This window comes from Lichenicola cladoniae, assembly GCF_013201075.1.
Taxonomy (GTDB): Bacteria; Pseudomonadota; Alphaproteobacteria; order Acetobacterales; family Acetobacteraceae; genus Lichenicola; species Lichenicola cladoniae.
Genome location: NZ_CP053711.1, coordinates 114706 through 169849 on the forward strand (window position 1 = coordinate 114706; position 55144 = coordinate 169849).

Genomic DNA, 55144 nt, shown 5'->3' on the forward strand with positions numbered 1-55144 from the left:
GATCAATCGCACCTACGCCGAGATGGCGGCGCATTATCGCAGTGCGGTCATTCCGGCCCGGCCCTACAAGCCGCGCGACAAGGCCAAGGTCGAAGTCGGCGTGCAGGTGGTCCAGCGCTGGGTTCTGGCCCAGCTCCGTAACCGGCAGTTCTTCTCGCTGGCCGATCTCAACTTGGCGATCCGTGAGCTGGTCGAGCAGATCAACGACCGGCCGATGCGCGGCTGGGGCACGACGCGCCGTGCCCTGTATGAACAGCTCGATCGTCCGGCCCTGCTGGCGTTGCCAGAAGTGCCTTACGAGTATGCGGACTGGCGGTACTGCCGGGTTAATCTCGATTATCACATCGAGATCGCCCGGCATTTCTATTCGGTGCCGTTCCGGCTGGTCCGTCAGCCTGTGGAGGCACGCATCACAACCAGGACGGTGGAGATTTTCCACCGCGGCAGCCTCGTGGCCACGCATCTTCGCAGCGTGCGCCAGCATCAGCCAAGCACGGTGAGCGACCACATGCCGAGCACGCACCGGCGCTACCGCGACTGGACCCATGAGCGGATCACACGCGAGGCGATGGCAACCGGCGACGATACCGCGGCTCTGATCGAGATCGTGCTGCGCTCGCGGCCACATCCCGAACAGGGTTTGCGCTCCTGCATCGGTATCCTCGGCCTGCGTGGCCGTTACGGCCCGGAACGGGTGGACGCTGCCTGTGCCAAGGCCCTGGCACTCGGCACCCGCTCCTACGGCTCTGTCGCCGCGATCCTGAAGAATGCCCAGGAGAAAAAGTCCGCCATCACTGACCAGCCCAGCCTGATGCACGAGAACATTCGCGGTCCTGGCTACTATCATTGAAAGGAAAGACAATGCTGATCCATCCCATGGTGGACCGTCTGCGCGATCTTGGCCTGGCCGCGATGGCCGACGCATTCATCGAAATGAGCCGCCAAAGTGCGGCCGATGATCTGTCGCGCGAAGACTGGCTCGGCCTGCTGGTCGATCGCGAGGTGACCGCGCGAGACAACAAGCGGCTCGGCCGGCGGCTCAGCCATGCCCGGTTGCGCCAGAATGCGGTGGTCGAGGACACTGATCTGCGCACGCCCCGCGGGCTCGATCGTGGCCTGTTCCAGAGCCTGGCGGCCTGCGGTTGGATCCGCGACAGCCAGCATCTGCTGATCGTCGGCCCGACCGGCGTGGGTAAATCCTGGCTGGCCTGTGCGCTGGGACACAAAGCCTGCCGGGAAGGTTACGCTGTGCTCTACCGCCGTGCGCCGCGGCTGTTTGCCGACATCGCCACGGCGCGTGGCGAAGGGCGCCTGCCGCGCCTGATGCGGACAATCGAGCGCACACGCCTGCTCATCATCGACGATTGGGGCCCGGAGCCGCTGTCGGCTGAACAGCGTCGCGACCTGATGGAGATCGTCGATGACCGCGATGGGAAAGGCTCGTTGCTGATCACCAGCCAGGTCCCAACGAGCCGCTGGCACGAGATCATTGGCGATCCCACTCTGGGCGATGCAATTCTCGACCGCATCATTCACCGGTCCCATCGCATCGAGCTGAAAGGCGAAAGTCTGCGCAAGCGCCAGGTCCTGAACACGGCAGAAGGCTTGACGAGCGCCAAGGAGAAGTGAGACCTGTTCAACCGTCAGTGGTAGCTCACCGGCACCACGTCATGCTGTCCGCCATGCCCTCCCCAGGCAGGGTGAACACCGTGATCCGGATCACCATGAACGGTGATCACGATCAGCTGGAATGGCTGATCAGCATCAACGGAATACGCATGGATCCACCGGCCGCCATCGGCTCACGCCATTGCCGACGAGGCGTTGCTGAAACGGGTTCGGACCGCGCACGTGACGTCGCGTCAGACGTATGGAGCGCCTCGCGTCCATGCCGACCTGCAGGCCGGAGGCGAGCGACATGGCCGCAAGCGGATTGCGCGGCTGATGCGTCTCGCCGGGCTGGTGGGTGCCAGCCATCGGCATGGTGGCCCAACGACGACGCGGCGTGACAAGGACGCCCGGCCAGCACCGGACCTGGTCGACCGCAACTTCACCGCGTCTGGGCCGAACCGGCTCTGGGTCGCCGACATCACCTATGTGCCGACCGCGGCCGGGTTCCTGTATTTGGCCGTGGTGCTGGACGCGTGGAGCCGCAAGATTTTCGGCTGGTCGATGGCCAACCATCTGCGGGCCGAGTTGGTGCTCGATGCGATGGAGGCTGCAGTGGGCCAGCGTCAGCCGAAGGACGTCATTCACTACAGCGACCAGGGCAGCCAATATACGTCCCTGGCGTTCGGCAAGCGCTGCGGCGAGGCGGGCATACGTCCATCGATGAGATCAGTGGGTGACGCCTACGATAACGCCATGGCCGGGAGCTTCTTCTCGACGCTAGAGGCCGAGCTGCTGAGTCGTAGGCGCTTCGTATCCCAGGCCGAGGCCCGTATGGCCTGCTTCAGCTACATTGAAGGCTGGTACAACCCTGCCAGGCTGCACTCGGCCCTGGGATACCGCTCGCCCATGGCATACTAAGCCAGCATGCAAACGGCAGAAGCCGACACGTAGCTCCCCAGTCCACAAACCGTCCACAAAATCGGGGCAACCTCAATGTGCGGCGCGAGAACTCGTGCTAGTGGTTGGTGCACCACATGAGAGGGCCCCCGATGGTGTCGCTGAACGGATCAAGCGCGCTCATATGGGATGCCGAACGCCTGCGCATCGCGAACGATGCGGCCGGGATCGCGCTATGGTCCTGGAATGTGGATACCGACGAGATCGCCCTCGACGAACGCGCGCATGGCCTATGGGCGGTGCCGAAAGTCGAGCGGGCTGTGACCTTCGAGGCTCTGTCCGCGAAGATCCATCCAGAGGATCTCGGCCGGGTCAGGGAGGCATTTACCAAAACCCGGGCGATGGTTGGGCCATACGAGATCGACTTCCGCATCCTCCACGATGAGGATGTGGTGCGATGGATCTCGGCGCGCGGCGAAAGCGGGGATACCGGCATGGTCGACCGGGTCATGTTCGGCATCTTCATGGACGTCACAGACCGCAAGCAGGTCGAGGAGTCCCGGGAGATCTTGGCGGGCGAGATGAGCCATCGGGTCAAGAACCTGTTCGCCTTGGCATCCGCTGTCACCGGGATGGCCGCACGCTCGGCGGCAACGACCACGGAGATGGCCGAGGATCTGACGCTTCGGCTGACCGCCCTGGGACGTGCGCATGACCTCGTCCGTCCCGTTCCCGGGGAGGAAAGGAAGGCGCTCCTGGGCGATCTACTGTATGTCCTTCTGGCGTCCTACAACCATCGAGGCGGCGTCGGCGAGCGGATCACCGTCACGGTGCCCGAAGTCCGCGTCGGCGAGACCACGGCCACGACGTTGGCCCTGGTGGTGCACGAACTGGCCACCAACTCGGTCAAATACGGCGTGCTGTCAGAAGCCCACGGGACATTGGACGTGTCCTGTACCGCCCACGATGACGATGTGATCATGCTCTGGACGGAACGAGGCGGGCCGCCTGTCAGCGTCCCTCATGGACCCGAAGGATTCGGATCGAGACTGATCAGCCGGAGCGTCTGCGGTCAGCTTGGCGGCTCTATCGGCTTCGACTGGCCCGTCGAGGGGGTGGTCGTGACGCTGCGCATGAGCAAAGCCCGGTTGGCGAGATGAACCCGGCTCAAGGCAATGTGGTCAGGCGCCTGACAGCGTCCATGAGATCGACCAGACTATAGGGCTTGCCGATGTAAATCGCGGCTGGGTCGAGTATCGCCAGACGCGGCATATGGTTTGGTTCGTAGGCAGACGCGACAATCACGGGGATCCTGGGGTGAAGTCGTCGGGCATGAACGGCGACGTCGATGCCGTCCCGTGACCCGGGCATATGAACGTCGGTCACGACGATATCGAAGGTCTCGCCGGCCTCGAGCAACCTGACGGGTTCGTCGCCGTCCCAAGCATCCACGACGTCAAATCCCTCATCCCGCAGGCTCTCGGCCGTCATCATCCGAATGAGGCCCTCGTCTTCGGCAAACAGGATCCTGATTGCCATCACGCGGTCTCACAACACATTGAAAAGCCGTAATACCAAGGCTCTGATACCGTGACTCCTGGGGGATTCCCGAGGTGGGCATAATCTGATTCGCTCTGGCGAACCTGGAGGTTTGCCATGCCAATCCCGCTCCGGAGCGACTTCACTGCAGCGCACGTGCGGGCCGCTGCCAGAAAGACGAAAGATGGCCCGCAGGCACGGCGTCTGCTGGCGGTGGCCACGATCTATGACGGCGGCACCCGAGGCGAGGCAGCCAAGGTCGGGGGGGTGACCCTACAGATCGTGCGGGAGTGGGTGCTGAAGTTCAACGCCGACGGACCGACAGGCTTGATCGACCGCAAGGCACCCGGCCAGCCGTCCAGGCTCGATGCTGAGCATCGGGCGGCCCTTGTTGGCCAGATCGAGAGTGGTCCCATTCCCGCCATCCACGGCGTGGTGCGATGGCGTGTCATCGACCTCTGCCAGTGGTTGTTCGAGGAATACCGCGTGCCTATCGCCAAGCAGACGCTTAGCCGGGAGTTGCGGAAGATGGGCTATCGCAAGCTGTCGGCGCGCCCGCGTCATCACGCTCAGGCGGAGGGTGCGATCGAGGCTTTTAAAAAAGTCTCCGCGCCCGTCTGGACCAAGTCGCGCACGAAAAGGGTGTCGCGCGCTCCGACATAGAACTCTGGTTCGCGGATGGTCGAGCGCAGGTGACGCTCGACCGGATCGGCCAGAAAAACAAGATCACCCGGCGATGGGCCCGGCGCGGCACACGACCCGTCGCTCCACAGGATCAGCGCACCGCCTCAACCTACATCTTCGGCGCAATCTGCCCACAGGAAGGTAAAGCGGCCGGACTGATCCTGCCCTGGTGCAATACCGATGCAATGACCCTGCATCTGGCTGAGATCGCCATCGCCGTGGCGCCCGGGGCTCATGCAGTCCTGCTGGTTGACCAGGCCGGATGGCACTTGTCGCCCAAGCTCATCATCCCGCCCAACATCACCCTCGTGCCGCTACCGCCCAAGTGCCCGGAGCTGAACCCGACAGAAAACATCTGGCAGTTCACGCGCGACAACTGGCTCTCGAACCGGATCTTCCGCTCCGGGGAAGACGTCGTCGCGCACTGTGTCGATGCCTGGAACAAGCTCGTCGATCAACCGTGGCGCATCATGTCCATCGGCTTGCGAGACTGGGCGAAGGGGCTCTGATCAGGGAGACTTGGTATAAGACCTAGTTCAAGGCTTTTGTTGCATTCGAGGTCGGTCACGATGGCGCGTCGCGCATCTTTCGTGCGGATCAGGCGTCCAACTGCTTGGCAACGCGGAGTACGACATCGCTCTCGGCCGCCTTGATCTGAATTACGCGATTCACGATCACGCTGCTGTGGAACCTGCTAAGGCTAGATGATCGTTGCCTCGTGCCTCTCCGGGTTCAAGGCGGTAGCGACTGAGGAGCAAGACGCTCTCCGCCTTGCCCACAGGGGTAGCGCGATGATTGACGATCTGGATTTCATCGAAGCGATCGTTTGCCGGTCCGGCCAGAGCATCACGCAATCTCAACATCGGCTCGAGGCTCGGTCGGTCACGAGGTCCGAGACGATCGAAGTGATGGCCGCGGCGAGACATCGGATCAAGCTTTTCAAACTGGTGCTCATCCCGGGACGCGAGATCTATCGAGCCTAACCCTTGCCGCGTCGGAACGCCGACTAGCCGTTGCTGCCTTAGCGGGCTCGCTAGCCCCCGGCAGGTCAGGTCAGGAGCTCCTTGCGAAAGGAGAGGTCGATCTTTTGGTATGTTGTAGCGCATGCAGTGGCCATTGGCTTGTCCCGGAGGCGCAGTGCGTCCGGGTGGTGATCGTTTTACCTTCAGACCTGGGCACTGTCCTTCGCATCGTAACCTGCGCGCGCACGACGGATTTCGGCATGATGACCGTTTGCGCATATCAGCACGCCATGCAGAGGGTCGAGGAAGGAATGGCCCAGGTCGGTGATACGATATTCGACGCTCGGGAGCTTCGTAGCAAAGACATGCCGCGAGACGAAACCGTCCCGCTCCAGATCCCGTAACGTCTCTGTCAGCATCCGTTTGGAAATATGCGGAATAGCACGGCGCAACGCGCCGAAGCGGTGGGCGGCGGATCCGAGGCAGAGCAGGATCAGCGTGCTCCACTTGCCCCCGAGATGCACCAGAACGTCTCGAATCGGGCATTCCGCCGGGTCCCTAGTGGCGATCAATGCAATATCGAACGGCCCATCCGCTGTGGTCGGTCGCAACGTCATGACGGGGAACCTCCAAGTAACCGGGCAGGAAAACCTGCCTCCTTGCGCATCAGGTCAGCGGTCTCAAAATGGCACCAGTCTTAAATTGGCGCCAAAGGATCCCTGATGACAAACGCTTCGGCTCCCTCCCTGCTTGTCACCGGTGCGGCGGGTCAGCTTGGCCAACTCACCGTCGAGAAGCTCTTAGCTTCCGGCACCGTAAACGTCGTCGCCGGAACGCGCGACCCGTCGAAGCTTCAGGCCCTCGTCGCGAGAGGGGTGGAGGTCCGCAAGGTCGATTTCGATGAGCCCGCCTCACTCGGAGCGGCGTTCGCCGGTATACATCGCGCCTTGATCGTCTCGACAGACACGATCATGGAGCCAGGCCTCAGGCTGCGGCAGCACCTAGCCGCCGTGAACGCGGCCGTACGGGCCGGAGTGCAGCATATCGTATACACGTCGCTTCCGAACGCCGGGCCGGAATCTCCTGTCCCATTCGCGGCGGACCATCGCGAAACGGAGCGGGCAATCGCCGAGAGTGGCGTCGCGTTCACGTTTTTGCGCAACAATTTCTACATGGAGAACACGTTCTTCATGGCCCGAGCTCTGGCGTCCGGACGGGTCTTCTCGTCGGCTGGTTCGGGACGATCGTCACATGTCTCGCGCGCGGACGTCGCCAGCACAGCCGCGGCCGTTCTGGCCTCCGGTATCCCGGGTGCCTTCGACGTTACCGGCCCGTCTTCCCATACGATCGATGAGCTGGTCGCTGCTCTCGCGCAGACCATCGGTCACCCCGTGGAGGTCATTCACGTCTCGGATGATGAGTTGGGGCAGGGTATGATCAAGGCCGGCCTTTCGTCCGCCATGGCCGCAGCCCTGGTGTCTATGGACGTCGCTACGCGCCGAGGGCTGCAGGGCACCGTCACCGACGCCGTTCCGGCCTTGACCGGCCAGGCGGCCATGTCGCTCATACAATTCCTCGCCATCGATGCGCATCGTGCCGCCCTTACGGGCCCATCGCAGCACTAGCGACTTCACCGGCTGGCAGCTGATCGTGCGATGCGATGCCTGCCAGCGCACGGTCGAGATGGCGATCGCCGCGCTGCTCGTGCGGCGGCTCCGATGCCTGGGACGCGGAGCCGTGCCGACCATGGTGCGGGTTGAGCGAGGTAGTCCGCGCGCGGTGCTGATCGAGCCCGGTTCCTCCTGACAGTGAACCTAACGTCGCTGTCATCTCGTCCACAAAATCGGTGGATAAATCGGTGGGCAATCGGTGGATTGTCTACCGATCGACAGGCTCCCGAGCGTGAGTCCTCATACTGAGATAAATAGGCTGTCCAGGTTGAACGATAGACACGGTTGCCACTCGCAGTTGTGCACTGCAGGGCGCCAGTTAATTTCCCTCAGAACCCGTTTGGAAAATCATGGGTGAGCATTTCTGCGCAGTAGATTGCCGCTCATTCCGACGAAGATCATGGCCTTTGATACGTCGATCCGGCGTTCGTAATCGCGCACGAGGCGACGCCAGCGGGTCATCCAGCCGAAGGTCCGCTCCACAACCCAACGACGCGGCTGCACCTCGAACTCCTTGGCGCCATCGCGACGACGGATGATTTCGAGGACGAACTTAAGAAAGGCGGCCTTGTCCATCAACACGAGCCGGTCATAGGCCCCGTCGGCGAACAGGTGCTTGATCCACGGCCAGCGCTTGCGGATCGCATCCAGGATCATCTGTGCGCCGGCGCTGTTCGAAATGTCTGCCGTGGTCAGGTTTACCATCAGCAGGCGCCCGTCGGTATCGACGGCAATATGCCGCTTGCGGCCGACGATCCGCTTGCCAGCATCGTAACCTCTTGCCCTAGCGCCCGGCGCCTTGACCGACTGGCTGTCTATCACCGCCGCCGAGGGGCTGGCGTCACGTCCGGCCCGCTCGCGACCCAGCATCAGGTCGACATCATGAATAGTCTGGAACAGGAAACGTCGTGCCAACTCCCGGAACCAGCCATAGACCGTGCGCCAGTGCCCGAAATGAACCGGCAGCATGCGCCAACCACAGCCCGACCGGCCCAGATACCGCACGGCATTGACGACTTCGCGGAACTCGATCTCCCGCGGCCGCCCCTGCTGGCCGGGGACCGGCATCAACGGTGCGATCCGCTCCCATTCCTCATCCGTCAGGTCAGACGGTTAGCGCTTCGTGTGTCGGGCGATCCTGGCCATCCGGCCTCGTTGCTCTGCTGTCCACATCCAGAGCTTGAATCACACCAGAACCAATTATCAAACAGGCTCTTATATTAGACCACATGTTCGCCTGAGACAGGGCGACCCGTCTCACAATATGCAGGTTGTCGAGGGTTGTGCTGGATCGTCCAGCGCAGAGCCTCATGCATAGGGAGACGGGTCTTGGAAAGCTTATCACCTACGTCGGGCTTGATGTTCACAAAGAGACAATCGCGGTGGCGCTTGCCGACGAGGGCAAGCGGGGAGACGTGCGTGAGCATGGCACGATTTCCAATACCACTACCGCCTTTACAAAACTGGCGAACAGGCTTGCAAAGAATGGTCGTGAGCTGAAGTTCTATTATGAGGCCTGACCATGCGGTTACGGTATCCAGCGCCAGCTGAGTGTTGCCGGGCACGAGTGCGTTGTCGTGGCACCCTCGCTGATCCCGATCAAGGCGGGCGACCGGATCAAGACGGACCGGCGGGACGCGATCAATCTTGCCAAGCTGCATCGGGCCGGCGAGCTGACGCCGGTCTGGATCCCCGATCAGGCGCATGAAGCTGTCCGCGATCTCGTGCGTGCCCGTCTGGCAGCTGTGCGCAGCTTACGTCAGGCTCGCCAGCAGTTGTCCGGGTTTCTTCTGCGCCACGGCCTGCATTATAGCCGCCCGACCTGGACGCTGATGCACAGACGCTGGCTGGCGGAGCTGCGTTTCGAACAACCCGTGCGTTATCTGGTCCTGGAAGATTGTCTTGTCGTCATCGAAGCAGCGACGGCGCGGCGAGATCGTCTCGAGGCTCACATTCGGGCGGCATTGGCGGACTGGTCGCTCGGCCCGGTCGTGCGCGCCTTGCAGGCTCTGCGTGGCGTCGCCCTGGTGGCAGCGGCAACCTTGGTGGCCGAGCTTGGCGACATGACGCGCTTTACCAACCCGCGCCAGCTCATGGCCTACCTGGGTCTGGTGCCATCGGAACATTCGAGCGGCGGCAAACGGCGCCAGGGAGGGATAACCAAAGCGGGCAACGGTGCAGCACGACGGATGCTGATCGAGGCTGCATGGACCTACCGGTTCCCGGCCCGGATCAGCCGGGATCTGCTGTTGCGGCAGGAAGGCGTGTCCGGGCCCATCCGCGAAACGGCGTGGAAGGCCCAGACCCGACTATGCGGGCGCTATCGCAAACTCTCTCATACCGGCAAGTCGGCAAAGATCGTGACCACGGCAATCGCACGTGAATTGAGTGGTTTTGTTTGGGCGATTGCCAAGCATGTCGAGGCTGCCGCCGCCTGATCTGTTTTATCTGATTGAACACGACGGTAAGGAGAACAGCAGCACCTCGATGCATCCAAAGCTGGGCAGGGCTGGAGGCACGGTCACGGCCAGGAGAACCCTCGGAAACATCTACAGCCGGATTTTTGTCCGACGCTGGTTTTCTAGACAGAGGACGCTCCGCGACGTATCCCCGGTCCGGCGGTAACCAACCCGCGTATCAGAGCATGATCAACCGTCGTTTCATGATCGTGCCTCCTGCCTTACCCAGCTGCGGCTACGCTGAACAGCCTGTCATACGGGCGCAGATTTACCGTGCCTGCAGCTTGAAGTGGCGAACATGAGAGATGTTTAGTCCAAGTCTTGAAAGGCATACCTTTGGGCTATCTATTGCAGAGCGAATTAGCGGAGACGGCGGGGCAAATGCCTTCCCATCCATCTGGTTCTTACTAAAGTCAAAATCTGGATCTATCTCTCCCCCTCAGAGACTTATTCTAAAATCGGGACGAGTGGGATTAGGTGCTGATATAAAGGCGTGGTAGGCACGGACTTGCGAAACGAAACGCTTCCGCCTGTTTGTGTCAGGAGGCCTGGATAATGATGCGCCGCGCGACGGCGCGGAGGCAAAAGGTCCCGATGGCAAGCGGACGGCCAATTCTACTCGTGGATAATGACCAGATATTTCGAGAAGCGCTGGTTGAGCAGCTTCAATCTGAGGGTCAGTTTTTGGTTGAGCAGGCTAGTTCAATCTCGCAAGCGCGCGGTTTTCTCAACGAGTCGCCCCGGTACGACGCTCTAATTCTGGAGGTGGTACTGCCCGATGGAGACGGGTGCGACTTTTGTGCCAGTCAAAGGGATTCGGGGCGGCGCACGCCGGTCATCATATTGAGCGAATTGCGCGAGGAAGCCGATGTCGTTCGGGGTCTGAATGCCGGTGCCAATGACTACGTTACAAAGCCCTTGAGGATCGCAGAGCTACTTGCTCGTCTCCGAGCGCAAATCCGCATCTTTGAGAGCAATGAAAACGCGACCTTTAAAATTGGTCCGTATACATTCTGTCCAGCTGCAAAGCTGTTGCAGGAAACGAACGGTAATAGAAGTATTCGATTGACCGCGAAAGAAGCCAAAATGCTTAAGTTTCTGTATCGCCTCGGTGACAAGTTGGCCTCGCGGCAAGTTCTGCTGGCTGAGGTCTGGGGCTACAACGCTTCTATCCAAACAAATACGCTCGAGACGCATATCTACCGGCTGCGCAGAAAAATCGGTTCACACCCTGGAGGCGCTAACCTCCTCATTAGTGAAAGGGGCGGCTACCGTCTACATCGCGGGGACCTTGCAGAGACTTGGCGAGATAGCCCCCCGATAGGCCCCTACAATCCGTAAGCGCGCTGTGAGCGGAAGATCCAGCGGCATGGGTGGCACCGGTGCGATGAGGGCCATGCCCACAATCTCGCGGTTGCCGGCCTTCACGCCCCTCCGGTAGGGCAGCCACAGGATCGCCTTGCCGTCTGGGGCAACGCCACCGTGCGGACGCTGCGGAAGATCCAGGACGCCATTGAGGGCGAGGGGCTGGAGATCATTGTAGATGGCGGGCTAAGTGCTGGATCCGGGCCCGGTCTTCGGGTGAGGCATAGCGGGACATGAGCGCCACTCACGCGGACGCCGACGCAATGGCAGTCTTGATCCACCCAGACGATGCCGATCGCGCCTTTGTCGCCGGCGTCCAGTTCGCCCGGGCGCTCGCTGGCGCCGAGAGCGTAGCCTTCGTCATTGCGCTGGATGAGCAGGTGGCCCTCATCCGGGCTGCGATCCTCGATGTCGGCTATGCCAAGGCTAAGGCGCGGACAACTGGTGAGCTGTTCGAAGCCGGCGCTCGACATGAGTGGTGCCGGATCGCAGCCCGGAGCGGCCGGCGGTATGGGGGACGGCATGAAACGACGCCGGCACTTGCATCTGATGCGCCACGTCCTGCCCCGCGGCACGCTGACCCTGCCTGCCGCGCGGGCTCTGTCAGCCCGGCCAGGAAGCCGGCGCTGTGAACGGCTGATGGCGACGTGGCTTCTCAGGCCGCGTAGCTCGTGAGCGAGACCGATCCAGTCCAACCGGCAACCGTGGTCAATTCGCCCATGGTCCGCAACGAGCGCACCAAGCTGCTCGCCGGCGCGCTGAACACCCTGGCGACGACGACGATCGCCTCAGCGCTCATCCTACCGGGGATTGCCGAGGCCTATCACCTGACCCACCCCCTCGGCAGCTGATGGCCTGTGATCGGGATCGTTTGGCTGCTGGCCGGCGTTGGCCTACATATGTTTGCGCAGATCGTGCTTGGAAGGCTGATCCCATGACCGGCTTGGATCTCTACCTGCTTCTGGCTCCGCTGGTGCTGCTGGCCCTCGGCGGCGGCGCAACCTACTGGTGGACCCACACCGGGCGCTGAGGCTGACCTCAAACGCCCCACAAGACCTCCAGCTCCTCTCCGAGGTGCTGGAATGCCTGCGTGGCAAGGTCGGTCGGACCAAGCTGCTTGCCCACATCGTCGAGCACCCGCGCCATAATGGGGGTCCGACCTCTCGCCAGAATGGCCGGAAGCTCCTGTTCACCGAGGCGGATTACATCCGGTTGCTCGATATCTTCGTGCCGGTGCCACCAGAGAGCCGGCTGGAGATCGCCGCCCCTCCATCAAACGCAGGTGCCTCTCGCCGACTGGAGGCACTGTTTGCAAAGCAGCAGAAGCGCCATCGAGACGCACGAAAGTAACCGGTGGACAAGCTCGGTTTCTATAGCGCTAATAACGGCCGGATGTTTTAACCGTGGTAGTTGCCCAGTGTGCAGCAAAACCTTGCTGAGCGATGTCAGCCAAGATTTCAGTTGTGTTCATTCCGGCTCGAGGTTCGCCCTGGTTGATGTCGTTGCCGCTCGAGAACTGCTCTCGGTCGGTAAATAGATCGGCTAGTTGCGCAGGCAAAGACAAGGTTGATATATCCGTGCCTGCTGGGACCGTTAAGTACTGATCGCGTGCTCGCTTGCTGCGGTACGTATCAATCTTCATAGGCGCTTTCTCCTTTATGATTTACGCTTCGATGCGGAAGGCAGGCTCATGAATACAAAAGAAGAATGTGAACGACGTATTTGCGTCGCCACCTTGTTGACAGAGGGCCAGCCTTACAGGGAGCGATCGGCCAACATAATTAAGGGCCTAGAAACGGCCGGTTTCAAGGCTGTGTTCGTTGGATCGGGTGAGAGTCTTCAAAATCCAGCGGGTTCAGTTACAGATGGGGGAGGGTTGGCTACTCTGCTGGAGAGCGCTGAGGTCTCGTTCCGGTTCGAAATAGTAGCTGGCAAAACCGTTGTTCATTGGCTTTGATCAAGAAGTATTAATCTGCGCATAGCCCGCGCTCAAGCGACTGATCTTTAATGACCGCCTGACGATGCTCCCGCCTATAGTGGCAGTCCACCACCGTAAATCGCTATCGCTTCTGCATCTTCGCAAGCTGGGGGGCGCCCCCACGTCGAGCCTCAAGCCTCGCCGTGTATCGGCCCCACCATTTCTGGAGACTTCCATCCGCCCGACTGTATGGACGGCGGGTAGTGCCGGGCCGGCTAGGCTGTCTCGAAGACGGACAAGCGCGACGATGCGAGGGGTCTGTCGAATTGTTTTCACGGCAGCACGTCATCAGAGCCGATGTCCAGCTTGTCGATTGCCGCTTCGAGCTCGTGGAACGCCGCCTCACCGATACGGCCTTTCTTGCGCAGCTGCACCAGCATGGTAACCATCCGCTGAGCACCGCGGCATCATGTCTGATCAGGCAGCGTGGCCGATCGCGGCGGTATTTGATTTAAGCCAGTGCCATGGCAGCAGATCATCGAGGCGTTGCACCGGATGTTCCGCGATGCGGGCCAGCACGTCAGCCAGCCAAGCCTGCGGGTCAACGTCGTTCATCTTGGCCGTGACGATCAAGCTGTACATGATTGCGGCACGCTGCCCGCCGCGATCCGAACCACAGAACAGCCAGGATTTTCGCCCAAGTGCGATGCCTCTCAGGGCGCGTTCGGCCGCGTTGTTGCTGAGGCAGATCCGTCCATCATCCGCAAACCGGGTAAACGCCGTCCAGCGTTTCAGCATGTAGTCGATGGCTTTGGCGATGTCGTTGCCACGCGCGAGCTTAGCCCGCTGCTGACCCAACCAGTCCTGCAGGTCCATCACCAGGGGAAGTGACGAGGCCTGCCGGATCGCCCGGCGCTCCTCGGCACTGTGGCCGTTGATGTCGCGTTCGATGTCGAACAGGGCGTCGATGCGTTGCACGGCTTCCAGGCAGATTGGCGACAGAACCGCTGGGGCCTTGCCGTGCGCCGCACGGCGCGCGCTGCCCGCAAGGTCGGCCAGCACGAAAAACTTCCGGCGCGCATGCGCCCAGCAGGCAGCTTCCACGATCGGCCCGGGTTTGCGTCCCGGTTCATAGAGCTTGCCATAGCCGCCATAAGCATCTGCCTGCAGGATGCCGGTGTAGGCTGCCAGATGGCCTTGCGGGTGTTCGCCGCCGCGATCGCGCGAGTAGTGGAACACAGCACCCGGCGGAGCGAGACCACCGAACGGCCGATCGTCGCGCACGTAGACCCACAGACGGGCGATGTCGGTCTTGCCGCGGGCCAGCACCGGCACCGTGGTGTCATCGCCATGCAGCCGTTCTGCCGCCATGACATGAGCAGCCAAGCGCCCAAACAGCGGCATCAGCACGGTTGTGCAGGCACCGACCTGGTCGGCCAGCGTCGACAGGCTGACCTCCACACCCTCGCGGGCATAGCGTTCTGCCTGACGGTTGAGCGGCTGATGCTGGCCGAACTTCTCGAACAGAATCATGGCCAGCAGGTTCGGTCCGGCCCAGCCGCGGGGCGTCACGTGGAATGGCGCCGGGGGCTGACTGATGCGCTCGCAATCGCGGCAGGAGAATTTCTCACGCACATGCTGGATGACTTTCCAGCTGCGCGGGACGACCTCCAGGGTCTCCGTGACGTCCTCCCCCAGCCTGGACAGGCGTGTGCCGCCGCAGCAGGCGCAGGCCGACGGACCTGCGATGACGACGCGCTCGCGAGGGAGGTGTTCGGGAAACGGGCGCCGGGCCGGGCGCTTGCGGGTAAAGCCGGTGACGGCTGTAGTCTTGGCCGCGGCGGCCTCGGCAGCCAGCTCGTCCTCGGTGGCCGATGCTTCCAGCTCTTCCAGCTGCAGTTCCATCTGCTCCAGCAGGCGGGCGGTGCGCTCCGAGCGTGGTCCGAAGCGGTCACGGTTCAGTTTCTCAATCTGCAGCTTGAGGTGGGCGATCAACGCCTGGTCGCTGGATTGCTGGGCTTGGGCCTCGGCTATGACCCGGGCGACGTCGGCACGTGCTGCCAGGAGCGCTGCCTTGAGCAGCTCGACCTCATCCGGCGGTGCGGCAAACTCGGCGTCCATGCCGAAGATTGAATCATGAACCAAGCCGCCGTGGTACTATTTTCGGCAGCTACCGATCCATTATCCTGCAGATTGTGGACGCCATGTCTGCCGCGGATTGCGCCAGTCGATCGCCTCCAGCAAATAACCCATCTGCGCCGCTGTCAGCGGCACTGCGCCATCCACCGTCTGCGGCCAAATGAAGCGCCCGCGATCCAGGCGCTTGGCATAGAGCGACAAACCGATGCCATCATGCCAGATCGCCTTGATCAGCGAACCACTGCGGCCCCTAAAAACAAAAACATCCCCAGCAAATGGATCTCGGCCAAGCCCTTCCTGCACCTGCAGAGCAAGACCGCGCATGCCCCGGCGCATGTCGGTATGGCCCGTCGCGATCCAGATCCGTACGCTCGCCGAAACCGGGATCACTCGCGCAGCGCCGCCAGCACGCGCCGCAACGCGCCGAGATTGACGTCGCTGCCAACGCGGACGTGTCGGCCATTGCCCAGCTCGATTTCGATGAGCCCGGACGTCGGCACGGATCGCATCGGCGCTACCGAGTGCGGTGCCGAATTGGATGGCATGGATTCCGTGGGAGCCACCCCGATCATCTGCACCGGCATGAACATCGCCATATCCGACGCCGCCCTCAGCACACCCTCACGCACCTGTCGTCGCCAGGTGAACAGAAGGCTTTCGCAAATATCATGGCGAGCCGCGACAGCGCGGATCGCAACACCAGGCTCCTGCGTCTCAGCAACAATGCGCAGCTTATCTGCCGTGCTCCAACGCCGCCGACCCTCACGCCCGGTGATGATCTCCATCACGCCATCCATCGAAACACCTCAAGCGCCACCTAAAGTAGCAACTTAAGGTGGCGACAGATTCACGCCCAGGCGGCCTTCAGCGGAGGGATACCCAGCATGCGCCGCTGTGCCTGCACCGCGGTCTGCTGCAGCCCCGCCATACCGTCGCGCGGCACCTCGCCCCCACGGCGATATTCAGCCAGGAGAGCGGTGCGCGCATGGGTGTCCGGTGCGTTCTCGAGATCAGACACGGCCGCGCGGGCAGTCTCGACGCGCGCCATCCTTACCTCGCTCTCAACCAACTGATCGTCATGCAGCGTCAGCACGGAGAGAAGCGGCCGCAGCGTCATGCCCGGCAGCACCAGCGTACCCAGCAAGACCGCGAACGCCACGAACTGCAGCAGGTCGCGATGCGGGAAGTCGTCTGGCAACGCAAGCGCCGCGGCCAGCGTGACGATGCCGCGCATGCCGCACCAGGCGACGATCATGCCGCCATGCCAATCTCCTGGCTTGCCGCGATCAGCGTGGCGACGCGGCCCAATCCCGAAGCCGGGAATCCGCCAGCGCACGAATGCGGTGTGGCTCATGACCCAGACGACCCGCGCCAGGATCACCGTAGCCAGCGCCGAGGCCGCCACGAGCAGTCAGATGCGACCGTTTGGCCCCTCCAGCTGCGGCAAGGACAGCCGCAATTGCAGCCCGATCAGCACGAAGGCGAGTACGTTTAGAACCAGGATTACCACGTCCCAGACGGCATAGCGCTGCACGCGTAGCCACGCCTCGCCACGCAGCGGCAACACGCGGGCGATGGTGAGCGCATAGACGACGACGGTGATGATCGGCGAGAGCCCAAGCTGCTCACCCAGTATCCAGACCAGAAAGGTAGCAACGAATTGCATGACGATCGATACTGTGTGGTCGCGCAGCCGGTTTGCCAGGAGCAGGTACAGCTTCCCCAGCACATAGCCTGCCACCAGCCCGCCCGCCACCGACAACAGCAGCAGAGGCAGCTGCGTTCAGGGATGGAACGCACCGGCGGCGACCACCACGAGGGCGCCGCGATAGATCAGCAGGGCGGCCGCATCGTTGAACAGGCTCTCCCCCTCCAGGATGGTCATGAGGCGGTGCGGCGGCGACAGATGTCGCAGGATCGGCGTGGCGGCACTGGCATCGGTCGGCGCGACGAGGGCACCCAGCGCGATCGCCGCCGCCCAGGGCAGCCCAGGCACCAACGCATGTGCGGTCCAGGTCACCGCCGCGACGGTGGTGATGACGGCCACCAGCACCAGCCCGGTGATTGAAACGGCGTTGGCCTTGAGGTCGCGTGGGCTGGCGCCGAACCCCGCCTCCATGAGCGCCGGCGCTACGAACAGCGCCAGCGCTAGCGACGGGTCCAGGCGGATCACCGGCGCGCCCGGCACAAAAGCGAGCCCAGCCCCAGCCAGCGCCAGCAATGCCGGATAAGGCGTGCCGATCCGGCCGGCCAACAGGTAGAGCAGCGCGCCGCCGGTCAGCAGTGCGAGGGCAAGCTCAAAGATGGGCATGCGTCACTCTCGGGCACGCACCGCCCCGGGTCAAAGACCACCTGGATCTAGGCTGGACGGCCCGAAGTGGTGCTATGGAAGGATCGGAGTCGAGCTCACGACGTCATTCAGCGCTGACCGGGCTACTGGTCCCGTTGAGCGTATACACGCCTCATAGCAGCTGCGCTCCATCTACAGTTAGGAGCCTTCGCGTGAACTACCGCCAAGCGGCTCGCCTGATGATCAACAAACACAGCAGGAATGCTAGAAAATTAGCAATGACGCGTGCAGCCGAATTACGCGCCAAGGATGAACTTGTCACCGCGGCCATATGGGTAAAAGTCAGTGATGAGATCGCGGCACAGCAGGCGGCGCTGGATGGAGGAATAAGGGTTCTGATAGGCCTTTGAGGCCATCGGCCCACGCTGCACTGCCGACTAGGGGTCACTGCACTAAAGTGAATCTCGCATACGCTAGATCTGAACCAATCAAGAACATTCCCTTAGAGAGGACTTGTGTTCCTCCGGCGCCCAGTTTCGAGCAGAGAATATGACCCTTCTCGGTTCCAGTTCTCTTCCTCTGATGGTCCGCTCTCTCTGACGCCGACACTGGATGTCAGATTGATACCTTTCTTGTGGGGCGTCGGGGACGGGGTTTTGGCCGATGTTCGATATTCAACCACATCAGCAAGCTCCCTAGTTTGCTCACGGTGCCAAATTGCCTAAGCCGAGGAGGCGGTCACCTGCCGGTGAACATCATGTTGTGACCACATGGCATTCTCGCGATTTGGTATCAGACAACATCCAAAGATCCGAGTGCGTGCCGTGCCGCAATCACTAGATGCTATCGACATCGAGATTCTGTTACGCCGGGGTCGTGAGACGATCAGGCAATGTCAGCTTGATCGCGAATGGGTCTCGGCCATGATTGCGGAGAGCCGCATCATAGTCGCACGGGCCGACGCTGAGCGAGCTGCCGTGCGACGGGCGCGCAAGGCATTGGATGCTCAGTCTTTAGCAGGGCTCCATGACCAGACTAGCGGTTCACTAGCTCGTTTGGATCCAACCCGCTCCACTCCACAAGCCGCTTGGCCTGTCGCTCGGTCAGGTTAAGACAGTTCTTGACCGCCGCCCAACGCGGCTCTTTCGTGCCTTTCCGGATGTAGACCGAACGGGCAGATCCGATGGCGCGTTTCAGAAGTTCATCCATTGAGAAGCCGGTCAAAGGCTCAGGCATCACTAGCTTCCCGGACCAGCGATTGCGACGACGCGGCCGTTACGCTCGAGCCGGACCGCACCGGGTGACTCGCGCACCGCAGGCGGGCCAGGGCCCTGGACACTGTGATGTCCGGCCTGCGTCTGACCAGGACTGCCACCCGGACAATACCCTGCCGGGAGCATCGATCGCAGTCAGCGATCAGATGCCAGTCAAAATAACCGGCGAGCCGCTGCTCCCGGACGTAGGCAGCCGCCTTCTGGCGTGATGTGTTGTGACCCATGGCAGTTGTCTTGTTGCGTACGAACAAAACATGAACAAAGGTCAGCCTTAGAATTACGAGGGCGCGGTCTGCGCGCCACGACTGTTAATTTTCACTGAGAGCTGACCCGGCGTTTTCATTGAGAAGTGACCCGGCCAAGGGTATTTCTGTCGCACTGCTGGTGCGGGTCAAGCCGATGTTTTGGTTCTCCTGGTTTTGGGTTCGGTCGAACTGCTTCTGAACCTGAAGCTGTCGTTCCCGGTTTCCAGGATGTGGCAGTGGTGGGTGAGCCGGTCGAGCAGCGCGGTCGTCATCTTGGTATCGCCGAACACCTGGCCCCACTCGCTAAAGCTCAGGTTGGTGGTAATGACGACGCTGGTCTGCTCGTAGAGCTTGCTGAGCAGGTGAAATAACAGCGCGCCGCCCGACGAACTGAACGGCAGGTAGCCAAGTTCGTCCAGGATGACGAGGTCGAGACGGATCAGATGGTCGGCGAGGTGTCCGGCCTTGTTGGCGGCTTTCTCCTGTTCCAGCGTGTTGACCAGGTCCACGGTGGAAAAGAACCTGACCTTCTTGCGGCTTTGTTCGATGGCCTGGACGCCCAGTGCCGTGGCGAGGTGGCTCTTTCCGGTGCCGGGCCCGCCGATGAGCACGACGTTGTCGGCCCGGTCGGTGAACTCGCCTCGGTGCAGTTGCCTCACCGTGGCCTCGTTGACCTCGCTGGCGGCGAAGTCGAAGCTGGCCAGGTCCTTGTAGGCCGGAAACCGTGCTGCCTTGGTGTGATAGGCGATGGAGCGTACCTCGCGCTCGGCCATCTCGGCCTTAAGCAGCTGCGACATGGTGGGGACGGCCGCCTCGAACGCAGGGCCGCCTTGCTCGGCCAGTTCTCCCACCGCCTGAGCCATGCCGAACATCTTGAGCCCGCGCAGCATGACCACGAGGGCGGCGCTGGCGGGATCATGACGCATGGCGCAGCTCCCGGTCCCGCAGCGCGTCGTAGCGCTCGATATCGGCCTTGGGCTCCTGTCGCAGCACGAGAGCCTGCGGTGCGTTGATGGCGGCAGTTGCGCCATGGCCGTCCGTCAGGCGGTGGAGGATGTTGAGGACATGGGTCTTAGTGGCGACACCGTCCTCGAGAGCCAGTTCCACCGCGCACAACACCGCCTGCTCATCGTGTTGCAGTACCAGGGCAAGGACGTCCACCATCTCCCGATCGCCCCCTGGCCGCCGCAGCAGTGCGGTCTGGAGTGTGCGAAACGCTTCCGGCATTTCGGCAAAGGGCGCGCCATTGCGCAGAGCCCCCGGCTTGCGCTGGATCACCGCCAGGTAATGCCGCCAGTCGTAGACGGTGCGGCGGGGGACATCGTGCGAGCGTTCGACGATGCGGACGTGCTCGCATAAGACCTGCCCCTCGGCTACCACGATCAGGCGATCGGGATAGACCCGCAGGCTGACCGGCCGGTTGGCAAACGAGGCGGGCACGCTGTAGCGGTTGGCCTCGAAATGCAGCAGGCAGGTCGGCGACACCCGTTTGGGGTGCTCGACAAAGCCATCGAACGCCCGGCCCACCGGCATCAGGCTCGCCCGCTCCTCGGCGTGAACGTCAGCGACGCTGCCCGGCAGCACCCCGTGCACGAGCTCGCCCCAGCGCTCGATGCAGCGCGTCTCGAGCCACGCGTTGAGTTCTGGCAGGTCGGCAAAGGACGGCACGGCCTGCCAGAGCTGCCGCCGCGCATCCTGTACGTTTTTCTCGACCTGACCTTTCTCCCAGCCCGAGGCTGGGCTGCAGAACGTGGGCTCGAACAGGTAATGGCTGGCCATGGCGGCAAAGCGTGCGTTGACCTGCCGCGCCTTGCCCACCCCGATCCGGTCCACGGCGGTTCGCATGTTGTCGAAGATGCCCCGGCGCGGAACCCCGCCCAGCACCCGGAACGCCTCGGCCAGGGCGTCGAACAGCATCTCGTGCGTCTGTAGCCTGTAGGCCCTGACCACGAAGGCCCGGCTATGCGCGAGCTTGGTGTGCGCGGCCTGCAGCTTGACCCGTTTGCCGGCGATCGTTGCCCAGTCCTCGCTCCAGTCGAACTGGAAAGCATCTCCCGGAGAGAAAACCAGCGGCACGAACACTCCGCGCCCGGTAGTGCGCTGCGCGACCATGCGCTCCGCTCGCCAATGCCGGGCAAAAGCGGCAACCCGTGCGTAGGAGCCGTCATAACCCAGCACGACGAGGTCCGCGTGCAACCGGCGAGCGGTCCGGCGCGACTTGCGCCCTTTGCCTGCCTCCACCGCCAGCCATCCCGACAGCTTGTCTGCGAACGGGTCCAGCCGGCTCGGGCGCTCCGGCACCTTGAACCTGACTTCGACCGCGTCCGAACGCAGGTATTTGCGGATCGTGTTCCGCGACAACCCCGTCCGCCTCTCAATGTCTCGGATCGAAATCTGATCCCTGTGACGCCAACGGTGGATCACACTCAACAACTCCATGTCGATCACTCCAATAACCCCAACCATTCGGCAAGGGATGTGAACAGACACGGGTCAAATCTCAGCGAAAACTCAGGCCCTACCCGGGGCAGATCTCAATGCAAATCAACAATCTACAGCTACGGCGGCGTGGCATCACGACGATCGTCCTGGGCGGGATCGCGACCAACATGGGCGTCGAATCGACTGCGCGGGCCGCGCACGAGCACGGCTACGCGGTGGTCATCGCGGAAGACCTCACCACGACGATGACGGACGAGATGCACCGCTTCGCCATCGACCGCGTCTTTCCCCTGCTTGGACGCGTGACCACCGCGGACGGGATCGAGCTCGCGCGCTGAACGTGCGTCGCACGCCGGCGGCGCAGTCTAGGGAGGCCGTCTCGGCGCCCGACGGCGATCGGACCGGACGGCTACCCCTTGCGGTCTGGCAGGTCGTCGGCGTCGCAGCCATTGGTTCGTTTATGGCGCAGCTCGACGCGACCGTGGTCAACGTGTCGCTCGGAAGCCTTAGCCGGGACCTGCATGCCAGCCTCGCAACGATCCAGTGGGTGGTGAGCGGCTATCTTCTGGCGCTCGCACTGGTCCTTCCGCTGAATGGCTGGCTTGTGGATCGGATCGGTGCCAAGGCCGTCTATCTCTGGTGCTTCGCGGCCTTCACCTTATCATCGACGTTGTGCGGGCTGGCGTGGTCCGCAGAGTCCCTGATCGCATTCCGGATTCTACAGGGCATGAGCGGCGGCCTGCTCGCCCCCATGGCCCAGATGATGGTCGCGCGGGTCGCTGGGCGGCAGATGGCGCGGGTCGCGAGTTACGTCACGATGCCTGTCCTGCTCGCGCCGCTCCTTGGGCCAGTGGTCGCGGGGGCTATTCTTCATTATGCCTCCTGGCGCTGGCTGTTCCTCGTCAACCTCCCGGTTGGGGTGATGGCATTCGCTCTTGCAGCCGTCTTACTGAGCGACGATCGGAACGAGACACGGCCGCGCACGCTCGACCTGACGGGGCTGGCTCTCCTGTCGCCGGGACTTTTCTTGTTCCTGTACGGCTCCGACCACGCTGGCACGCCGGTCGGTCGAGCCTCACTCGCGATCTCCGTCGTTGTGCTCGTGTGGTTCTGCTGGAACGCGTCGCGAAAGGGTGACGCTGCACTGATCGACCTTCGGCTCCTCCGCAACAAGCCGTTCGCCGCCTCGGTCCTTGTCATGTTCATGATGAACGGAGTGTCTTTCGCCGGTCAGATGCTGATACCGATCTTTCTGACACACGGGTGCGGGTTGTCGCCGGAACGCAGCGGATTGCTGCTGGCGCCGCTCGGCCTCGGGATGATGTGCACCTACCCGTTCATCGGCGCCCTCACCGACCGGTTCGGCATCCGCAGACTGGCGGGCGCTGGTGCGCTGCTGGCAATCTTGTGGACAGTGCCACTGCTCTTTCTCGCGAGTCACGGGCTCTCCGTCCCGCTCCTCGTTGGGAGCCTCTTTCTACGCGGCGCCGGCATCAGCGCGGTTGGCGTGCCGTCGATGACTGCTAGCTATGCGACGATAGCGAAACCGAAACTGCCGATGGCGGCTTCAGCCTCCAACATCGTCCAGCGCCTTGGCGGCCCGACATTAACCACGGTATGCGCGACCTTTCTCGGCTGGCGTCTTTCGGCGATCTCCGGCCCGGCGTCATCCCTGGAAGGGTTCGTCGCGACGTTCGCGCTGCTGTCAGCGCTTCATGCGGCGCTGTATCTCACGACACTCCGGTTGCCGGCCGTGCTTCCAGACCCAGAACCCGAACAGCCAGGCTGATCGGCGCGGTCAGGTTCGTGTCTTACATATAGCGGCGATCTCTATAACGGCCGAATGCACAAAACAATCGATTGATGTACTGGACTGAGGTCATCCCGCGTGTGCGGTAGGATCGAGTTTCAGCACGCATCAACTCATGTATCTATCTGCGGCCAGTAAACCCATTCAGTAAGGTTTATGCTGAACCGAACTTTTGGTTCCATTACTACCGGACCCCCGGATTATGTGGACCTCCTAGACACGGCTCTAGGCGGCCTCTGCCTCGATCTCGCTCTGGAATTTGGCAAGGAAGTCATCGCGGCCGATCTGGCCCGTGTCGACCGCCTTCGCATTGCCGGCAGCGATGAAGGTGACGTCCGTGATACCGATGACTTTGAGGATCAGCCGGAGATACTGGGTCGCGATGTCGCGGTCGCGGATGGGTGAGTCCTCGGTGTAGACGCCGCCGGAGGCGAGAAGCACGGTCGCCTTCTTTACGGCGACGAGACCGCTGCCATCCGTGCCGAGCGTCAGCCCCTTACGAACGATGTGGTCAATCCACGCCTTGAGCGCGGCGGGCACGTTGTAGTTGTAGACTGGAGTGGCGATCACGAGATGGTCGGTTGCCAGCAGCTCGGCGACGAGTTCGTCCGACAGGCGCAATGCCTCCTTCATTTCGGGCGAGTGCTGCTCGGCCGGTGTGAAATAGGCCTGGAGCCAAGGCCCTGTCACGAACGGCAAGTCGGTTTCCATCAAGTCGCGATCAACCACTTCGCCGTTTGGATGCGCCGCTTGCCATTCGGTGACGAACCGGCGGGTGAGGCCACGTGAGATCGAGTAGTCGCCGCGCGGGCTGGTTTCGACGACGAGAAGCTTGGACATAAGTGTTCCTCCTTACGTGTGGGGTTAGCCGAAGCGGAAGCCGGAAATCGGTTTGCCGAGCGCATGGCCGTGGAAATGGACGGCGCCGGGCTCGCCTGACGCCGCCCCGGCGGCGACCATCAACGGTAGCAAGTGATCCTCGTGGGGTTGCGCGTCGCGGGCGCAGGGAGCGTCTTCCCAGCGGATCAGCGCGCTGTCGCGTGTCTCGCCGTCGATCATCGCTGACCGCAGCCAACCATCAAATGCTTCGGCCTCGGGGTCTAGTCTCTCGCCACCGAAGAAGCCGCGCATGTTGTGATAGGTCTGGCCGCTACCGAGTATCAGCACGCCTTCGCCCCGTAGCGGCTTGAGCGCACGCCCGATCGCAAGGTGGGTGGCCGGATCGAGACCGCGTTGCAACGAGAGCTGCATCAGCGGAATGTCAGCATCAGGCACCATCACCTTGAGAGGCACGAACACGCCGTGGTCCCAGCCACGTGCTGGCTCACTATTGCTGGGGATGCCAGCGGCCGAAAGAAGACTGCGCACGCGCGCCGCCAGGTCGGGCTCACCGGGGGCCGGCCATATCAACTGATAGGTATAGTCGGGGAAACCGCCGTAATCGAACAGCAGCGGAGGCGACGCGCCGGCATTGACGGTCGGCACATTCTCTTCCCAATGGCCCGAGATGGCGAGGATGGCACGCGGCCTCTCGGAGAGCGTGGCCATGAAGCCGCGCAGGTAGCTTTCCAGCTCGCTCCACGTCTCGCGCATCGGTCCCGGCTCAAGAAAGAAACACGGGCCGCCGCCATGGTTGATGAAGAAGGTCGGTTGCATGACTGACCATGTGGCCCATCGAAACCATGCACGGAAGCGATAAATATATGATAGTCCTTATCGGCAGGGATGATGGATGATCGGAAGCCTCACCCTTGACCAGCTTCGCGTGCTGGTCGCAATCGCGGACACGGGCAGCTTCTCCGCCGCAGGCCGCAAGCTCGGGCGCGTGCAATCCGCCATCAGCCAGGCCGTCGCGACCTTGGAGAGTGTGCAGGGCGTGGCGCTGTTCGACCGGTCGGAGTTCCGGCCTGCGTTGACCGATGTGGGCCGCGTGCTGGTAGGACAGGCCCGCACCCTCTTGTCCGGTGCCGCCCGCTTTGAAGCACTCGCCGCCGGCATGCGCGAAGGGCTTGAGCCCGAGCTGGCTGTCGCGATCGATCCGCTGGTTCCGACCGCAGCCTTTATCGATAGCCTGCAAGCGCTACGCCTCGAGTTTCCCTACCTTCCCGTCAGCTTCTCCACCGAAGGGCTGGGCGGGGCTGAGCGAAGGTTGCGACGGGGGGACGCCGCGCTCGCGCTTTGCATCCTGTTGCCCAGTGTACCCGACGATGTGGCGGCCCTACCGCTGCTCGGTATCAACCTCATTCCTGTCGTGTCCCCGGCTCATCCCTTGGCTGGGCTGGACCGGCCGGCAACGCACGTCGACCTGGACGAGCATATTCAACTCGTGCTGTCCGACCCTGCCGCGCCCGATGGCCCCAGCTACGGCGTAATTGGCACTAGGGCTTGGCGTTTCGTGGAACTCGGGCGGCGACTGGACTTCTTGCTAGCGGGCCTGGGCTGGTGCCGAATGCCCGAATATCTCGTCATGCCGCACTTGGCCGATGGTCGCCTTGTCTCCCTGGCGATCGAAAACGATCCCGCCCGCGCGACGGGGCCGCTGACAATCTACGCCGCTCACATGCGGGATCGCTCTCTCGGTCGGGCCGGGAGTTGGCTACTCAACGATCTACAGGCTCGCCTCGCTTAGGGCGGCTAGTTCCCGCTTTCACGCTTCTTTTCGAGAGAGCTGGTATCGTCGTCATCAGGTCAGCGAGCGTTTGCAAAGCGTTGAAAATGGCTTCTCATTTGCCCACGGTCGCCAGCTCGCGCATCGCAGCTTGGTTCGAATTGATCGAGTAGAGGTTGCAGATAGCACTGGCTCCAGGTGTAGCTGACGATGCCCAGCGGCGATCTAAGAGACCCGCTCGATCCGCACCCGAGCGAGTCCCTGTTTCTGCATCCCGAGATGTCGGGCGGCCCCTAGGCTGAGGTCAAGCGCACGGCCGCGGTGCCCCACACGATCGGTCACCAGCACCAGCGCGTTACGGTGGTTCGCCAAGTTCGTCACCCGAACTGTAGCGCCCAGCGGGAGCGTGCGACTGGCCGCAGTCATTCCCAGAGGCTTAAAGCGCTTCCCGTTCGCCATTCGTCGACCACTCTGGCGCGCACCGTAGAAGCTGGCGGTGGTGCCGGCCGCAAGGTGGTGGCTATGGCTGCTGCTATGCGATCGGTGATGCCGGTGGCCATGCGCCTCCGCTGCAGCAGCGCCCATAACAACCAGAAAACACGAAACCGCGAGGCTTTGGAGGTAGGAGACCATGCTTCTACCTTAAGACTGATCTTGAGCTGCGCAATGCTAGAGCCTGCACGGTCATATTGACCGCACAGGTGGCCTAGCCGGCCGCTAACAGCTCCTCCGTCACTCCTGACGGCGGATGTTCGGTGATCACGCTAGCCGGCCGCTGTCCGCACTTCTGGGAGCGCAATCGCCGCACCAGGTGCCCCAACACTCGCTCTTCACGATCCTTCAGCTTCACCCGCGCCAACGCCGGCAGCGGTGTCTGGTGCTCACGGCCGCAGGCGCAGCGCACCGTTAGCGTCCAAAAAAGATCGAAGACCCGCACGCTCAACGTAAGCGTCGCGGACAGCGACAAGGTCGCGGCGGAGGGTCGCGACGAACTGTCGCATAGCGTGAATACCTGAGCTGGCGGCGTCACCTAACCAGGTGTCCAGTAGCTCGATATCGCCGCCCCTGAGAAGGCCGCGGAAGCGCACGGCGAGCGCGCGCATCGCCGCGAACTCGGTGGAGGTCGCCTTCAGCGCGTCCACCTTGTCGGCCTGGACGGTGGTCAGCATCCCGCGCGGTTTGATGCACAATGCTGACGCGACGATCGGGGGCACGGAGGCCGTTTGTATGCCGGCAGGAGCCACCGCGCATTCCGGCGCAGGCGGCGAGCACCGCCGCGAAGTGGGCCCGGCGCCAGCTGTTCAGAAGCCGCTGCAGGTGGGTCAGGCTGCCCATGTAGCCAAGCGGGCGGATCTCCGCGAGCAGCTGCCGCCCCATCGTGCATCCATCGTTCCAGCGCCGCGCCAGGTAGGCACCGAAGCCGCCCGGCGTGGTGGTCTTCGGCGCCATGGTCGCCTGGGGCCGGTATGCGTCCAGCCGTGTCCACTTCCGGACCATGCGCCAGTTGAACCCGGTCTCGCGGGCGATCGTGGCCAGCGTCTTGCCTTCGTCGTGCAGCGCCTTGACGCGATCGAACCCGAGTTGCGCCCGGCCACGGCGTCCCGCCTAGACAAGATAACGATGCTCCGTCACCTCCGGCTGCCCATAGCGGTGGATGAGACCGGCGGATCGCGAGGACGACGATCTCCTGCAACGCGAGTTGAAGATGCCGATCGGGCGCGCGGGTGAGCTGCTGTTCGATTGCGTGCCGCAGATTCTGCAGCAGGTGCAAACGGTTGGCGACCTGGCTTGCCTGAGGTGCGCCCTGGGCGGCTCCCTGGGCGAAGAGACCGCAACGGTCACGGCTCACGATCTCGATCGTCGGGTGGCAGGCAAGCCAGGAGGCCGTCGATTCAGCAGAGCGGTCCCGCAGGACGTCCAGAACCTCACGGCGCTCGAGATCCACCATGATCGTCCCGTAGGTGCTGCCTTTTCGCCAGCTCCAGTCGTCCACGCCCACCACGCGGACGGACGCCGCCGGCGCCTGCTTGTTCACGCCGCACTTCAACGACCGCAGGAGGGTGTCCTTGCTCTGGGCATCCCGAGGCGCGCAATCAGACGCCCGGCTGGCCGGCCTCCGGCAGTATGGGCAAGCACATGGGCCAGTTTCACGACCCGACGGGTCCGGCGGCCATACGGAGCCACGATCTGTGGAAGGCGATCGCCAAACGTTTTCCGCGAACAACCGGGATTGAGGCATCGCCACCGTGGCATTCTGAGCGCCAGCGCCACAGCGGCTCCTTGCGCCGGTAGGTCCTGTAGATGACGGACACACCAGCCGTGGCGGCGGCTGGAGCAGGTGCCACACGCTGGACACCGCGCCTCACCGGACAAAACCACAGCTACGATCCAGCCATCGTCGGTCCTGCTGGTTGAGGAAACCTTGGCGCCCGAACCAAGCGACCACTCGCTGTCTGTTCTCATGCGATATCAACGTGCTGACATTGCCAAGTCGCAATCCGCTGTCCAGAAATCTGGCCGTAGAGCCACATACTTTGAGCCAGACCCACACAGAGTGAGGAGGACCCAATTTCGTGCAATCTGACACCGGTCATAGCCGTGGCCTGGTCAGGCGGGTGCTCCGCGGTCAGCGATCCGATGTGTTCCGCACCCGGGAAAGCTCGCTCGAGATCCACCTGCCGTGGCTTGATGCGCGATGGGCGGCAGGGAAAAGGAACGGCATGGATCTATGGCGGCGGCTGAAACCGCTCGGCTTCAAAGGCTCGAAACGCGTTGTCGGCGAATGGACAACCCGGCGCCGGCAAGCAGACAAGATTGACCTCGATCGATTGCGCCGCGTCCCATCCGCTCGCACCGTGGCACGATTGATGACGACATCACGCGACTGCCTGAGCCGGTCGCAGACCGTGACGGTGGCCACTATCGAGAATGGTGTTCCAGCATTGGTCGAGGCAAGACAGATTATCGCCGACTTCCATGCAATGATCCGCAAGAAAGCGCAGAAGAGCCTCGAGCCGTGGATTGCGAGCGCCAAGGAAGCCTAATCAGCTCATTTGCCAACGGCATCAGCCGGGATGTGGCAGCGGTGCTGGAAGCCATCACGTCCCCGTGGTCCAGCGGTCAGGTCGAGGGGCAGATCATCAAGCTGAAGTTGGTAAAGCACCAGTTGTATGGCCGCGCAAATCTCGAGCTGCTCGAAGCGCGCCTCGTCGGCAGCCCATGATCACCTGCACCAAATTAGCGTCAGAGCCAATTTTCAATGCTGTTTGACACTCAGCCTGCTGCCAGCACCGCCCAGCCCGGTTCGGAATGCGGTGCAACTCCGGATCCTCGCCTCTGCGTCCACCGGCCGGCCGATCCTGACGTGGCCGAAGATTGGTCAGCGGCTGGGTTGCAGCCATACGCAGGCCCGGACTCTCTGCATGGAGGGGATTGCGACGATTGCCACGGGGCTGCGTCTGGTCGGCGCCATGGGGCGGTTAGCACGGGCATCAGCCTCCTGCTGACCAAGATCGTCGAGTGCGGTCTCGGTCTCGATCAGGCCGCCATCAGCTGCCGCACCTTCATGTCGAAGCGCCGAGCCGATTTCTTTTTGTCCTTGCCGACAAAGACCATTTCGGGGTTGGCTCGAAGAAGCCAAAGCCGGTCGATCCCATAATCAGAGCGCGCCAAATCAGATGTCTCAGTGATGAACGTGTAGAGCGGCGGATCCTTTTCGGCCTTCACCATCTGGGTGCGGTATAGCCACTCGTCCGGGCTGGCAATAACGACGTCCAAAGGGGTCACGCCCGCCGGCAGGTTGAGCTTGCTGAACGCCTTCAATAGCCGTGTCCAGACCCAAAGCGGTCCCTTTGTGTCGGTCATCTCGGTAAAGAGATAGAACCGCCAGGACTGGCTCTCGTCTCTATAACCCCAACCGGCGCCGACGGCATCAAAGCCGACGCGATCGACCAACCCGAGTAGGCTCAGGCCGGCATCCCGCCGTGTATCCGGCAGCCTCATGTCTCCAGTAGCCATCTTAGCAACCCCTGTCGCCCAACAGCTTCAACCATGTCCGAGCCCCGGCGTGGAGGAAATGGCCGCGCATCATAGCGTGTCCCAATACTCCAGTCTTTCGCCGCCGACCAAGCAATCCCGATGACGGTCACATTCGCCACTTCCTGAAGAAGGCGCTGCGTAAGGCCGGCGTGCTCGACCAGATCGGCTAGATTGTGGGTATGAAGAAGACCCCGGTCTGGCCAGCGGTTCAATCGCTGCACCCGCATGATACGGCACTTGAGGCCGAACTCTACCGCCATCCCACCGTGATAGAACGCGGCCTTCCAGCGTCTTAGCTTGGCCAGATCCTCGGCGGTGGCGAGCTCCTCATGGGCCATGTTCTCCCATTCCAAGGCTGAATCCGGATTAGGCATTCTTTCCTATCTCACGCCTTCCTTATCCGGTTGACCGGGCATGCTCAAACGATGCCCATGTGCAGTCGCTCGCTATAGGCGTGGATTGCAGCGTGGTTCAGATCGCCTTGCTTGAGCACCTGCCATCGCTCGTTCATCTGCGCCGTGTGTTTCTCCCGCAGCGGTGCGGCGAGGCGCATTCTCTGCCACAGCGGGTTGTCGGGGTCCTTGGCGGATAGGAAGTTAGCGGTCGCTCGGTTGGTCGGCATGGCGTCGATCCAGCGATACAGAATGCTGTCGACGTAGGCGACGGCTGCAATCAGCCGGCCCGTTCTGGCGAAGACACCACCGGTTCTCAGATGGTCCTGTAACGGCTCGAGGAGCTTGTCGGGATCGCTGGTGCCTTCCGGAAGCGTGAGGCCGGCGTAGGTGGCAACGAGTGCGGGTAGCGAGCCACCGTCAGTTGCCGGAAGAGTACGCAGGAAGTTGAGGACAACCTCCACCGGATCGACGACATCGTTGGTCACCATCTCCGACACCCCTGGTTCCGGTTCCATAGGTAGATCCCGCCGATCACGACCACTAGGAGCAGGATGACCTCGCTCAGGCTCATGTACCGCAGCCCGCGGAAGATCACGCTGTAGATCAGTCCATGGATCACTGACGAGACAATCATGTGTCCGACCCAGGAACCGCCACCCCCAAGACTATGGTGGTATCCGTAAGTCGGCGCGTAACCGTAGCTGCGGTGCATCCAGGCGGCTTGAGTGATGTAGTTCATCGTCCAGCCTTCATACAGATTGATCCAGCACCAGGGCTGCAGCAGCCTCGCTACGTGCCCAAGCACCATGACACCTAACAACTGGAGACGTTGCTAGAAGCTGCTCCAGCAGGTCAGCCAGCGCGTCCCCGTTCATCTCGCGGTGTAGAAGTAGCGCATCCGCCAGCGCTGCTATGGCTAGCCGGTGGCGCCGCACCAGCATCGTTGCAAAGCGTTCTAATCGCCAAAACAGCGTTCGGCTTTCTTTTACAGAGAATGCAATATCTTCGATCAGATGTGCGATTTCGCGGCGATCGCACGAGGCGCCACCGTAGGCGCGCCCAAGCAACTCGCGCTCGGCAGATACACCAGCAAGACGCTGCATTGCTAGAGCCCGGTGCTCAGCGCCTGCCGGCCGCCAAACGTTCCGCGAATCCCATATGCCCACAATTCCCCACCCCGTCTCTGTGAGACAATATCCAGCGGTTCCGGCATCGTAGTCAGGAACGATAGTAACGGCTGCGCAGCCGATCCCCAGCACTTCTGCGACAATGGTGTGTCCGGCCTCGTGAATAGCGGTGCGCCGCAGGGCTGCTCTACTGCGTCCACCGCCAAGTTTAGCCACCTGTCGCAGGTACTTTGAACCGCAGTCCTGCCCCACCGCCGTTCTCCGGGATGAATTGGACGCCAGCCGCTTCCAGCGCGGTCTGTATCGCGACGAGGTTGTTGATCACCGGCACGCTGCGTCCCGCCTCGTAGTTTCTAACGGTAGACGAGCCTACCCGGGCCGCTGCCGCGAGCTGGTCCTGTGTCAAATCCACAAGGCTTCGGGCAGCGCGACATAGTGCGGGCGTCAACAAGCTCATGCACTTTTCCTATCACCATAACGATTTACTTACAAGTCTAACGATAACCACTTGTCATGGGTAACGCTTAACGTTATACATAGCTGCAGACGTTACCGCAGGCAGCAGCTCATGTCCTACCAGACCCGTCATCCAGAAGCAGCCGCCCACCCGCTTCGCTCGATCCCAATGTTCCGCCCAGCCAGCGTCCTGGGCACCGCGTTCATGGCGAAGCAGGACCCGCTGACCCTGGCCCGCCAAGCAGCCGCTCGCACCCTCGAGCTGGCACAGTATGCGATCGCCGAAGCATGGGAGGCCTATGGCGCAGCCAAGGCCGCTGTCGGCGAGGTCAATCGCATGGGCCGCAAGAACCGGCATGACCGTGCCATCTCGTCCGACCGCTACGTTGCCCGACGCCGCAGTGAAGCCTTCGGGACCATGAACCGCCGCCGCGGGCATTTCCTGCGGGCGCACAAGGCGTTGTTCGCCGCCGAGGCCGCATTGCTGGCGCTGGCGAACTGAGATGCTCGGCATCCTCCTCATGATCGTGGCTGCTGCGGTGGCTTTCGTCATGGGCTGGTGCTTCGGGTTCCGCGACGCAACCAACCAGGACCGGCAGGCCATCGATGCGCTGAGCGCTCCGTGGAACGGCACCGAGCGTCGCCAGGACAAGAACGAGGCGTCGACATGAACCGCGCGATCGCCATCCCACCGATGCCGGCGACCCTGAACGCACCGGCCTACACGCCGCTCGCCCTCGCAGCCCGTGAGTGCTTCCTGCGCGATGCTGCATCGGCTTGGGCCCGTGCTGGCGATGCTCAGACGGCCCTGCTTCTGGCTCGCGACGCCGACGTGCAGCGCCGCCGCCACCGCCACCGCCTGGAGACCTGACGATAACCAGATTGCTCGCCTGATCCCAGGTCGCCGCGCATCGCAGGGTCTGGACCAAATACGAGCCTTCCGCGCCGGGGCGGTTAAGCCCGGCGAGTTCAGCCTTTAGCGGCTGGGCAAGGTCGGCACGAACAGGAGTTGCCTTCCTGTCCGTGCCTGACCCCAAACAGAAGGGGGGACACCCTATGTCTGAGGCTAGTTCGATTCCTACCATGCTGCGGCCGCGGCCCAGCAACGTCTTCCGGTTGCCGGTTCGCGAGAAGCCGCTCGCCGTGCTGCGCGAAGCCGTCGCTGACTTGGCCGCGCATGAGTTGCCGGCCGTTGCCGCGTCGCTGGCCGACCTGGCCCGCACTGCACACGCCGCCAGTCAGATGGCTGACTTCTACGATCGCACCAAAGGCGCGTATGCGGCGCTTGAGCGCGTCCTCCGGGAAGGAGGGCGCATCTGATGGCCCGGCTTCCTATTCTCAAAACCCGCACCACAGAGCTGATCGGCCTGACCACGGATGGCCGCAAGCTTCTCTGGTCGACCGGCGAGGTTCAGCCGATTGACGCTTTCGAAACCACCGATGGCGGCCGTTGGATCAAAAGCGGCCACTACGTGATCGATTGGGAAGGCCACGCGATTACGGTTCATTGCGGCAACATGTGTGATGGGCAGGTCAGCTTGCAATTCATGTGCGGCAAGATGAGCTCCGACGCTGTGCCGCGTGCCTTTGTTGAGCCCATGCTGCCTGGCGTCGTGGTTCGTGATCCCGAAGCTGAGGCGGATATTCTTGTTAGAATCCGGCAGCTGACAAAAGATTTGCAGCAGCGGCGCGACGTCCCGCATCGCCAGCGGGGGCGCATCTGATGGTCAACACATCCCGCCGAGCCGTCCTGGAGGGATCGCCTGCGGAGACTGCGGTCTGGAATGCCTACGAAGCTGTCAAGGCCGTCGCCATAGAAATGCAGGCGGCATCGCTCGATGATGTTCTGATCCTCGCGGCGTTTGCGCGGTCAGAAGCCAGCTCACTGGGCGGCTTCCAGCTCACTGAAAACGAGGCGGTCGGTTATTCCAACCGCCTCACGAGGATCTTGTCCGAGATTATGATCGGACTGTGCCGCTTCGCCGGCGTGCCCGAGAGCGTCGCCGCAGCTGACTATGATGTGGCGAACTCCATTGAGGATGGCGGGATTGCCAGCCTACGCGCAGCGGCTGCTCGCCTGGCGGGCGTGGCATGACCCGGCGTCGTCTTCCCCTCACCCGGAGCAGATCGCCACGATCTGCACGCTCCGACCTGCTGGCGCGTCTTGGCGCGCAATCGGGCGGCGGGTCGGCAGGCCGCATGTCGGCTGCCGGCGCTGGTGGGTGCAGAGAGCCATGTGTGCCGACTGGGCTCTTCCATGAACCGCACCTTCACCGCCGAGGAGGACCGCATCATCGTCGACGGCCGCACCGCGGGCCTTCCGTGGGATTCAATCGGCCAGCAGATTGGTGCGACCGGGAAGTGCTGTCAGTACCGACTGACGCGCGGTCTGGGGTTGCTTGATCCGAAGGTTGTCCAGGTCGGTCGCAGCAAAGAACGTCGCGACTACGACAACCCAGACGAAGCGCGGCTAAAGCGGCCGCCACTTCCAGCCGGCGACGCCGCGACCTGGCGTGCAATCACCGCCGGTACCGTGCTGGACGGGAGGGCCTTCCGATGAATGCAAGTCCTTCTCGCGATGCTGAGCTGCTCGCGCTGTGTGCTCGGCTCACGGACATGCAGGCCGAGTGGCAACGGCTCTATGATGCCACCAGCGATAGCGGGCCGCTGACTACCGACGCGGATCATGCGTGGAAGGCTTACAGCGATATGGTCTGGCCGGCGGTCAGGCTGTCCAGCGGCGCTTTCATACGCAGCCACATCCTGACGATCAGCCGGGCCGGCTCCTTCGCTGCCGGGCGCGCACGCCTCAATCAGCGGCTCAAGCAACGCCCACTGTGCGTCCGTCAGCATCCAGGCCACCCTTCCCAAAGGCGGCAGAACGCGAACGGCGCCGAATGGATTCAGGCGCTAACAGGCCCTAGCCTTGCCATTCGCCTGGGTCGTCGTCGGACACTGGAAGGTGACGTCGGAGGCGGTCGGATCGTACGACTTGAAAGGATCTCCATCCGGACGAAGATCCAGGATCGTGCTGACCCGGTCCGACGTGATCTCCTCATCTACAGAAATATCACAAAAAAGAGAGGTTCGTTATAAAAACGACTTTGTCTGCATCCAGAACGTCGGTTCGTTCCGAACAGTAACGCGTGGTCTAGTTTGGGCTCCGCCAAAAAGGCTTCTGCCGAAGTCATATGCGGAGCGTCCGATGAAACAGCTTCTCCTTGCAGCCACTGCAGTCACCCTGCTCGCCTCAATGAACGCGGCAACGGCTTCGAGCCATCGGGAGGCCCCGATGATTGCAGGCATGCCACGCCTCGATGCGTCCGACTTCTTCTTATTCCGAAGCTACGAGACCGGCCGATCTAATTACGTGACGATGATCGCCGACTACGTTCCGCTGCAGGACCCGGGCGGTGGCCCGAACTTCTACGACATGGAACATAACGGTTTCTACGACATCAATCTTGATCTCGACGGCACTGGACGGCCGACCTACACGATACGCTTCCGCTTCTACCCGGTGAACCGCAACATCACGTTGCCGGTCGGCGGCAAGAACGTAGCGATCGCGCTGATCAACTCGGGTCCGATTGCCATTGGAAACGATGCGTCCCAGAACGTCGGCGAGATCTACACGATCTCCCTGCTGACCTATTCCAACGGCGTGGCTACCGAAACCATGCTGAAGGACACCAGCGGCCAGTCGATGTTCCAGAAGCCAGTCGACCGTATCGGCGACAAATCAGTGCCGAACTATGCGGCTTACGCCGCTACCTTTACACATGACGTCGTGATTCCTGGCTGCGGTACTGGCCGGGTGTTCGTTGGTCAGCGCAAGGACCCGTTCGTCGTCAATCTCGGCGAGACCTTCGATTTGGTAAACTATGTTCACCCAATCGGCGAGCAGTACAACGCAGCCGCGCTGGACGATCTGGCGGGCAAGAACGTGACGTCGATCGTGACCGAGGTACCGTCGAGCTGCGTCACGCGGCCGGGTGATCCAGTTGTCGGTGCTTGGACCACCTCCTCGCTTGGCACTACTATCAATGGCCACACCACCTACCAGCAGGTCTCGCGACTGGCCAATCCGCTAGTGAATGAGTTGGTGATCGGGCTCAAGGATAAGGACAAGTTCAACATGTCTTTGCCGGCTAACGATGCCCAGTTCGCGACCTACGTCACCAACCCGACCGTGCCCGCCCTGATCCAGGCGCTGTATCCCAGCCTGAAGGCACCGACCAAGTTTCCCAGAGACGACCTCGTGGCCGTGTTCCTGACCGGGATCACCGGGGTGACCGCACCGGCGCATCTGGTCAATCCAGCCGAGGAGATGCGGCTCAACACCAGAGTCCCGATCACCGCGTATGGATCGCAGAACCGGCTCGGCGTCATTGGCGGCGATAATGCCGGCTATCCCAACGGACGCCGTCCGGGCGACGACGTGGTCGACATCACGCTACGCGTGGCAATGGGGCGGCTCTATTCGCTTGGCCTGTACGGCACCCCTGCCGACGCGCCATCCGGACGCGTAGACCTGACGGACGGCGCCTACACCGATGACACCCACTATCTGACGGCCTTCCCCTACGTGAAGCCGCCCCTGTCGGACTCGCATCAGCCGGCTCACGAATAGAGACGTCGTCTGCAACGGAGCGCCACGATGACGACACACAACGTCGCATCGCGGCAACAGGCACCGCATGTCGTTCCGGTCGCGGCCCCGCGCCGGACCGATATGTGGTCGGCGTCGCGAACGCTGCTGGTCGCCACCTTGCTCTGTATGCCGCTGCATGCCGGGCGGACGTCGCCGTCGATCCCGACCAGTGACAGCGTGGTGCTGGAGCAGGTGCCGGGAAGCCGGGATAGATCGGGTATTGCCCTGCGGCGACTAAACGCGGCGCTGGCGCTCAATCGCGACGATCCGGTGCTCGCCGTGCAGGTCGCCCGCCTTGATCTGGAGCAGTCGCGCAAGCTCGGCGATCCGCGCTATCTCGGCCGCGCCGAGGCGGCCTTATCACCTTGGCCAGTCGCAGCACCGGCCACACCAGCCGACATGCTGCTTCTGCATGCGATCGTGCAGCAGAGCAATCACGACTTCGCCGGTAGCTTGGCGACCCTAGCTCGGGTCGTCGCGGCCAAGCCGGACTCGGTGCAGGCTTGGCTCGTTCGCGCCGCGGTGCACCAGGCCCAGGCTGATTACGCGGCGGCGTCCCGCGACTGCGGACAGGTCGCCAGCGGTCGGCTGGGCTTGGTACCTGATACCTGCACGGCCTCGGTCATGTCGCTGACCGGACGCGCGACGGTGGCGCTGCGTGCAATCGCGATCTCGCTGCAGCAGAACGCCGCCGAGGCGCGCGCGCAACCCGGGATCGCCGTCTGGACCCTCACCCTCCAGGCCGAGATGGCCGACCGGCTCGGCGACCCGTCGGCGGAGGCGTACTACCGACAGGCCCTAGCGATCGATCCGGACGATCCCTACCTGCTTGGCACCTGGAGCGACTGGCTGCTCGATCACGGCCGGCCGCAGGATGTCGTCGTCCTGCTCGCCGATCGAACACGGATTGACCCGCTACTGCTGCGCCTGGCCCTTGCTGAGCAGCAGACCGGACGCGGCCAGCTTGCCCAACACCTGGATGAGCTCGAAGCGCGGTTCGAAGCCAGCCGGCTACGCGGTGAGACCGTGCATCGGCGTGAGGAGGCCCGCTACATGCTGGCCCTGCGGCATCGCCCGACCGAAGCGCTGGCGCTGGCGCTGGCGAACTGGACCGTGCAGCGGGAGCCGGCGGATGCGCGGATCCTGTTGGAGGCGGCCATCGCGGCAAGGCGACCCAACGCGGCGGCGCCAGTGCGAGCCTGGCTTGGCGACAACGGCGTGCAGGACCCACGCCTAGTGGCACTCGCCAACCGCACCATGGCCTCGATCGGCGGCAAGTCGTGATCCGGCGGCTCCTGCTGGCCCTGCTCGCCGTCCTGGCCTGCTCCGGACGGGCCGACGCACACAGCGCCAGCAGCTCGTACCTTCATGTCGTGATGCAGGACCGGATGATGGACGTACAGTGGTCGATCGCACTGCGCGACCTCGACTACGCGATTGGCCTCGATGCCGATGGTAATGGCGCGATAACCTGGGGCGAGCTGCGACAGAAACAGGGCGTGGTCATCGCCTACGCGATGTCGCGCCTGTCGCTGCGTGCTGACAGCGACATCTGCACACCCGGCCCAGTCACGCTGTTGGCGGACGAGTTGGGAGACGGGGGCTACGCAGTGCTCCGCTTCGTGGCACGCTGCAATCACCGGCCAACCCGGCTTTCGGTGCGCTACGGGCTGATGTTCGACCTCGATCCGATGCATCGCGGGCTACTCAACGTCATGATGTCCGGCGTGCCTCATGCAGTTGCACTGTCTCCGGGTCAGCCGGACGCGACGTTCGACGTCACGCCCGGCTACGGCGACACCATCCGCACCTTCTTCCTTACCGGCATGCATCATCTGCTCACCGGCATCGACCACATGATGTTCGTGACCATGCTGCTGGTGCCGGCAATGTTCCACCGCCAGCTGCGTAGCCACGGGCCCGACGCCGTGCTGATCCCGGTAACGCGGTTCCGCGGCATGTTCCTGGAGTCCGTTAAAGTGCTCAGCGCTTTCACGTTGGCGCACGGCACCACGCTTACGCTGTCAGTGCTGCATATCGTCAGCATCCCGGAGCGGCTGAGCGAGGCGGGGATCGCGCTGACGATTCTGATCACCGCCCTGGATAACATTTTCCACGTCATACCGGGGCGTCGCTGGCCGCTGGCGTTCCTGTTCGGTCTGGTGCATGGGCTCGGATTCGCCACCGCCCTTGGACCGTTGGCGCTGCCGCCGGTGGCGCTTGGCATCGCCCTGCTCTCGTTCAACCTGGGGCTGGAGGCAGCACAGGTGTCGATTGCTCTCGTCGTGCTGCCGATCGGCTTCGCACTCCGCAACACGCGCGTCTATCCACGACGGATCATGCCAGCCATTTCGACCGCTGTCGCTCTGGTGGCGTTCGCGTGGTTCACCGACCGCGCCTTCAATTTTGGCTTAATGCCATTCTAAGGCAGCGTCTGCTTGATCCTTATTCAGGGATGCTGGTGGGCGGATCTCAGGCTCATCATCCGGATCCCGCTTCGCCCCACGCGCCACCACAACCAGCGCACCATCCCGCAACGGCCTCTGCAGCGTCATCGCCTCGGGCGTGGGTGCCGTCATCCAGCGCTCGATCTCCTCCGCCTCGGTCAGGATCACCGGCATGGCCTTGGGATGATACGTCTTCACCGGCTCGACAGGCTCGGTGGTCAGGAAGCCGAAGGCGTCAACCGTGACCTCACCCTCCTTTAGCTTCCGCACCGACGTCCAGCGCGTCCAGATCCCTGCAAAGCACGCCAGTGGCCGGCCCTCGTTCAGCGCGAACCAAATCGGTGGCTTGGACCCATCTGGCAGCTGCTCATGCTCGGAGAAGCTGGTGAAGGGCACGACGCACCGGCTCTCGACCCCAAGCCAGCGCCGCCAGTGCGGGGACGCCACGTTGCGCACGTTCGTCACGCCAGGGTTGGTCTTCTTGCCCTTCAGTGCGAAGGCGGGCGACGGCATGCCCCAGCGCGCCAGGGCCAGTTCCCTGCCGGCTGGCGTATTGCGGACGATCGGCGCCGCGTAGTCGGGGAAGACGCCTGGCATCGGGGGCAGGTTGCCGGTTGTGTCGGACATAGTCTTTGCCAGGGCGCGCATCGCAGCTTGGTTCGAATTGATCGAGTAGAGGTTGCAGATAGCACTAGCTCCAGGTGTAGCTGACGGTGCCGAGCGGCGGTCTAAGAGACCCTCTCGATTCGCGCCCTTGCAAGTCCCTGCTTCTGCATCCCGAGATGTTGAGCGGCGCCTAGACTGAGGTCGAGCGCATGGCCGCGGCGCCCCACACGATCGGTCACCAACACCAGCGCGTTACGGTGGTTCGCCAAGTTCGTCACCCGCACTGTAGCGCCCAGCGGAAGCGTGCGACTGGCCGCAGTCATTCCCAGCGGTTTAAAGCGTTTTCCGTTCGCCATGCGTCGATCACTCTGGCGCGCACCGTAGAAGCTGGCGGTGGTGCCGGAAACAAGTAAGCGTCGCGGGACCGGCACATGGCTTTGGCGTGGCTGAATATGTTGGAAGGGCTGCATGGATACGATGCTGCCGCCCGCGCTCACCGATGCTGAAGCCACTCAGACGATTGACCGTAAGAGCGCGCGCGGCGCTGCCATGGAGGTCATCGTCCGTGGAGAGCGCTGGCGGAATTGGACGACGGAGCAGGAGTGCCAGATCGTTGCGGAAAGTCTGAGGCCCGGTCTGACACCGTCTGAGGTGGCGCAGCGACATGGGATCGGCACCGGGCTGCTCTACACGTGGCGGCGACAGATGCTGACTGGCGCCACGGGGACGCTGACCCGAACGTCGCCGGGCTTCACGCAGGTGGAGCTCTCTGGGCCATCGGGTCAGGAGACTGTGGCAGAGCCATTGGAAGCGCCGCCACCCACGCCCGTTGAGCCGTCGCGTCTGGAGGGGCTGATAGAGATAATGCTGCCTGGTGGCGTATCGCTGCGCGTGGATGCCCAGGTCGACGGTCGGGCGCTCCGCCGGGTTCTTGGGCGTGCTGGCGGAACAATGATCGCACTCGCGTCGGGGTTGCGGATCTATCTGGCCTGCGGGACGACGGACATGCGCAAAGGTATGACGGGACTTGCGATGCTTGTGCAACAGGGGCTGGCCGCGGATCCGTTCGATGGTGCGGTGTTTGCGTTTCGGGGTCGCCGTGCTGGGCTGATCAAGCTGCTGTGGCATGACGGGATCGGGCTGTGCATGCTCACCAAGAGGCTGGAGCAGGGCCAGTTCGTCTGGCCGTCGGCCACTTCCACCGGTCGGATTGCGCTATCGGCGCCGCAGTTGACGGCCCTGCTCGACGGCTGCGAGTGGCGGGCTCCGGTGCCAGTGCGGCGGCCGGAACTGGCGGGATAAAAGCCAGCAGTCTGCTCGGAAATTGACCGAAATCGCTGGCTTCGACGCGGCGGCATCGTCCACAATCTTGCTGTGCAGATAGACCTCAATGCTCTTCCAGAGGATGCCGCGACCCTGCAGCAAATGCTGCGGACGGTGTTGCTGCAGCAGGGCGAACTGCACGCCGAGAACGACAAGCTGCGCATGCTGATCCAGCGCCTAACCCGGCATCAGTTCGGTCGCCGGTCTGAGCAGCTCACCCCCGATCAGCTACAATTGGCACTTGAGGAGTTGGAGCAGACCATCGCCGCCAATCAGGCTGGCCAGGACGCGGCGGTCACTGCGACTGGCCTGACGCGCAAGTCGCGCATCGAACCACCTGGCCGCAACCACGGTGCGCTCCCGGAACACCTGCCACGCTACGAGGTGGTGGTCGATGTCGAGGACCAAACCTGCTCATGCTGCGGCCATGCGTTGCATGCTATCGGCGAACTGCGGACCGAGCAGCTCGACATGGTGCCCTCGCAGCTGCGGGTGCGGGTCACCCGGCGGCCACGTTATGCCTGCCGTGGCTGCGAGGGCACCGTGGTCGTTGCCCCGGCACCCGAGCGCCCCGTCGATGGCGGCATGCCGACCGAGGCATTAATCGCGCACGTGGTCGTCAGCAAGTTCGCCGACTCCCTGCCCCTGTATCGCCAGGCACAGATGCTCGAGCGACAGGGGATCAAGCTGGACCGCTCGACCTTGGCGAATTGGGTCGGCCGCGCGTGCTGGTGGCTGACGCCGCTGTATGAGTTAATGCTCGGCACGGTGCTGGCCGCGCCGAAGCTGTTCGCCGCCGACACCACACTGCCTGTGCTCGATCCCGGCCGGGGGCGGACCAAGACCGGGCGGCTGTGGTGCTATGCGGTCGACGACCGCCCCTGGGTTGGCCCAGGTCATCCGATGGCGGCCTATGTCTATTTGGATGACCGCAAGAACGAGCGACCGGCCGGGCATCTGGCCAGGTTCCGAGGCGTACTGCAGGTTGATGCCTATAACGGGTTCAAGGCACTGGCCAGCGGGCGTGCCGACGCGTCGGTGACGCTGGCGTTCTGCTGGTCGCACATGCGGCGCTACTTCTACGAGGAGTATGTGTCCAACACGTCGCCGCTGGCGGCCGAGCTCCTGCTGCGGGTTCGCTCGCTGTATGCGATTGAAGCCGAGATCCGTGGTCACCCTGCCGGGCATCGGCAAACCGTGCGTCAGGAGCGAAGTCGGCCGATCGTGGAGGCGCTGCACGATTGGTTGCACGACCAGGTCACACGGATATCGGGCGCATCCGACCTGGCCAAGGCGATGCGCTACGCCATTCGGCATTGGCCGGGCCTGGTGGTGTTTCTCGACGATGGCCGGGTGGAGATGGACACCAAGGTGGTCGAGCGTGCGATCAGGCCAAACACGCTGACGCGCAAGAACGCGCTGTTCGCCGGATCCGATGGTGGGGCGAAGCACTGGGCGTTGGCGATGACGCTGATCCAGACGGCAAAACTGAATGGCGTCGATCCAGTGGCGTGGCTCACCGACGTGCTCGAGCGCATCGTCTCCGGCCGCACCAAGGCGCATGAGATGCACACGTTGCTGCCGTGGACCTGGGCCGAAGCGAACGCCAGCCCAGAAACTAGGCCGCTCGCAGCGTAGACGCCGCAAGCGTCAACCCAAAACCGACCTGTCAACGTCGCGACGCTTACTGATCGTGGTAGGCACGGCACGTTGTGTTGACGGGGAACGACCTTAGCCCGTCGCCCGAAGCAGAGGCTGTGCTTGCGCAGGGGCTTTGGACGTGCCGGCGGACAACTACAGAGGGTGGTCCGCCACGATGGCGCCGGCCGTCATGGTCACTCTGATGGCCTGAGCGTGCGACGGAATATGCCGAAAGCTTTTGCCGCACCGATCCCGCCACCGCTCTGCATTCGCCCATGCCAGATTCATCCCTCGAGCGGTTACTTCAGAAGTGAAATATCTTTCGTCCGTTTAAGGCAGAACGCGAAACATCTAATCCACGATTAATTTCAGCTAGAACAAGACTTACGTTGGTGAGCTTCTCGGCACCTGAATCCAATGTCGCAAGCGACCGGATGACGATTTCCTGAGTTCGCTTGATAACATCGCTGACCGAGGTTTGATCAGCCATAGCATGATCTCCTAACCTGAAGCAGCGGGCTACATGCCCAGCAGTCGCCGCGAAAAGCGCAAAGACCGTGATAGGGCTCTAGCACACAAATCGATCATCAACACACGTTCTTTGGAACACGTCCCGACTAAGGACTGGTACCTGCGCGTTATCACGGGCCGTTATCTTGTTAGGCGTTCGGCTAAGGCAAATTATCTACGCTCGGCGATGTCGGTCCGGGCTTGTTGTTCCCAAGAATCTCTGCCGCTAAAGCCAGGACCTGCCAAATCCTAAACGGCTTGCGGAGGAAGGTCGAATAGCCCTTGCAGCGCTCCATGACGGTTTCTTCATCCATCGAGCTCATGAGGATGACGGGGATTGTTCGGAGGCCCGAATTCTCGCTCATTTTCTGCAACATGCCAGCGCCATCCAGGATCGGCATCATGTAGTCGAGAAAGATAAGCTCGGGACGCTCGGTTTCCAGAACTTCTATCCCGCGTTTGCCATTGGCGGCCGTCACAACTTTATGGCCTTCATCCGACAAGACGTCGACGAGCAGGTCCGCGATCCCGAACTCATCGTCCACTATGAGGATGATCGCCATGGTTAGGCGCGGCCCTCGCCCACAGGCGCGTACCCCCAGGTGATACGCTCCGCGCTGTCCGAGGTGGGATCGATCAGGAGCCCCTGGCTGCTGGTCGCGTACTCATGCAGTGATGAGTCGAACTGACTATCCCGCACCTTCAGAACCGAGATCAGCCGGTGCAACTGCGAATGCAGCTCGACGAACCGAAGCAGGATGAGGTTCTCGGCTAGGCTCGACAGGTCACCCAGCGGTGTCCTGATGCTGGGCCCCTGGATGTCGGGCACCTCGAGCGTGTAGAGCGTGGTCACCCCACGCACGCGCAGCTCGTTCATCAGCGCGGTCAGGAAGTTGCCGATCCGGCCCGGCTGGCTTGTGGCGGCTTGCTGGAAGGCACCCAAGCCGTCGATGAACAGTCGTTTGACACGATGCGTCTCCACCAACCGGAGCAGGCGCTCGCCATAGGCATCGAGCAGGTCATCGGTCGGCGGCTGCCACTCCACCGAGACGATCCCGGTATCGACAAGGTCACGCAGGCGCGGGCAGACGCCGCCAATCTTGGCGTCGATCCGGGGCGGCGTCTCGTAGAAGCCGAACAGCAAACCAGGCTCAGTCGCGCTACAGGATGCCAGGAACTCCAGCCCGAGCGTCGTCTTGCCGACCCCGGACGGGCCCATCACCATCGTGGTGGAGGCGGTGGGCAGCCCTCCGCCCAGCATGATGTCGAGCTGGCCATTGCCGGTTGAAACGCGTCCGCCGACCTGCGTGTTGACCCGCGACGGGCGGGCCAGCAGGGCTTCGATGCGGGGATGCACGACGACGCCATCGCTGGTGATCTTGAAGGCGTGTCGGCCCCGAAGGAAGGCACTGCCACGGAACTTGACCACTTGCAGCGTGCTCTCGGCTGCCCAGCCAATCAGCTGCTCGGACATCTCAATGATGCCATCCACCATCGTGTGTTCAGGGGATGTCTTGGTGCCCTGTCCGTTGGTCAGAATGACCATCGTGCAGTCGGTGGCGATCGCGACCGCTTGCAGCGCATGCACGAACGCGTTGAAAGCCTGGTCATCGTCGGCCGCCCGGCGCACCGAGACGACGCCATCAAGCACCAGGAGCGTGATAGTGCGCGCGGCGATCTCGCGCCGAAGCAGATCCAGAAGCCCTTTCAACCCAGCTTCATGCAGGGTCCGCAACCCGTTCAGGTAGGTGATCTGGTCCGGGATCTTGCTTGCATCGAAGAAGGTCATGCTGCCGAGATGCTGCATCATCCGAGCGTGGTATTCAGCGAGGAGGGTGACGTAGAGCGCTTTGCCGCCGCCAGCGGCGTGATGGAAGCAGAGCTGGTTGCCGAGCGTTGTCTTGCCGGCCCCAGGTGGGCCCTGGACGATGTAAAGTCCCCCCTGCAGGAGGCCACCGGACAGGATGATATCGAGGCCGGGAACACCGCTTGCCACCCGGGGCTCAATTGGAAACTGAGCCTTGGTCACGTCGGGGTTGCTGTGCCGTGACGCGGAAGGACGACACTGAAGACCGAACCAACACCCAGCCCAGTCTCCACGCTGATAGTCCCCCCCATCGCCTCGGTGAGTTGTCGCACCAGCCAAAGCCCGACCCCGAAGCCGCTATGCCGCGAGTCCACGCCGACCGCCCGCTCGAAGCGATCAAAGATGCGCGCTCGATCGTCGAGCGAGATCCCGGGTCCTTGGTCCCGGATCCGCAGGCAGATGGTGTTGCCGAGATCGATGACCCCGACCTCGATTGGACCGCCTTCGCCGTATTTGATGGCATTTGACATCAGGTTGTCGATGATCTGCTCCAGAGCCAGTTGATCCCATGTGCCAGAAAGGCTCGACGGCAGATCGAGCTTGATCGAGACCCCGGCATGCCGCGTGGCCTCGGCGTAGGTCTCGATGACCTCCTTCACGACAAGGATCAGATCACAGGACGCTGGGGCGAGCTTGAGGTTGCCGCTCGTGATCCTAGAGACGTCGAGCAAGGTCGCGGATCGCTTGATGTAATGAAGCATCAGGCTCTGGATCCGCTCAAGGCGTTGTTCGATCTGCTGGGGCGTATACCGGCCGGCTTTCACGCCGGACAGCAGCAGCTCGATCTGACCGACCATCGGGGTCATTGGATTACGAAGCTCGTGCGCTGCCACTGCGATGAAGCTGTCGCGGGCCGCCACCGCTTCTGTCAGGTCAGCGTTTTCCAGCCTCAAGCTCACCATCATGTCTTCAAGGGACAAGGCTGTCGTCGGAGGGACCGCTCTCTGCTCACTCATGCAACCACTATCGGACACGGAACCGTGATAAGCTAGAGCGCATTGCCTACATTCCTGGGTTGAAGAACCTGAAGCGATCCTTGGCGTCGCTTTTGGCGACATAGAGGGCTAGATCGGCGCACAGAAGTATCTGCTCCACGTTTGTCCCATTCACCGGTGCCAGGGCAATGCCGATACTGACCCCCGTGCTGACCTCAAAGCCGATTTCATGCGGTTGGCTCAATAGCGCGACGATACGCGTTGCCAGGATTTCCGCATCACGTGGCTGATGCAGCCCAAACTGTATGACGATGAACTCGTCGCCACCTGGCCGTGCCACGACGTCTGTCTCGCGTGTGATTTCGAGCAGACGGGACGCTACCGAGCAAAGCACAGCATCGCCCACGGCATGTCCCAGCGTATCGTTGACGTGTTTGAAGCGATCAAGGTCGATGGCCAGGATGGCGCAACCCTCACCACGCTGACTACGCAACAGGGCAATCTCCAGCCGTTCGTGCAGCGCGCGCCGGTTCAAGAGACCGGTCAGGCCGTCGTGCTGTGCCATATACAGAATACGCTCTTCCGCATCGCGGCTTGCCGTTATGTCCTGGGTGAAGCCGGCCATGCAGGATGCCGTGCCAGCCAGGGTGCGCTCCACACTTCCAGTCACCAGCAGCCACCGGGTTGTGTGATCCGGCAGCACGACCCGAAACTCGGCTGCCAGACTGCCTTCTTGGTCATCCCGAAAGGCACGATCCAGGGCAGCAGCAACCCCCGGCCAGTCTTCATGATGGACGACCTGTTGCAGCTCGGGCAGGGAGGGCTGAACGCCAACATCGTGCCTGTGCAACGCTTCGCGGCCGGCAAAGAAGTGGAGCTTGTCACCTGATGGGTCCCACTCCCAGGTGCCCATTCCCGCGGCCGAGATCGCACGGCCAAGCCGGGCCTCACTGTCGTCTAGCCGGGTTTCCCGCTGATGCAGTTCGTCGAGAACACGCAGGCGATCGACGGCAGCAGCAACCAGATTGGCGTAGCTGCGCAGGAAGTTTAAATTGTCGGTCGTGAAGGGATGGGGCTTGCGGCTGTCAATCTGGAGGATACCGAACGGGGGTCTTCCGTTGCTGCCGGGGATGAGAACATTAGCGATGGCCTGAACGCCATGCTCAATCAGGAAGGCTGGATAGCTGAAGCGGGTTTCTTGGCTGACGTCGGGTGACGCGGTTGGTTGACCTGTCTTGAGCGCGTGTCCCTCTGAGGTGACGTCTGAGACCTTCAGGGTCACAACACCGACAACCCCAGGATTCCAACCCACACCCGCCCGCACCAGCAACGTTTCACCGTCCTCGCGCATCTCCATGACCTTGGCGAGATCTGTGCCGAGGGCTGTTCCGATTAGGCGGCAGGCTTCGGTCAGGATCTCGTCCAGACTGCCCGAATGCAGCGCGAACTCCCCGAACTGCGTCAGGGTGGTCTGCTGTTGCAGTAGCTCGCGTAGCTCATCGTGCTCAGACGGTTCTTGATCCAATAACCACCCAGTCTATGACATTCGTTACGTTTGTTGAGGCTGTCTCTTAATTGGGACGATTTTATGACGCTATGGTTTTTGCTCGACTTGCTCTGATTTGTGGCTCACAGTTCCGTGATGACCTCGCGATTTGTGTCTGCTTACCCGAACACTCTTCAGGCTGTCTTTGCGACCTTGAGTGGTGTTGGTGCATGGACCGGTCGGCTGACGCGGTTCTCCTAGCCTGATAAAGGTCTGGGATGCCCTTCAAGCACAACGCCTTTCGCCGCCACCACATCCCGAAAGCCCGTCGCCGGGTCATGAACTGGCCGGCCTATGAGGCTGGTCTGCGGCGGCGTGGCGATCTGACGTTATGGCTGGATGAGGCAGCCTTGGCTGGATGGCATGCCCCGCGCCGGATGACACGAGGCGGTCAGCCGGTCTACGCCGAGGTTGCGATCGAGCTGGTGCTGACCCTGCGCCTGGTCTTCCATCTGGCTCTACGTCAGGTCGAAGGTTTCGCGCGCTCGGTCCTGCTGTTGCTTGGGCTGGATCTACGCGTGCCTGACCATTCGACCTTGAGCCGGCGTGGTCGTACCTTTGCGGGACGTCAACCGCGTGCTGCCCGGCATGACAGGCCCGTTCATGTCGTGCTGGACAGCACGGGGCTGCAGGTCTTCGGGCAAGGCGAGTGGGATGCCGAGAAACACGGCCGCACACCCAGGCAGTGGCGAAAGCTGCACCTGGCCGTCGATGCAGAGACCGGCGAGATCGTGGCGCACAGCCTGACCGACAAGGACACTGGCGACATCTCGGAGGTTGCGGGGCTGCTGGCGACGGTGGAGGGGCATATTGCCAGCGTGATCGCCGATGGGGCCTATGATGGCGCGTCGGTCTACGACGCCGCTGTCGCACGCCAGCGAAACCCACCACCCGACATCATCATTCCGCCAAGAGCTTCGTCGATCGTCAATGGTGCAAGCAGGGTCGATACCGTTCGCAATCGTCATGTCCGATACATCGCAGAGAAGGGGCGCATGGCCTGGCAGCAGGCTAATGGCTATGGCCGGCGCAGCATCGTGGAAACCACGATCGGTCGCTACAAACACATCATCGCCTCGAAGCTCAGGGTACGGTCGACCACCGGTCAAAAAGGGGAGGTCGCCATCGCCATTCGCGCCCTCAACCAAATGATCCGGATCGCCAAGCCAATCTCCGTTCCTGCCGTCTGACGCGATCATCAGGCAGGGCAAACTCTTGCCTCAAGCCCAATCCCTGCACCAACGCCACGTCGACCTACAGCATGCACAATTTCGATCGTATATGCCTTGCCCACGGCATCGAGCACCGGCTGACGCAGCCAAACCATCCATGGACCAATGGCCAGGTCGAACGGATGAACCGGACCATCAAGGACGCGACGGTGCGGACGTTCCACTACAGTTCGGCCGATGAGCTCAGGCAGCACCTGCACACGTTCCTGCTTGCCTACAATTGCGCCCGCAGACTGAAGACGCTCAAGGGCAGCACACCCTACGAGTTCGTCTGCCGACAATGGACAATCGAGCCAGAACGATTCAAGCTAAACCCACACCATCACAGTCCGGGACTAAACACCTTGGGTCTGAAAGGGCGGAACACGCTGTTCCATCATCAATCAGCTCCGGCAGATCGCGCCATGGTAAGTTGGTGCGCATAAGCTCGACCACACCTTCGACAAACTTGCGGCTACCGCGCTTCGTCGAGCCTCTGATCGGGCTGTCGGACAACCAGCCGCGCAATCCGGTCCTATGCCGGATGGCTCAGCACCAATCGGTCCAATACGCCGAAAGATACCTTTCCAATGGCAGTCTTGAATCACAACCCACAGGTGTCAGAATCTCTCCACTTCACCAAAAAATAAAGTCGATCGGAACCTTAAGCTTGGACAGCGTAGGCTTCTGGTTATACGTGAAGAGGTTTGGTCGCCGGCTCTGGCAAGCCAGCTCCGATTGGCCTGTGTATGGCGCGGGTCAACTGAAGGGAAGCTGGTGGCAAGGCAAACTAAGGAACGCGCTGAGCAGACGCGGGAGCGGATCATCGATGCGGCAGAACAAGTGTTTTACCGGCGCGGGGTTGCCCGTGCCTCGTTGGAAGAGATCGCCCGTGAGGCGGGCGTCACACGCGGGGCGGTCTACTGGCATTTTTCTGACAAGGTCGAAGTTTTTATCGCCGTCGAGCATCGCGCGCAGCAGCCGTATGAGCAGATGCGGGCAGCACTCAGGTCGAGCGTCTCGCATGCAGGCAATGCCGAGGAGGCAATGCAGGCGCTCGAGACCAGCATCGTCGAAGCGTTCGAGCGTATCCAATCTGACGAGCTTGCCCGGCTGCGGCTCACTGTAATGCTACTACGCTGCGACTATGTCGGCGAAATGGCACCAGCGCTTGAACGGCAAACCGCGATCACCCGATTGTTCTTCAGCGAGTTGCAGCACTACTTCAACGTTGTGATTCCACCCCCAGCGCCGGGGTCCGACTGGCAACCAGAGGACGCGGCCCAGGTGCTGCAGGTCGTTGTGCATGGATCTTTTATGCGTTGGCTACGCTCGCCGGATGAGTTTCCCATTGGCAAGGGTGTAATTGCGATCAAGGCGTTCATCGCCGCCCTGCGCAAAGCGTGGATTCCTAATGTGTAACACAGGATATCGACCTGACACTGATTGACCACCATAGTTTGTTTTGACATACATGCTAGGATGTATGTAGTTCCAGCTGAGTTTGGTAGGATTTTGCCTTGAGCGTCACAGTTGAGCAGATCAGGTCGGCCCAGACCCTCCGTGAGCTGCGTGCCGTCTTCGAGCCTCAAGCCGAGCAGGACCATCTGAAGGGCGACAAGCCGGATAAATCGTCCGACCCTGGCAGTGACAATAAAGCGGTCGAAGACGACCAAGACAAGGGCGACAATAAAGACGATAAGAAGGACGGCGGCGAAAACAACGACAAGCCAAAAAGCCGCTGGCCACTAATCATCCTCGGGATCGTAGTGTTACTTACGATCGTTGTATGTGCGATCTATTGGTTTTTAACACGAAACTTGGTTAGTACTGACGACGCCTATACTGATGGACGCTCTATTTCCGTGGCCGCAAAAGTTGCTGGTTACGTCACAGTGCTCAACATCGACGACAACGTCACCGTCCGGGCTGGCGCGTTATTACTCAAGATCGACCCACGCGACTATCTCACCGCTCGCGACCAAGCCCGAGCCAACCTCGCCTTGGCTGAAGCGCAGCTATCAGCTGCCAAGATCGAACTTGAGGAAACTTATATTCGTGCGCCGGCTACTTTGTTGCAGGCTCAGGCACAGCTCAAGCAGGCTGAGGTCAACCAGAAGAATGCGAAGCTGAACTTCGACCGGCAGCAGAGCGTCGACCCGCGCGCTACCACCAAAACCAATGTAGATCAGTCAATCGCCCAGTTCAGGGGAAACGTTGCGCTAGTTGATTCTGCGAGAGCACAAGTCGAAATCGCCGGCCTCGTGAAGCAATCTATTCAAACCGCAGTGGAGACAGTGCACCAGCGCGAAGCTCAAGTCGATCAGAATCGAGCGGCGCTGGCGCAGGCTGAGATCAACCTGTCCTACACTGAGATCCGCGCAGCGCAGGACGGAAAAATTACAATGCGCAACGTCGAGCGAGGCACCTATGCCCAGGTTGGACAGCAGCTTTTTTATCTTGTAACTCCTTTGACGTGGGTAGTTGCAAACTACAAGGAGAACCAACTCGCGCGTATGCATGTCGACCAGCCGGTGTCGATAACAGTTGACGCATACCCGGGCCTCAAATTACATGGCCACATTGATAGCATTCAGCAGGGAAGTGGCGCTCAGTTTTCCGCCTTTCCGGCCGAGAACGCGACTGGAAACTTTGTTAAGATCGTTCGCCGTATCCCAGTCAAGGTGGTGATCGACAGCGGTCTGGACATGGCTCACGGGTTGCCGCTCGGTATCTCGGTGAATACCACGGTGAACGTGAAATGAGCGATCCACGTGGATGGACCCCGCGGGCCAATCCGTGGCTTGTCGCGGTAGTGGTGACGCTGGGGGCGTTTATGGAGGTGCTCGACACCACCATCGTCAACGTCGCCCTCCCGCACATTGCTGGAAGTCTGTCGGTCAGTAATGACGATGCTACTTGGTCGCTTACCACCTATTTAGTTGCTAATGGCATCGTTCTCACTATTTCTGGTGCTCTCAGCCGGCGATTCGGGCGGAAACGCTACTTTCTGATCTCGATTGGCGGGTTCACCGCGATGTCGCTCGCCTGCGGCTTATCAACCAATTTCGGAGAGTTGTTACTGTTCCGCGCCGCCCAAGGGTTCTTTGGCGGCGGGCTACAGCCGACGCAGCAGGCGTTGCTTCTCGACTACTTTCCGCCGGCCAAGCGGCAACAGGCGTTCTCAATTGCCGCAGTCGCCATCATTGTTGCTCCCGCAGTCGGTCCGGTACTGGGTGGTTATCTTACTGATACTTACTCCTGGCACTGGATTTTTCTTATCAACGTGCCGCTTGGCGTGATCACCTTGTTCGCGGTGGTAGCGTTGGTGGAGGACTCACCAATGGCGAAGAAGGACAAGGCGACGGCTCCGGCAATCGACTATGTTGGCATTGGCTTTATCGTCATCGCGCTCGGATGCTTGGAGATCGCGTTTGATCGGGCAGAAAACTTTGACTGGCTCAACTCGACCTTTATACGCGTTATGATGGCCTTGTCGTCAGTTGCTTTCGCCTTCGGGATACCATATTTACTTTACAGGCGTCATCCGATCGTAAATTTACGCGCTTTCAAGGACCGTAATTTTGCCATTGCGTGGTTTCAGATCGCCCTTATGGGCTTCGTGCTTTATGCGTCTGCTGTGCTGGTACCTCAATATGCGCAGCAGCAGGCGGGCTACAACGCCACCTTGGCTGGGCTGCTGCTGGCGCCCGGCGCCGTCTTGTTGATCATTCTGATCCCTATCGTCAGTAAGGTGATGAACTTCGTCCCGGTGAAGTATGTGATCGCTTTCGGCGGCGTGGCGCTTAGCTCGGCTTTATTCTTTTCCATGAACTTGGTGCCCGGCCTCGACTTCTTCCACCTCTGCCTCTACCGCGCCGGCCAAAGTGGGGGCTTGGCGTTTTTGTTCGTGCCGATCAGCACCATCGCCTACGCCACACTACCGCGCGAATTGAATAACGATGCAGCCGCCTTGTTTAGCATGGCACGCAATGTTGTTGGTGGCTTTGGTATCTCGATCTCCACATCGTGGGTCACGGACCACCAGCAGACCCGGCAGGCACACCTGATTGATCACCTCTCTCCTGGAAACCAACCATATGACGTCCTGCTGCAGCAGGTGCAGCAGGGCCTAATCAATCTAGGCGATTCAACACAGCAGGCAATGCAGGCCGCGCCGGGGCAAATTTACCAGATGCTGCAAACCCAATCGGCGGTTCTGGCCTATACCGATGTATTCTTGCTCACTGGTTGCGCTGCCCTCCTGTTCATTCCCACGGCCCTCATGCTGTCAAGTGCTAAGCCAAAGGCCAGCGGCGGGGGACACTAATCAGTGCGTTTGATCTTGATTGTAATGGCCAGTGCAGCTTTGCTTGCCCAGTCCAGCTGTACGGTTGGGCCAAACTTTAAGCCATCCCAGCCACGTCTTGCCGCCGATTGGAACACCCCTTCCGCCCGCAAAATTAGCTTCAATCCGGTGACCGAAGCCAGCAATCCGGATCCAGCTTGGTGGAGTGGATTCAACGACCCCATGCTAACAAAACTAATTAATCAAGCGATTTCTGGAAACCTCGACCTGCAGCAGGCGCTATTGCGCGTCGCTGAGGCGCGCGAGAACGTCGTCACCGCACGCGCCGCCGGGCTACCTACACTGGGCGGCACCGCCAGCTATAACCGCGAACAGCTCGGCCTGCGCGGTATATTGGAGTCGCAGGGGATTAGCGGACAGTCAAGCCTATTGGCGGGTCAGCCAGCAGTTGGCCAGGGCGTCAATTCTGCCGTTGATGCCGCCGAGCAGCCAATCAACCTGTTCCAGTATGGGTTAAGCGCGTCCTGGGAACTCGACCTTTTCGGCAAGGTGCGCCGGTCAGTCGAGCAAGCTCGTGCAACCTCGGAAGCGCAGGCGGAAGCTGCTAGCGACGCTTTGGTCATGCTGGAGAGCCAGGTTGGTCAGGCTTACGTGCAGCTGCGCGGGGCGCAGGCGCTGTTTACCACACAACAGGATAATATCCGTGCCGCCACCTCTTCGCTGAACCTCACCCAGCGCCGGCGCGCAACCGGTCTGGCCACCGAGCTCGACGTCGATCAAGCACAAACTCAGCTCTACAACTACCAGCGCCAGCTTCCTGCCTATGCAACACAGGCTCAACAGGCGGAGAACCAGCTCAGCGTGCTGCTCGGTCGACCGCCCGGTATGCTGGACGCGATGCTTGACACTCCAGCGCCACTACCGGCTCCCCCAGATATGATTGGTATCGGTATCCCATCCACCTTAGCTCGTCGCCGTCCTGACATCCGCGAGGCAGAAGCCAATTTGCATGCGGCAACGGCTAATATTGGCATCGCCGTCTCCAGCTTCTATCCCGACATCTCGCTGACGGGCAGCCTCGGCATTCGTGCTACCGATGCTAGCTACTTGACCAGCTGGGCCAGCCGCTTTTATTCGGTGGGCCCGAGTGCGTCGCTGCCGATCTTCCAAGGCGGCAAGTTGACCTCTAGTCTTAGGCTCGCACGAATCCAACAAAAGGCTGCAGTCCTCAGTTACCGCAATACAGTGCTGAACGGTCTACGTGAAGTCGAAAACGCACTTGCGTCTTATCACAACGACCTTGACGCTCGAGACAAGCTGATCCAGACAGTGAGCTCAAGCGAATTATCATTCTACCTCTCCAAGAACAGCTATCAACACGGCTTGTCGGACTTCATCACTGTTCTAAATGCCGAACAGACCCTGACGAGCGCCCGCCAGAGCCTAGATGAAGCCAAGATGTCAGTGGCGGAGGATGTCGTGACCCTCTATACTGCTCTTGGCGGCGGCTGGCAGCAACAGCCTGTTATGGTAGACGTCCCGCTAATTGAGAAGTCCCCTCCGCTTGTTCCGGCGGCGGTCGATAGCATCGCAGCGGGGACACATAACGTTCAATCCGATCCGCAATGAGCGCGTAGTGATACGGTGGCAAATTGTAGAAAGCTACATTCTGCTGGAGAATGGCAATCGGGTTCAAGTAGCAGCCTTAAGCACGACGTGATCCTCCGATGCGGATGATGCCGTGCAGACGATCTACTGAGTCAGATCAAGGAACTGCGCACTGGCAGCAAAGCAGAGACGAATGTGCTTACCTGCATAACTGTTTACTGGAGAAGGTGTTGCTGACGCGCAACCATCTGTTATACCAAGGCTCTGAGACCGTGACTCCTGAGGGATTCCCAAGGTGGGCATAATCTGATTCGCTCTGGCGAACCTGGAGGTTTGCCATGCCAATCCCGCTCCGGAGCGACTTCACTGCAGCACACGTGCGGGCCGCTGCCAGAAAGACGAACGTCAAACAGCATTGAATATTGACCCCCATCGGCGTCGAATATTGGCTCTGACTCATTCTTTATGCAGTTGGCTGCTTAGATAACTGCTGGTCCAGATAGGGGTCTGTAGTATGCATCGAGTTCTGCGTGGATCCTTCCTTGTTCCGCCTGGCTT

Annotated in this window: 58 protein-coding genes and 8 pseudogenes (1 of these 66 cut by a window edge); 36 read left to right on the forward strand and 30 right to left on the reverse strand. The window is 61.8% G+C overall.

The features are described from left to right. The 4 genes and pseudogenes from istA (HN018_RS26510) to HN018_RS26525 form a co-directional block, all read left to right on the forward strand. A protein-coding gene (istA, locus tag HN018_RS26510; RefSeq protein WP_408886729.1) for an IS21 family transposase crosses the window boundary here: on the forward strand, positions 1 to 850 show its 3' portion. The gene continues 662 nt to the left of window position 1, outside the view; only the last 850 of its 1512 coding nucleotides appear in the window; the start codon falls outside the window, past its left edge; it ends in the stop codon at positions 848 to 850. An 11-nt stretch (positions 851 to 861) separates the two neighbouring features. Beyond that, positions 862 to 1629 carry an IS21-like element helper ATPase IstB gene (istB, locus tag HN018_RS26515; RefSeq protein ID WP_171837390.1) on the forward strand — a complete coding sequence of 256 codons (768 nt, stop codon included), beginning with the start codon at positions 862 to 864 and terminating at the stop codon, positions 1627 to 1629. 129 nt (positions 1630 to 1758) lie between these two features. Next, positions 1759 to 2529 (forward strand): annotated as a pseudogene (locus tag HN018_RS26520) (IS3 family transposase); the annotation flags it as partial. Positions 2530 to 2645: 116 nt separating this feature from the next. Continuing rightward, the gene (locus HN018_RS26525; RefSeq protein WP_239479455.1) at positions 2646 to 3668 is read left to right on the forward strand and encodes a sensor histidine kinase; all 1023 of its coding nucleotides are present in this window, start codon (positions 2646 to 2648) and stop codon (positions 3666 to 3668) included. 7 nt (positions 3669 to 3675) lie between these two features. Here the strand turns inward: HN018_RS26525 and HN018_RS26530 are convergent, their stop codons facing one another. Continuing rightward, entirely contained in the window at positions 3676 to 4047 is a 372-nt protein-coding gene (locus HN018_RS26530; RefSeq protein ID WP_171837775.1) for a response regulator, read from the reverse strand. 117 nt (positions 4048 to 4164) lie between these two features. Between HN018_RS26530 and HN018_RS26535 the strand changes: the two genes are divergently transcribed. Next, positions 4165 to 5240 (forward strand): IS630 family transposase gene (locus tag HN018_RS26535; RefSeq protein WP_171837774.1). Its coding sequence is split into 2 segments (ribosomal slippage): positions 4165 to 4669 and positions 4669 to 5240, totalling 1077 coding nucleotides; the frame shifts between segments, so codons are not numbered across the junction. 195 nt (positions 5241 to 5435) lie between these two features. After that, positions 5436 to 5714: a hypothetical protein gene (locus HN018_RS26540; RefSeq protein ID WP_172443594.1), complete on the forward strand. Its 279-nt coding sequence runs from the start codon at positions 5436 to 5438 to the stop codon at positions 5712 to 5714. A 182-nt stretch (positions 5715 to 5896) separates the two neighbouring features. Here the strand turns inward: HN018_RS26540 and HN018_RS26545 are convergent, their stop codons facing one another. Next, on the reverse strand, positions 5897 to 6310 hold the full coding sequence (locus HN018_RS26545) for a winged helix-turn-helix transcriptional regulator (RefSeq protein ID WP_171837773.1): 414 nt from the start codon (positions 6308 to 6310) through the stop codon (positions 5897 to 5899). 105 nt (positions 6311 to 6415) lie between these two features. On the opposite strand from HN018_RS26545, the gene HN018_RS26550 reads away from it, so the two are divergent. Together HN018_RS26550 and HN018_RS26555 are read left to right on the forward strand one after the other, a co-directional pair. Then, the gene (locus HN018_RS26550) at positions 6416 to 7318 is read left to right on the forward strand and encodes an SDR family oxidoreductase (protein WP_171837772.1); all 903 of its coding nucleotides are present in this window, start codon (positions 6416 to 6418) and stop codon (positions 7316 to 7318) included. Next, a complete protein-coding gene (locus tag HN018_RS26555) occupies positions 7287 to 7499 on the forward strand; it encodes a hypothetical protein (RefSeq protein WP_171837771.1) in 213 nt (70 codons plus the stop codon). The genes HN018_RS26550 and HN018_RS26555 overlap by 32 nt, the downstream gene beginning before the upstream one ends. Positions 7500 to 7711: 212 nt before the next feature. On the opposite strand, the pseudogene HN018_RS26560 reads toward HN018_RS26555, so the two are convergent. Beyond that, positions 7712 to 8536 (reverse strand): annotated as a pseudogene (locus HN018_RS26560) (IS5 family transposase). Between the two features lie 137 nt (positions 8537 to 8673). On the opposite strand from HN018_RS26560, the pseudogene HN018_RS26565 reads away from it, so the two are divergent. The 4 genes and pseudogenes from HN018_RS26565 to HN018_RS26580 all read left to right on the forward strand — a co-directional run bounded on the left by HN018_RS26565 (position 8674) and on the right by HN018_RS26580 (position 12038). After that, a pseudogene (locus HN018_RS26565) lies at positions 8674 to 9801 on the forward strand (IS110 family RNA-guided transposase). A gap of 615 nt (positions 9802 to 10416) precedes the next feature. Continuing rightward, positions 10417 to 11163: a response regulator transcription factor gene (locus HN018_RS26570; protein ID WP_171837912.1), complete on the forward strand. Its 747-nt coding sequence runs from the start codon at positions 10417 to 10419 to the stop codon at positions 11161 to 11163. Between the two features lie 257 nt (positions 11164 to 11420). Continuing rightward, on the forward strand, positions 11421 to 11819 hold the full coding sequence (locus tag HN018_RS26575; protein WP_171837911.1) for a hypothetical protein: 399 nt from the start codon (positions 11421 to 11423) through the stop codon (positions 11817 to 11819). Positions 11820 to 11858: 39 nt separating this feature from the next. Beyond that, a complete protein-coding gene (locus HN018_RS26580) occupies positions 11859 to 12038 on the forward strand; it encodes a hypothetical protein (RefSeq protein ID WP_171837910.1) in 180 nt (59 codons plus the stop codon). A 527-nt stretch (positions 12039 to 12565) separates the two neighbouring features. On the opposite strand, the gene HN018_RS26585 is transcribed toward HN018_RS26580, so the two are convergent. The 5 genes and pseudogenes from HN018_RS26585 to HN018_RS29310 all read right to left on the reverse strand — a co-directional run bounded on the left by HN018_RS26585 (position 12566) and on the right by HN018_RS29310 (position 17555). Beyond that, positions 12566 to 12829 carry a hypothetical protein gene (locus HN018_RS26585; protein WP_171837909.1) on the reverse strand — a complete coding sequence of 88 codons (264 nt, stop codon included), beginning with the start codon at positions 12827 to 12829 and terminating at the stop codon, positions 12566 to 12568. Positions 12830 to 13582: 753 nt separating this feature from the next. Next, the gene (tnpC, locus tag HN018_RS26590; protein ID WP_171837086.1) at positions 13583 to 15226 is read right to left on the reverse strand and encodes an IS66 family transposase; all 1644 of its coding nucleotides are present in this window, start codon (positions 15224 to 15226) and stop codon (positions 13583 to 13585) included. Between the two features lie 60 nt (positions 15227 to 15286). Further along, positions 15287 to 15634: an IS66 family insertion sequence element accessory protein TnpB gene (gene tnpB, locus HN018_RS26595; protein WP_171837087.1), complete on the reverse strand. Its 348-nt coding sequence runs from the start codon at positions 15632 to 15634 to the stop codon at positions 15287 to 15289. Further along, positions 15631 to 16041, reverse strand: coding sequence for an IS66-like element accessory protein TnpA (gene tnpA, locus HN018_RS26600; RefSeq protein ID WP_172443548.1), 411 nt, complete (start codon positions 16039 to 16041; stop codon positions 15631 to 15633). The genes tnpB (HN018_RS26595) and tnpA (HN018_RS26600) overlap by 4 nt, the downstream gene beginning before the upstream one ends. 50 nt (positions 16042 to 16091) lie before the next feature. Further along, positions 16092 to 17555: pseudogene (locus HN018_RS29310) on the reverse strand (cation:proton antiporter). Positions 17556 to 17746: 191 nt separating this feature from the next. Here HN018_RS29310 and HN018_RS26620 point away from each other — a divergent pair. After that, positions 17747 to 17944 carry a hypothetical protein gene (locus HN018_RS26620; RefSeq protein WP_171837968.1) on the forward strand — a complete coding sequence of 66 codons (198 nt, stop codon included), beginning with the start codon at positions 17747 to 17749 and terminating at the stop codon, positions 17942 to 17944. A 625-nt stretch (positions 17945 to 18569) separates the two neighbouring features. Here HN018_RS26620 and HN018_RS26625 read toward each other — a convergent pair. The 3 genes from HN018_RS26625 to istA (HN018_RS26635) all read right to left on the reverse strand — a co-directional run bounded on the left by HN018_RS26625 (position 18570) and on the right by istA (HN018_RS26635) (position 21492). Next, on the reverse strand, positions 18570 to 18770 hold the full coding sequence (locus HN018_RS26625; protein WP_171837969.1) for a hypothetical protein: 201 nt from the start codon (positions 18768 to 18770) through the stop codon (positions 18570 to 18572). Positions 18771 to 19199: 429 nt separating this feature from the next. Further along, entirely contained in the window at positions 19200 to 19979 is a 780-nt protein-coding gene (gene istB / locus HN018_RS26630; protein ID WP_171837288.1) for an IS21-like element helper ATPase IstB, read from the reverse strand. Beyond that, the gene (istA, locus tag HN018_RS26635) at positions 19969 to 21492 is read right to left on the reverse strand and encodes an IS21 family transposase (protein ID WP_172443596.1); all 1524 of its coding nucleotides are present in this window, start codon (positions 21490 to 21492) and stop codon (positions 19969 to 19971) included. The genes istB (HN018_RS26630) and istA (HN018_RS26635) overlap by 11 nt, the downstream gene beginning before the upstream one ends. A gap of 110 nt (positions 21493 to 21602) precedes the next feature. Here istA (HN018_RS26635) and HN018_RS26640 point away from each other — a divergent pair. Beyond that, positions 21603 to 21833 (forward strand): annotated as a pseudogene (locus HN018_RS26640) (isochorismatase family protein); the annotation flags it as partial. A gap of 2 nt (positions 21834 to 21835) precedes the next feature. Beyond that, positions 21836 to 23284: a DHA2 family efflux MFS transporter permease subunit gene (locus tag HN018_RS26645; protein ID WP_239479456.1), complete on the forward strand. Its 1449-nt coding sequence runs from the start codon at positions 21836 to 21838 to the stop codon at positions 23282 to 23284. A 246-nt stretch (positions 23285 to 23530) separates the two neighbouring features. On the opposite strand, the gene HN018_RS26650 is transcribed toward HN018_RS26645, so the two are convergent. After that, positions 23531 to 24145 (reverse strand): FMN-dependent NADH-azoreductase, encoded by a 615-nt coding sequence (locus HN018_RS26650; protein WP_171834162.1) that lies wholly within the window; start codon positions 24143 to 24145, stop codon positions 23531 to 23533. A 24-nt stretch (positions 24146 to 24169) separates the two neighbouring features. Next, positions 24170 to 24961, reverse strand: a complete 792-nt coding sequence (locus HN018_RS26655) for a DODA-type extradiol aromatic ring-opening family dioxygenase (RefSeq protein WP_171834163.1) — start codon at positions 24959 to 24961, stop codon at positions 24170 to 24172. Between the two features lie 76 nt (positions 24962 to 25037). Here HN018_RS26655 and HN018_RS26660 point away from each other — a divergent pair, with 76 nt between their 5' ends. Next, positions 25038 to 25934 carry a LysR family transcriptional regulator gene (locus HN018_RS26660; RefSeq protein WP_171834164.1) on the forward strand — a complete coding sequence of 299 codons (897 nt, stop codon included), beginning with the start codon at positions 25038 to 25040 and terminating at the stop codon, positions 25932 to 25934. Positions 25935 to 26138: 204 nt separating this feature from the next. Here HN018_RS26660 and HN018_RS29645 read toward each other — a convergent pair whose 3' ends face one another. The 4 genes from HN018_RS29645 to HN018_RS29655 form a co-directional block, all read right to left on the reverse strand. Beyond that, on the reverse strand, positions 26139 to 26546 hold the full coding sequence (locus tag HN018_RS29645; RefSeq protein WP_171834165.1) for a septal ring lytic transglycosylase RlpA family protein: 408 nt from the start codon (positions 26544 to 26546) through the stop codon (positions 26139 to 26141). A 248-nt stretch (positions 26547 to 26794) separates the two neighbouring features. Then, the gene (locus HN018_RS26670; protein ID WP_171834166.1) at positions 26795 to 27082 is read right to left on the reverse strand and encodes a hypothetical protein; all 288 of its coding nucleotides are present in this window, start codon (positions 27080 to 27082) and stop codon (positions 26795 to 26797) included. After that, positions 27076 to 27948: a transposase gene (locus HN018_RS29650; protein ID WP_408886852.1), complete on the reverse strand. Its 873-nt coding sequence runs from the start codon at positions 27946 to 27948 to the stop codon at positions 27076 to 27078. The genes HN018_RS26670 and HN018_RS29650 overlap by 7 nt, the downstream gene beginning before the upstream one ends. Positions 27949 to 27956: 8 nt before the next feature. Then, positions 27957 to 28376: a transposase family protein gene (locus HN018_RS29655; protein ID WP_171834168.1), complete on the reverse strand. Its 420-nt coding sequence runs from the start codon at positions 28374 to 28376 to the stop codon at positions 27957 to 27959. A 122-nt stretch (positions 28377 to 28498) separates the two neighbouring features. Here HN018_RS29655 and HN018_RS28945 point away from each other — a divergent pair. Next, positions 28499 to 29136: pseudogene (locus HN018_RS28945) on the forward strand (transposase); the annotation flags it as partial. A 314-nt stretch (positions 29137 to 29450) separates the two neighbouring features. Here the strand turns inward: HN018_RS28945 and HN018_RS26695 are convergent. From HN018_RS26695 to HN018_RS26720, 6 genes are all read right to left on the reverse strand, one after another. Beyond that, complete coding sequence (locus HN018_RS26695) at positions 29451 to 29915, reverse strand: hypothetical protein (protein WP_171834171.1); 465 nt, start codon at positions 29913 to 29915, stop codon at positions 29451 to 29453. Next, positions 29912 to 30289, reverse strand: a complete 378-nt coding sequence (locus tag HN018_RS26700) for a hypothetical protein (protein WP_171834172.1) — start codon at positions 30287 to 30289, stop codon at positions 29912 to 29914. The genes HN018_RS26695 and HN018_RS26700 overlap by 4 nt, the downstream gene beginning before the upstream one ends. An 80-nt stretch (positions 30290 to 30369) precedes the next feature. Next, complete coding sequence (locus HN018_RS26705; RefSeq protein WP_171834173.1) at positions 30370 to 30843, reverse strand: hypothetical protein; 474 nt, start codon at positions 30841 to 30843, stop codon at positions 30370 to 30372. Next, on the reverse strand, positions 30828 to 31085 hold the full coding sequence (locus HN018_RS26710; RefSeq protein ID WP_171834174.1) for a hypothetical protein: 258 nt from the start codon (positions 31083 to 31085) through the stop codon (positions 30828 to 30830). Before HN018_RS26710 ends, HN018_RS26705 begins: the two co-directional genes overlap by 16 nt. Before the next feature lie 10 nt (positions 31086 to 31095). Further along, positions 31096 to 31449, reverse strand: coding sequence for a hypothetical protein (locus HN018_RS26715; protein WP_171834175.1), 354 nt, complete (start codon positions 31447 to 31449; stop codon positions 31096 to 31098). Between the two features lie 232 nt (positions 31450 to 31681). Next, on the reverse strand, positions 31682 to 31930 hold the full coding sequence (locus HN018_RS26720; RefSeq protein WP_171834176.1) for a helix-turn-helix domain-containing protein: 249 nt from the start codon (positions 31928 to 31930) through the stop codon (positions 31682 to 31684). A 111-nt stretch (positions 31931 to 32041) separates the two neighbouring features. Between HN018_RS26720 and HN018_RS26725 the strand changes: the two genes are divergently transcribed. The 10 genes from HN018_RS26725 (at position 32042) to HN018_RS26770 (ending at position 39009) form a co-directional block, all read left to right on the forward strand. Continuing rightward, positions 32042 to 32431 (forward strand): hypothetical protein, encoded by a 390-nt coding sequence (locus HN018_RS26725; protein WP_171834177.1) that lies wholly within the window; start codon positions 32042 to 32044, stop codon positions 32429 to 32431. A gap of 1 nt (position 32432) precedes the next feature. Further along, entirely contained in the window at positions 32433 to 32600 is a 168-nt protein-coding gene (locus HN018_RS26730) for a hypothetical protein (protein ID WP_171834178.1), read from the forward strand. Continuing rightward, a complete protein-coding gene (locus HN018_RS26735) occupies positions 32597 to 32800 on the forward strand; it encodes a hypothetical protein (RefSeq protein WP_171834179.1) in 204 nt (67 codons plus the stop codon). Before HN018_RS26730 ends, HN018_RS26735 begins: the two co-directional genes overlap by 4 nt. A 212-nt stretch (positions 32801 to 33012) precedes the next feature. After that, positions 33013 to 33249 carry a hypothetical protein gene (locus tag HN018_RS26740; protein WP_171834180.1) on the forward strand — a complete coding sequence of 79 codons (237 nt, stop codon included), beginning with the start codon at positions 33013 to 33015 and terminating at the stop codon, positions 33247 to 33249. Then, complete coding sequence (locus tag HN018_RS26745) at positions 33249 to 33653, forward strand: hypothetical protein (protein ID WP_171834181.1); 405 nt, start codon at positions 33249 to 33251, stop codon at positions 33651 to 33653. Before HN018_RS26740 ends, HN018_RS26745 begins: the two co-directional genes overlap by 1 nt. Then, complete coding sequence (locus HN018_RS26750) at positions 33653 to 34024, forward strand: hypothetical protein (protein WP_171834182.1); 372 nt, start codon at positions 33653 to 33655, stop codon at positions 34022 to 34024. Before HN018_RS26745 ends, HN018_RS26750 begins: the two co-directional genes overlap by 1 nt. A gap of 162 nt (positions 34025 to 34186) precedes the next feature. Then, entirely contained in the window at positions 34187 to 34489 is a 303-nt protein-coding gene (locus HN018_RS26755) for a hypothetical protein (RefSeq protein ID WP_171834183.1), read from the forward strand. A 468-nt stretch (positions 34490 to 34957) separates the two neighbouring features. Then, complete coding sequence (locus HN018_RS26760) at positions 34958 to 36562, forward strand: DUF4331 domain-containing protein (RefSeq protein WP_239479458.1); 1605 nt, start codon at positions 34958 to 34960, stop codon at positions 36560 to 36562. Between the two features lie 27 nt (positions 36563 to 36589). Then, positions 36590 to 37867, forward strand: a complete 1278-nt coding sequence (locus HN018_RS26765) for a tetratricopeptide repeat protein (RefSeq protein ID WP_171834184.1) — start codon at positions 36590 to 36592, stop codon at positions 37865 to 37867. After that, the gene (locus HN018_RS26770) at positions 37864 to 39009 is read left to right on the forward strand and encodes a HupE/UreJ family protein (RefSeq protein WP_171834185.1); all 1146 of its coding nucleotides are present in this window, start codon (positions 37864 to 37866) and stop codon (positions 39007 to 39009) included. Before HN018_RS26765 ends, HN018_RS26770 begins: the two co-directional genes overlap by 4 nt. On the opposite strand, the gene HN018_RS26775 is transcribed toward HN018_RS26770, so the two are convergent. After that, on the reverse strand, positions 38995 to 39717 hold the full coding sequence (locus tag HN018_RS26775) for an SOS response-associated peptidase (protein WP_171834201.1): 723 nt from the start codon (positions 39715 to 39717) through the stop codon (positions 38995 to 38997). The two genes, HN018_RS26770 and HN018_RS26775, sit on opposite strands and share 15 nt — an antisense overlap. Positions 39718 to 39758: 41 nt before the next feature. After that, entirely contained in the window at positions 39759 to 40106 is a 348-nt protein-coding gene (locus HN018_RS29660) for a septal ring lytic transglycosylase RlpA family protein (protein WP_171834186.1), read from the reverse strand. A 79-nt stretch (positions 40107 to 40185) separates the two neighbouring features. Between HN018_RS29660 and tnpA (HN018_RS29665) the strand changes: the two are divergent. The 3 genes and pseudogenes from tnpA (HN018_RS29665) to tnpC (HN018_RS26790) form a co-directional block, all read left to right on the forward strand. Next, a pseudogene (tnpA, locus tag HN018_RS29665) lies at positions 40186 to 40560 on the forward strand (IS66-like element accessory protein TnpA); the annotation flags it as partial. Positions 40561 to 40587: 27 nt separating this feature from the next. After that, on the forward strand, positions 40588 to 40938 hold the full coding sequence (gene tnpB / locus HN018_RS28955; RefSeq protein ID WP_239479477.1) for an IS66 family insertion sequence element accessory protein TnpB: 351 nt from the start codon (positions 40588 to 40590) through the stop codon (positions 40936 to 40938). 72 nt (positions 40939 to 41010) lie between these two features. Further along, positions 41011 to 42597, forward strand: a complete 1587-nt coding sequence (gene tnpC / locus HN018_RS26790) for an IS66 family transposase (protein ID WP_171834188.1) — start codon at positions 41011 to 41013, stop codon at positions 42595 to 42597. A gap of 307 nt (positions 42598 to 42904) precedes the next feature. On the opposite strand, the gene HN018_RS26795 is transcribed toward tnpC (HN018_RS26790), so the two are convergent. From HN018_RS26795 to HN018_RS26815, 5 genes are all read right to left on the reverse strand, one after another. Beyond that, on the reverse strand, positions 42905 to 43090 hold the full coding sequence (locus tag HN018_RS26795; protein WP_171834189.1) for a hypothetical protein: 186 nt from the start codon (positions 43088 to 43090) through the stop codon (positions 42905 to 42907). Positions 43091 to 43271: 181 nt separating this feature from the next. Next, positions 43272 to 43673, reverse strand: a complete 402-nt coding sequence (locus tag HN018_RS26800) for a response regulator (RefSeq protein WP_171834190.1) — start codon at positions 43671 to 43673, stop codon at positions 43272 to 43274. Positions 43674 to 43675: 2 nt separating this feature from the next. Next, on the reverse strand, positions 43676 to 45139 hold the full coding sequence (locus tag HN018_RS26805; RefSeq protein ID WP_171834191.1) for an ATPase domain-containing protein: 1464 nt from the start codon (positions 45137 to 45139) through the stop codon (positions 43676 to 43678). Then, on the reverse strand, positions 45136 to 46035 hold the full coding sequence (locus tag HN018_RS26810; protein ID WP_239479459.1) for a sensor histidine kinase: 900 nt from the start codon (positions 46033 to 46035) through the stop codon (positions 45136 to 45138). Before HN018_RS26810 ends, HN018_RS26805 begins: the two co-directional genes overlap by 4 nt. Continuing rightward, positions 45980 to 47437: a diguanylate cyclase domain-containing protein gene (locus HN018_RS26815; protein WP_171834192.1), complete on the reverse strand. Its 1458-nt coding sequence runs from the start codon at positions 47435 to 47437 to the stop codon at positions 45980 to 45982. The genes HN018_RS26810 and HN018_RS26815 overlap by 56 nt, the downstream gene beginning before the upstream one ends. A gap of 239 nt (positions 47438 to 47676) precedes the next feature. Here HN018_RS26815 and HN018_RS26820 point away from each other — a divergent pair, with 239 nt between their 5' ends. The 6 genes and pseudogenes from HN018_RS26820 to HN018_RS26845 all read left to right on the forward strand — a co-directional run bounded on the left by HN018_RS26820 (position 47677) and on the right by HN018_RS26845 (position 54607). Further along, positions 47677 to 48648: an IS5 family transposase gene (locus tag HN018_RS26820; protein WP_171834193.1), complete on the forward strand. Its 972-nt coding sequence runs from the start codon at positions 47677 to 47679 to the stop codon at positions 48646 to 48648. 74 nt (positions 48649 to 48722) lie between these two features. Next, positions 48723 to 49115: pseudogene (locus tag HN018_RS26825) on the forward strand (integrase core domain-containing protein); the annotation flags it as partial. A 331-nt stretch (positions 49116 to 49446) separates the two neighbouring features. Continuing rightward, entirely contained in the window at positions 49447 to 50091 is a 645-nt protein-coding gene (locus HN018_RS26830) for a TetR family transcriptional regulator (protein ID WP_171834195.1), read from the forward strand. 98 nt (positions 50092 to 50189) lie between these two features. Beyond that, entirely contained in the window at positions 50190 to 51434 is a 1245-nt protein-coding gene (locus HN018_RS26835) for an HlyD family secretion protein (protein WP_239479460.1), read from the forward strand. Further along, the gene (locus HN018_RS26840) at positions 51431 to 52999 is read left to right on the forward strand and encodes a DHA2 family efflux MFS transporter permease subunit (RefSeq protein WP_171834196.1); all 1569 of its coding nucleotides are present in this window, start codon (positions 51431 to 51433) and stop codon (positions 52997 to 52999) included. The genes HN018_RS26835 and HN018_RS26840 overlap by 4 nt, the downstream gene beginning before the upstream one ends. A gap of 24 nt (positions 53000 to 53023) precedes the next feature. Beyond that, a complete protein-coding gene (locus tag HN018_RS26845) occupies positions 53024 to 54607 on the forward strand; it encodes an efflux transporter outer membrane subunit (protein ID WP_171834204.1) in 1584 nt (527 codons plus the stop codon). The last annotated feature ends 537 nt before the right edge of the window (positions 54608 to 55144 follow it).

Excerpts from the sequence above, each read along its gene's own strand:
- istB (WP_171837390.1), top strand. The coding sequence starts at position 862 with ATGCTGATCCATCCCATGGTGGACCGTCTGCGCGATCTTGGCCTGGCC.
- HN018_RS26525 (WP_239479455.1), top strand. The coding sequence starts at position 2,646 with ATGAGAGGGCCCCCGATGGTGTCGCTGAACGGATCAAGCGCGCTCATA.
- HN018_RS26530 (WP_171837775.1), bottom strand. The coding sequence starts at position 4,047 with ATGGCAATCAGGATCCTGTTTGCCGAAGACGAGGGCCTCATTCGGATG.
- HN018_RS26540 (WP_172443594.1), top strand. The coding sequence starts at position 5,436 with ATGATCGTTGCCTCGTGCCTCTCCGGGTTCAAGGCGGTAGCGACTGAG.
- HN018_RS26545 (WP_171837773.1), bottom strand. The coding sequence starts at position 6,310 with ATGACGTTGCGACCGACCACAGCGGATGGGCCGTTCGATATTGCATTG.
- HN018_RS26550 (WP_171837772.1), top strand. The coding sequence starts at position 6,416 with ATGACAAACGCTTCGGCTCCCTCCCTGCTTGTCACCGGTGCGGCGGGT.
- HN018_RS26570 (WP_171837912.1), top strand. The coding sequence starts at position 10,417 with ATGGCAAGCGGACGGCCAATTCTACTCGTGGATAATGACCAGATATTT.
- HN018_RS26575 (WP_171837911.1), top strand. The coding sequence starts at position 11,421 with ATGAGCGCCACTCACGCGGACGCCGACGCAATGGCAGTCTTGATCCAC.
- HN018_RS26585 (WP_171837909.1), bottom strand. The coding sequence starts at position 12,829 with ATGAAGATTGATACGTACCGCAGCAAGCGAGCACGCGATCAGTACTTA.
- tnpC (WP_171837086.1), bottom strand. The coding sequence starts at position 15,226 with ATGGACGCCGAGTTTGCCGCACCGCCGGATGAGGTCGAGCTGCTCAAG.
- tnpA (WP_172443548.1), bottom strand. The coding sequence starts at position 16,041 with ATGGATGGCGTGATGGAGATCATCACCGGGCGTGAGGGTCGGCGGCGT.
- HN018_RS26625 (WP_171837969.1), bottom strand. The coding sequence starts at position 18,770 with ATGCCTGAGCCTTTGACCGGCTTCTCAATGGATGAACTTCTGAAACGC.
- istB (WP_171837288.1), bottom strand. The coding sequence starts at position 19,979 with ATGCGTCATGATCCCGCCAGCGCCGCCCTCGTGGTCATGCTGCGCGGG.
- istA (WP_172443596.1), bottom strand. The coding sequence starts at position 21,492 with ATGGAGTTGTTGAGTGTGATCCACCGTTGGCGTCACAGGGATCAGATT.
- HN018_RS26650 (WP_171834162.1), bottom strand. The coding sequence starts at position 24,145 with ATGTCCAAGCTTCTCGTCGTCGAAACCAGCCCGCGCGGCGACTACTCG.
- HN018_RS26655 (WP_171834163.1), bottom strand. The coding sequence starts at position 24,961 with ATGCAACCGACCTTCTTCATCAACCATGGCGGCGGCCCGTGTTTCTTT.
- HN018_RS26660 (WP_171834164.1), top strand. The coding sequence starts at position 25,038 with ATGATCGGAAGCCTCACCCTTGACCAGCTTCGCGTGCTGGTCGCAATC.
- HN018_RS29645 (WP_171834165.1), bottom strand. The coding sequence starts at position 26,546 with ATGGTCTCCTACCTCCAAAGCCTCGCGGTTTCGTGTTTTCTGGTTGTT.
- HN018_RS26670 (WP_171834166.1), bottom strand. The coding sequence starts at position 27,082 with ATGCTGACCACCGTCCAGGCCGACAAGGTGGACGCGCTGAAGGCGACC.
- HN018_RS29655 (WP_171834168.1), bottom strand. The coding sequence starts at position 28,376 with ATGAGAACAGACAGCGAGTGGTCGCTTGGTTCGGGCGCCAAGGTTTCC.
- HN018_RS26695 (WP_171834171.1), bottom strand. The coding sequence starts at position 29,915 with ATGAGGCTGCCGGATACACGGCGGGATGCCGGCCTGAGCCTACTCGGG.
- HN018_RS26700 (WP_171834172.1), bottom strand. The coding sequence starts at position 30,289 with ATGGCCCATGAGGAGCTCGCCACCGCCGAGGATCTGGCCAAGCTAAGA.
- HN018_RS26710 (WP_171834174.1), bottom strand. The coding sequence starts at position 31,085 with ATGAACTACATCACTCAAGCCGCCTGGATGCACCGCAGCTACGGTTAC.
- HN018_RS26715 (WP_171834175.1), bottom strand. The coding sequence starts at position 31,449 with ATGCAGCGTCTTGCTGGTGTATCTGCCGAGCGCGAGTTGCTTGGGCGC.
- HN018_RS26720 (WP_171834176.1), bottom strand. The coding sequence starts at position 31,930 with ATGAGCTTGTTGACGCCCGCACTATGTCGCGCTGCCCGAAGCCTTGTG.
- HN018_RS26725 (WP_171834177.1), top strand. The coding sequence starts at position 32,042 with ATGTCCTACCAGACCCGTCATCCAGAAGCAGCCGCCCACCCGCTTCGC.
- HN018_RS26730 (WP_171834178.1), top strand. The coding sequence starts at position 32,433 with ATGCTCGGCATCCTCCTCATGATCGTGGCTGCTGCGGTGGCTTTCGTC.
- HN018_RS26735 (WP_171834179.1), top strand. The coding sequence starts at position 32,597 with ATGAACCGCGCGATCGCCATCCCACCGATGCCGGCGACCCTGAACGCA.
- HN018_RS26740 (WP_171834180.1), top strand. The coding sequence starts at position 33,013 with ATGCTGCGGCCGCGGCCCAGCAACGTCTTCCGGTTGCCGGTTCGCGAG.
- HN018_RS26745 (WP_171834181.1), top strand. The coding sequence starts at position 33,249 with ATGGCCCGGCTTCCTATTCTCAAAACCCGCACCACAGAGCTGATCGGC.
- HN018_RS26750 (WP_171834182.1), top strand. The coding sequence starts at position 33,653 with ATGGTCAACACATCCCGCCGAGCCGTCCTGGAGGGATCGCCTGCGGAG.
- HN018_RS26755 (WP_171834183.1), top strand. The coding sequence starts at position 34,187 with ATGAACCGCACCTTCACCGCCGAGGAGGACCGCATCATCGTCGACGGC.
- HN018_RS26765 (WP_171834184.1), top strand. The coding sequence starts at position 36,590 with ATGACGACACACAACGTCGCATCGCGGCAACAGGCACCGCATGTCGTT.
- HN018_RS29660 (WP_171834186.1), bottom strand. The coding sequence starts at position 40,106 with ATGCAGCCCTTCCAACATATTCAGCCACGCCAAAGCCATGTGCCGGTC.
- tnpB (WP_239479477.1), top strand. The coding sequence starts at position 40,588 with ATGATCGCACTCGCGTCGGGGTTGCGGATCTATCTGGCCTGCGGGACG.
- HN018_RS26795 (WP_171834189.1), bottom strand. The coding sequence starts at position 43,090 with ATGGCTGATCAAACCTCGGTCAGCGATGTTATCAAGCGAACTCAGGAA.
- HN018_RS26800 (WP_171834190.1), bottom strand. The coding sequence starts at position 43,673 with ATGGCGATCATCCTCATAGTGGACGATGAGTTCGGGATCGCGGACCTG.
- HN018_RS26810 (WP_239479459.1), bottom strand. The coding sequence starts at position 46,035 with ATGTCGCCAAAAGCGACGCCAAGGATCGCTTCAGGTTCTTCAACCCAG.
- HN018_RS26820 (WP_171834193.1), top strand. The coding sequence starts at position 47,677 with ATGCCCTTCAAGCACAACGCCTTTCGCCGCCACCACATCCCGAAAGCC.
- HN018_RS26840 (WP_171834196.1), top strand. The coding sequence starts at position 51,431 with ATGAGCGATCCACGTGGATGGACCCCGCGGGCCAATCCGTGGCTTGTC.
- HN018_RS26845 (WP_171834204.1), top strand. The coding sequence starts at position 53,024 with ATGGCCAGTGCAGCTTTGCTTGCCCAGTCCAGCTGTACGGTTGGGCCA.